Source organism: Pelagimonas sp. KU-00592-HH (assembly GCF_040369695.1).
GTDB lineage: Bacteria > Pseudomonadota > Alphaproteobacteria > Rhodobacterales > Rhodobacteraceae > Shimia.
This window is the reverse complement of record NZ_BAABWM010000001.1, coordinates 55,398-111,490: the sequence shown is the minus strand read 5'-3', so window position 1 is coordinate 111,490 and position 56,093 is coordinate 55,398. Positions and strand designations below refer to the sequence as shown.

The 56,093-nt window shown below is 60.7% G+C and carries 53 protein-coding genes and 1 tRNA gene (2 of these 54 cut by a window edge); 29 read left to right on the top strand and 25 right to left on the bottom strand.

From position 1 onward, the window contains the following. Nucleotides 1–111, top strand: the end of a protein-coding gene (locus tag ABWV42_RS00580) for a calcium-binding protein (protein WP_353338446.1). It extends 1,131 nt beyond the left edge of the window; the window shows 111 of its 1,242 coding nt (coding positions 1,132–1,242); its start codon lies beyond the left edge, outside the window; its stop codon occupies nt 109–111. 66 nt (nt 112–177) lie between these two features. Here the strand turns inward: ABWV42_RS00580 and ABWV42_RS00575 are convergent, their stop codons facing one another. The 3 genes from ABWV42_RS00575 to soxR all read right to left on the bottom strand — a co-directional run bounded on the left by ABWV42_RS00575 (nt 178) and on the right by soxR (nt 3,784). Beyond that, on the bottom strand, nt 178–1,713 hold the full coding sequence (locus ABWV42_RS00575) for a trimethylamine methyltransferase family protein (RefSeq protein WP_353338445.1): 1,536 nt from the start codon (nt 1,711–1,713) through the stop codon (nt 178–180). 219 nt (nt 1,714–1,932) lie between these two features. After that, nucleotides 1,933–3,123 (bottom strand): pyridoxal phosphate-dependent aminotransferase, encoded by a 1,191-nt coding sequence (locus tag ABWV42_RS00570; protein ID WP_353338444.1) that lies wholly within the window; start codon nt 3,121–3,123, stop codon nt 1,933–1,935. Nucleotides 3,124–3,313: 190 nt separating this feature from the next. Continuing rightward, nucleotides 3,314–3,784 (bottom strand): redox-sensitive transcriptional activator SoxR, encoded by a 471-nt coding sequence (gene soxR / locus ABWV42_RS00565; RefSeq protein ID WP_353338443.1) that lies wholly within the window; start codon nt 3,782–3,784, stop codon nt 3,314–3,316. Nucleotides 3,785–3,867: 83 nt separating this feature from the next. Between soxR and ABWV42_RS00560 the strand changes: the two genes are divergently transcribed. The 5 genes from ABWV42_RS00560 (at nt 3,868) to ABWV42_RS00540 (ending at nt 9,375) form a co-directional block, all read left to right on the top strand. Beyond that, nucleotides 3,868–4,242, top strand: coding sequence for a VOC family protein (locus tag ABWV42_RS00560; protein WP_353338442.1), 375 nt, complete (start codon nt 3,868–3,870; stop codon nt 4,240–4,242). Continuing rightward, nucleotides 4,235–5,239 (top strand): DMT family transporter, encoded by a 1,005-nt coding sequence (locus ABWV42_RS00555; RefSeq protein ID WP_353338441.1) that lies wholly within the window; start codon nt 4,235–4,237, stop codon nt 5,237–5,239. Before ABWV42_RS00560 ends, ABWV42_RS00555 begins: the two co-directional genes overlap by 8 nt. 233 nt (nt 5,240–5,472) lie before the next feature. Then, a complete protein-coding gene (cysS, locus tag ABWV42_RS00550; RefSeq protein WP_353338440.1) occupies nt 5,473–6,846 on the top strand; it encodes a cysteine--tRNA ligase in 1,374 nt (457 codons plus the stop codon). 127 nt (nt 6,847–6,973) lie between these two features. Then, nucleotides 6,974–8,605 carry a citramalate synthase gene (gene cimA / locus ABWV42_RS00545; RefSeq protein ID WP_353338439.1) on the top strand — a complete coding sequence of 544 codons (1,632 nt, stop codon included), beginning with the start codon at nt 6,974–6,976 and terminating at the stop codon, nt 8,603–8,605. Then, a complete protein-coding gene (locus tag ABWV42_RS00540) occupies nt 8,602–9,375 on the top strand; it encodes a squalene/phytoene synthase family protein (RefSeq protein ID WP_353338438.1) in 774 nt (257 codons plus the stop codon). The genes cimA and ABWV42_RS00540 overlap by 4 nt, the downstream gene beginning before the upstream one ends. 57 nt (nt 9,376–9,432) lie before the next feature. On the opposite strand, the gene ABWV42_RS00535 is transcribed toward ABWV42_RS00540, so the two are convergent. Then, the gene (locus ABWV42_RS00535; RefSeq protein WP_353338437.1) at nt 9,433–10,659 is read right to left on the bottom strand and encodes an MFS transporter; all 1,227 of its coding nucleotides are present in this window, start codon (nt 10,657–10,659) and stop codon (nt 9,433–9,435) included. A gap of 93 nt (nt 10,660–10,752) precedes the next feature. Between ABWV42_RS00535 and ABWV42_RS00530 the strand changes: the two genes are divergently transcribed. From ABWV42_RS00530 to ABWV42_RS00515, 4 genes are all read left to right on the top strand, one after another. Next, a complete protein-coding gene (locus tag ABWV42_RS00530) occupies nt 10,753–11,385 on the top strand; it encodes a DNA-3-methyladenine glycosylase family protein (RefSeq protein WP_353338435.1) in 633 nt (210 codons plus the stop codon). Next, nucleotides 11,382–12,047, top strand: coding sequence for an alpha/beta hydrolase (locus ABWV42_RS00525; protein ID WP_353338434.1), 666 nt, complete (start codon nt 11,382–11,384; stop codon nt 12,045–12,047). Before ABWV42_RS00530 ends, ABWV42_RS00525 begins: the two co-directional genes overlap by 4 nt. Nucleotides 12,048–12,245: 198 nt before the next feature. Beyond that, complete coding sequence (locus ABWV42_RS00520) at nt 12,246–13,829, top strand: hypothetical protein (RefSeq protein WP_353338433.1); 1,584 nt, start codon at nt 12,246–12,248, stop codon at nt 13,827–13,829. A gap of 245 nt (nt 13,830–14,074) precedes the next feature. Further along, entirely contained in the window at nt 14,075–14,659 is a 585-nt protein-coding gene (locus tag ABWV42_RS00515; protein ID WP_255108063.1) for an HNH endonuclease, read from the top strand. Nucleotides 14,660–14,698: 39 nt separating this feature from the next. Here the strand turns inward: ABWV42_RS00515 and ABWV42_RS00510 are convergent, their stop codons facing one another. Then, entirely contained in the window at nt 14,699–15,940 is a 1,242-nt protein-coding gene (locus tag ABWV42_RS00510) for an acyl-CoA dehydrogenase family protein (RefSeq protein WP_353338432.1), read from the bottom strand. 116 nt (nt 15,941–16,056) lie between these two features. On the opposite strand from ABWV42_RS00510, the gene ABWV42_RS00505 reads away from it, so the two are divergent. Beyond that, complete coding sequence (locus ABWV42_RS00505; protein WP_353338431.1) at nt 16,057–16,968, top strand: LysR family transcriptional regulator; 912 nt, start codon at nt 16,057–16,059, stop codon at nt 16,966–16,968. Here ABWV42_RS00505 and ABWV42_RS00500 read toward each other — a convergent pair. Beyond that, nucleotides 16,965–17,873 carry a LysR substrate-binding domain-containing protein gene (locus ABWV42_RS00500; protein WP_353338430.1) on the bottom strand — a complete coding sequence of 303 codons (909 nt, stop codon included), beginning with the start codon at nt 17,871–17,873 and terminating at the stop codon, nt 16,965–16,967. The genes ABWV42_RS00505 and ABWV42_RS00500 overlap by 4 nt on opposite strands. Nucleotides 17,874–17,978: 105 nt before the next feature. Here ABWV42_RS00500 and ABWV42_RS00495 point away from each other — a divergent pair, with 105 nt between their 5' ends. Next, the gene (locus ABWV42_RS00495; protein WP_353338429.1) at nt 17,979–18,950 is read left to right on the top strand and encodes a sodium-dependent bicarbonate transport family permease; all 972 of its coding nucleotides are present in this window, start codon (nt 17,979–17,981) and stop codon (nt 18,948–18,950) included. A 6-nt stretch (nt 18,951–18,956) separates the two neighbouring features. Here ABWV42_RS00495 and ocd read toward each other — a convergent pair whose 3' ends face one another. From ocd to rocF, 3 genes are read right to left on the bottom strand one after another with little or no spacing between them, the layout of a single operon-like run. Then, a complete protein-coding gene (ocd, locus tag ABWV42_RS00490; protein WP_353338428.1) occupies nt 18,957–20,000 on the bottom strand; it encodes an ornithine cyclodeaminase in 1,044 nt (347 codons plus the stop codon). Further along, nucleotides 20,000–20,929: a citrulline utilization hydrolase CtlX gene (ctlX, locus tag ABWV42_RS00485; protein WP_353338427.1), complete on the bottom strand. Its 930-nt coding sequence runs from the start codon at nt 20,927–20,929 to the stop codon at nt 20,000–20,002. The genes ocd and ctlX overlap by 1 nt, the downstream gene beginning before the upstream one ends. Then, nucleotides 20,929–21,852: an arginase gene (rocF, locus tag ABWV42_RS00480; protein ID WP_353338426.1), complete on the bottom strand. Its 924-nt coding sequence runs from the start codon at nt 21,850–21,852 to the stop codon at nt 20,929–20,931. The genes ctlX and rocF overlap by 1 nt, the downstream gene beginning before the upstream one ends. A 118-nt stretch (nt 21,853–21,970) precedes the next feature. Between rocF and ABWV42_RS00475 the strand changes: the two genes are divergently transcribed. Further along, nucleotides 21,971–22,396 (top strand): Lrp/AsnC family transcriptional regulator, encoded by a 426-nt coding sequence (locus ABWV42_RS00475; protein ID WP_255108327.1) that lies wholly within the window; start codon nt 21,971–21,973, stop codon nt 22,394–22,396. Nucleotides 22,397–22,432: 36 nt separating this feature from the next. Here the strand turns inward: ABWV42_RS00475 and ABWV42_RS00470 are convergent, their stop codons facing one another. Together ABWV42_RS00470 and ABWV42_RS00465 are read right to left on the bottom strand one after the other, a co-directional pair. Further along, nucleotides 22,433–22,912 (bottom strand): disulfide bond formation protein B, encoded by a 480-nt coding sequence (locus ABWV42_RS00470; protein ID WP_353338425.1) that lies wholly within the window; start codon nt 22,910–22,912, stop codon nt 22,433–22,435. Next, the gene (locus ABWV42_RS00465) at nt 22,909–23,487 is read right to left on the bottom strand and encodes a YqaA family protein (RefSeq protein ID WP_353338423.1); all 579 of its coding nucleotides are present in this window, start codon (nt 23,485–23,487) and stop codon (nt 22,909–22,911) included. The genes ABWV42_RS00470 and ABWV42_RS00465 overlap by 4 nt, the downstream gene beginning before the upstream one ends. Nucleotides 23,488–23,652: 165 nt before the next feature. On the opposite strand from ABWV42_RS00465, the gene ABWV42_RS00460 reads away from it, so the two are divergent. From ABWV42_RS00460 to ABWV42_RS00440, 5 genes are all read left to right on the top strand, one after another. Beyond that, a complete protein-coding gene (locus tag ABWV42_RS00460; protein WP_353338422.1) occupies nt 23,653–24,687 on the top strand; it encodes a TRAP transporter substrate-binding protein in 1,035 nt (344 codons plus the stop codon). Nucleotides 24,688–24,740: 53 nt separating this feature from the next. After that, a complete protein-coding gene (locus tag ABWV42_RS00455) occupies nt 24,741–25,994 on the top strand; it encodes a flavin-dependent oxidoreductase (protein WP_353338421.1) in 1,254 nt (417 codons plus the stop codon). A gap of 12 nt (nt 25,995–26,006) precedes the next feature. Further along, nucleotides 26,007–26,591 (top strand): TRAP transporter small permease, encoded by a 585-nt coding sequence (locus ABWV42_RS00450; RefSeq protein ID WP_353338420.1) that lies wholly within the window; start codon nt 26,007–26,009, stop codon nt 26,589–26,591. After that, complete coding sequence (locus ABWV42_RS00445) at nt 26,588–27,940, top strand: TRAP transporter large permease (RefSeq protein WP_353338419.1); 1,353 nt, start codon at nt 26,588–26,590, stop codon at nt 27,938–27,940. The genes ABWV42_RS00450 and ABWV42_RS00445 overlap by 4 nt, the downstream gene beginning before the upstream one ends. 61 nt (nt 27,941–28,001) lie before the next feature. Next, a tRNA-Leu gene (locus ABWV42_RS00440) sits at nt 28,002–28,087 on the top strand. A 138-nt stretch (nt 28,088–28,225) separates the two neighbouring features. Here the strand turns inward: ABWV42_RS00440 and ABWV42_RS00435 are convergent. Both ABWV42_RS00435 and ABWV42_RS00430 read right to left on the bottom strand, forming a co-directional pair. Then, nucleotides 28,226–31,282, bottom strand: coding sequence for an efflux RND transporter permease subunit (locus ABWV42_RS00435; RefSeq protein ID WP_353338418.1), 3,057 nt, complete (start codon nt 31,280–31,282; stop codon nt 28,226–28,228). Between the two features lie 11 nt (nt 31,283–31,293). Then, a complete protein-coding gene (locus tag ABWV42_RS00430) occupies nt 31,294–32,361 on the bottom strand; it encodes an efflux RND transporter periplasmic adaptor subunit (protein ID WP_353338417.1) in 1,068 nt (355 codons plus the stop codon). Between the two features lie 359 nt (nt 32,362–32,720). Here ABWV42_RS00430 and ABWV42_RS00425 point away from each other — a divergent pair, with 359 nt between their 5' ends. After that, complete coding sequence (locus tag ABWV42_RS00425; RefSeq protein ID WP_353338416.1) at nt 32,721–33,305, top strand: Hint domain-containing protein; 585 nt, start codon at nt 32,721–32,723, stop codon at nt 33,303–33,305. Here the strand turns inward: ABWV42_RS00425 and ABWV42_RS00420 are convergent. Then, complete coding sequence (locus ABWV42_RS00420; protein WP_353338415.1) at nt 33,290–33,940, bottom strand: nucleotidyltransferase family protein; 651 nt, start codon at nt 33,938–33,940, stop codon at nt 33,290–33,292. The genes ABWV42_RS00425 and ABWV42_RS00420 overlap by 16 nt on opposite strands. A gap of 29 nt (nt 33,941–33,969) precedes the next feature. Continuing rightward, the gene (locus ABWV42_RS00415; RefSeq protein ID WP_353338414.1) at nt 33,970–36,387 is read right to left on the bottom strand and encodes a GcvT family protein; all 2,418 of its coding nucleotides are present in this window, start codon (nt 36,385–36,387) and stop codon (nt 33,970–33,972) included. Nucleotides 36,388–36,547: 160 nt separating this feature from the next. Here ABWV42_RS00415 and ABWV42_RS00410 point away from each other — a divergent pair, with 160 nt between their 5' ends. Then, nucleotides 36,548–37,117 carry a YceI family protein gene (locus ABWV42_RS00410; RefSeq protein ID WP_353338413.1) on the top strand — a complete coding sequence of 190 codons (570 nt, stop codon included), beginning with the start codon at nt 36,548–36,550 and terminating at the stop codon, nt 37,115–37,117. Between the two features lie 432 nt (nt 37,118–37,549). Then, nucleotides 37,550–39,979 (top strand): GcvT family protein, encoded by a 2,430-nt coding sequence (locus tag ABWV42_RS00405; RefSeq protein WP_353338412.1) that lies wholly within the window; start codon nt 37,550–37,552, stop codon nt 39,977–39,979. An 87-nt stretch (nt 39,980–40,066) separates the two neighbouring features. Here ABWV42_RS00405 and ABWV42_RS00400 read toward each other — a convergent pair whose 3' ends face one another. Continuing rightward, the gene (locus ABWV42_RS00400) at nt 40,067–40,477 is read right to left on the bottom strand and encodes a Fur family transcriptional regulator (RefSeq protein ID WP_255108022.1); all 411 of its coding nucleotides are present in this window, start codon (nt 40,475–40,477) and stop codon (nt 40,067–40,069) included. 333 nt (nt 40,478–40,810) lie between these two features. On the opposite strand from ABWV42_RS00400, the gene ABWV42_RS00395 reads away from it, so the two are divergent. Continuing rightward, nucleotides 40,811–42,097: a DEAD/DEAH box helicase gene (locus ABWV42_RS00395; RefSeq protein WP_353338411.1), complete on the top strand. Its 1,287-nt coding sequence runs from the start codon at nt 40,811–40,813 to the stop codon at nt 42,095–42,097. Nucleotides 42,098–42,139: 42 nt separating this feature from the next. Here the strand turns inward: ABWV42_RS00395 and ABWV42_RS00390 are convergent, their stop codons facing one another. After that, the gene (locus tag ABWV42_RS00390) at nt 42,140–42,982 is read right to left on the bottom strand and encodes a PhzF family phenazine biosynthesis protein (protein ID WP_353338410.1); all 843 of its coding nucleotides are present in this window, start codon (nt 42,980–42,982) and stop codon (nt 42,140–42,142) included. Next, a complete protein-coding gene (locus ABWV42_RS00385; protein ID WP_353338409.1) occupies nt 42,982–44,235 on the bottom strand; it encodes a cation:proton antiporter in 1,254 nt (417 codons plus the stop codon). The genes ABWV42_RS00390 and ABWV42_RS00385 overlap by 1 nt, the downstream gene beginning before the upstream one ends. A 130-nt stretch (nt 44,236–44,365) precedes the next feature. Between ABWV42_RS00385 and ABWV42_RS00380 the strand changes: the two genes are divergently transcribed. Beyond that, on the top strand, nt 44,366–45,241 hold the full coding sequence (locus tag ABWV42_RS00380) for a DMT family transporter (protein ID WP_353338408.1): 876 nt from the start codon (nt 44,366–44,368) through the stop codon (nt 45,239–45,241). 1 nt (nt 45,242) lies between these two features. On the opposite strand, the gene ABWV42_RS00375 is transcribed toward ABWV42_RS00380, so the two are convergent. The 4 genes from ABWV42_RS00375 to ABWV42_RS00360 all read right to left on the bottom strand — a co-directional run bounded on the left by ABWV42_RS00375 (nt 45,243) and on the right by ABWV42_RS00360 (nt 48,746). Next, on the bottom strand, nt 45,243–46,649 hold the full coding sequence (locus ABWV42_RS00375) for a protein adenylyltransferase SelO (protein WP_353338407.1): 1,407 nt from the start codon (nt 46,647–46,649) through the stop codon (nt 45,243–45,245). A gap of 7 nt (nt 46,650–46,656) precedes the next feature. Continuing rightward, nucleotides 46,657–47,106 carry a GNAT family N-acetyltransferase gene (locus ABWV42_RS00370; protein WP_353338406.1) on the bottom strand — a complete coding sequence of 150 codons (450 nt, stop codon included), beginning with the start codon at nt 47,104–47,106 and terminating at the stop codon, nt 46,657–46,659. Continuing rightward, nucleotides 47,103–48,044 (bottom strand): nucleoside hydrolase, encoded by a 942-nt coding sequence (locus tag ABWV42_RS00365; RefSeq protein ID WP_353338405.1) that lies wholly within the window; start codon nt 48,042–48,044, stop codon nt 47,103–47,105. The genes ABWV42_RS00370 and ABWV42_RS00365 overlap by 4 nt, the downstream gene beginning before the upstream one ends. A 111-nt stretch (nt 48,045–48,155) precedes the next feature. Then, nucleotides 48,156–48,746, bottom strand: a complete 591-nt coding sequence (locus ABWV42_RS00360; protein ID WP_255108004.1) for an HD domain-containing protein — start codon at nt 48,744–48,746, stop codon at nt 48,156–48,158. Between the two features lie 98 nt (nt 48,747–48,844). Between ABWV42_RS00360 and ABWV42_RS00355 the strand changes: the two genes are divergently transcribed. Beyond that, entirely contained in the window at nt 48,845–49,687 is an 843-nt protein-coding gene (locus tag ABWV42_RS00355) for a LysR family transcriptional regulator (protein ID WP_353338404.1), read from the top strand. A 51-nt stretch (nt 49,688–49,738) separates the two neighbouring features. On the opposite strand, the gene ABWV42_RS00350 is transcribed toward ABWV42_RS00355, so the two are convergent. Together ABWV42_RS00350 and mazG are read right to left on the bottom strand one after the other, a co-directional pair. Beyond that, on the bottom strand, nt 49,739–50,752 hold the full coding sequence (locus tag ABWV42_RS00350) for a Fe(3+) ABC transporter substrate-binding protein (protein WP_353338403.1): 1,014 nt from the start codon (nt 50,750–50,752) through the stop codon (nt 49,739–49,741). Nucleotides 50,753–50,835: 83 nt separating this feature from the next. Then, nucleotides 50,836–51,663: a nucleoside triphosphate pyrophosphohydrolase gene (mazG, locus tag ABWV42_RS00345; protein WP_353338402.1), complete on the bottom strand. Its 828-nt coding sequence runs from the start codon at nt 51,661–51,663 to the stop codon at nt 50,836–50,838. A gap of 64 nt (nt 51,664–51,727) precedes the next feature. Here mazG and ABWV42_RS00340 point away from each other — a divergent pair, with 64 nt between their 5' ends. From ABWV42_RS00340 to ABWV42_RS00330, 3 genes are all read left to right on the top strand, one after another. Beyond that, a complete protein-coding gene (locus ABWV42_RS00340) occupies nt 51,728–52,888 on the top strand; it encodes a M20 aminoacylase family protein (protein WP_353338401.1) in 1,161 nt (386 codons plus the stop codon). A 153-nt stretch (nt 52,889–53,041) separates the two neighbouring features. Then, complete coding sequence (gene speB / locus ABWV42_RS00335; RefSeq protein ID WP_353338400.1) at nt 53,042–54,010, top strand: agmatinase; 969 nt, start codon at nt 53,042–53,044, stop codon at nt 54,008–54,010. A 96-nt stretch (nt 54,011–54,106) separates the two neighbouring features. Beyond that, nucleotides 54,107–54,511, top strand: a complete 405-nt coding sequence (locus ABWV42_RS00330; RefSeq protein WP_353338399.1) for a DUF1499 domain-containing protein — start codon at nt 54,107–54,109, stop codon at nt 54,509–54,511. Here ABWV42_RS00330 and ABWV42_RS00325 read toward each other — a convergent pair. Next, nucleotides 54,434–54,751 carry a hypothetical protein gene (locus ABWV42_RS00325; protein WP_353338398.1) on the bottom strand — a complete coding sequence of 106 codons (318 nt, stop codon included), beginning with the start codon at nt 54,749–54,751 and terminating at the stop codon, nt 54,434–54,436. The two genes, ABWV42_RS00330 and ABWV42_RS00325, sit on opposite strands and share 78 nt — an antisense overlap. A 61-nt stretch (nt 54,752–54,812) precedes the next feature. Here ABWV42_RS00325 and prfA point away from each other — a divergent pair, with 61 nt between their 5' ends. Both prfA and prmC read left to right on the top strand, forming a co-directional pair. After that, nucleotides 54,813–55,868, top strand: a complete 1,056-nt coding sequence (gene prfA / locus ABWV42_RS00320) for a peptide chain release factor 1 (protein ID WP_353338397.1) — start codon at nt 54,813–54,815, stop codon at nt 55,866–55,868. Beyond that, nucleotides 55,865–56,093, top strand: the beginning of a protein-coding gene (gene prmC / locus ABWV42_RS00315; protein ID WP_353338396.1) for a peptide chain release factor N(5)-glutamine methyltransferase. The gene runs 605 nt beyond the window's last position; only the first 229 of its 834 coding nucleotides appear in the window; its start codon is at nt 55,865–55,867; its stop codon lies off the right edge, out of view. The genes prfA and prmC overlap by 4 nt, the downstream gene beginning before the upstream one ends.

Genomic DNA, 56,093 nt, shown 5'->3' with positions numbered 1-56,093 from the left:
GTGAACATGGTGACCAGCGGAGGTAACACCACGATCACGATCTCTGCCGTGAACCAAACCATTACTCTCTATGGCGTAGAGGATCTGAGTGCGAGTGACTTTATCTTCTAAGGTCGGCCCCGTTTGAAAACGAAAGCCCCGGCCAATGAGCCGGGGGCTTTGCGTTTCCTGGAGTGGTTATCCCAGGTGGATATTGAACCGTTCGCGCAGGGCCATATCCAGCGCCGGATCAAGGCGGGCGGCCGAGGGTTCCGACAGGATTTCCTCTTTCCGCTCAATGGCTTTCTGGACGAGGTTGGGTTTGCCCACTTCCACCCATTCCTTGGGCGAGGTGCGGTCGCCAAGTGCCGGGTAGACGTAATCGGATTCCATCCGGGCCAGCGTTTCGCTGGTGCCTAGATAGTGGCCCGGCCCGCCAAGGCAGACTTCGCGCATCTGGTCGAGGGCGAGGGTGGTGTCGTCCACCTCGATCCCGCGCAGCACCCGTTGGGCATGGCCCAGCATGTCATCACCCAGGATCAGCGATTCATGGCAGAACCCGAGAAGCGAGGCGTGCATGCCCACGGATTCATAGACCATGTTGAGACCCGCGACACCGGCCAGAACGTTCGAGCACATCTGCTCCCATCCGGCCTGCATGTCGGGCAGTTTGGCATCGGTCATGCCGGCGGCAGCACCGCCGGGCAGGCCATAAAAGCTGTGCATCTGGGCGCAACCTGCGGTCAGCAGGGCCTGTTCGCCCGACCCGCCGGTCATCGCACCGGTCCGCAGATCAAGGCCAAAGGGCCAGGTGCCGAAGATGGCCGGATGGCCGGGGCGCACGGCATTCACGTAGACCAGACCGGCAAGGCATTCCGCGACCGCCTGAACGATGGCACCGGCCACGGTTGAGGGCGCGGTTGCCCCGGCCATGCCAGCCGACAGCAACAGCACGGGCATGCCGCCCTCGATGCAGCGTTCCATCACTTCGCAGGCTTCGGTGGCGAACTTCATTGGCGGCACGACGAAGCAGTTCGAGTTGGACACGAAGGGACGCGCGCGCCACTTGTCTTCGCCGCCAGCGATCATGTGCAGCATCTCGAGCGCGTCGGCCACGAAGTCCGGTTCGGTAAACGAGGTGCCGATGTGTTTCGTGGTGCCCGAGCAGGAGGCGTAGATGGTGTTGTAATCCATCTCGCGGTTGTCCGCGATGTCGCGGCAGACCATTGGCCGTTGCAGGAAGTGGACGTTGTCGAGACGATCCACGATGCGGGCGGCGTCATGCAGGTCCTGCACCGTCGAGTCGCGGTATTCCTTGCCGAGAACATCGACCATGCTCACGGCGGCCCCGGCGGTGCCAAAGTGAACCCGGTCGCCGTTCAGGTGCAGGTCGTATTTGGGATCGCGGCCATGAAGGGTGATGTCGCGGCAGGCCTTGCCCAGCGCGTCTTCCACCACGGCGCGGGGAAAGCGCACACGTCCGTCTTCGCCATAGATCGCGCCGGCCTTGACCATGTAATCGATGCCGGACTGAGGCGCATCGGCAAGACCGATTTCCTCAAGCGCGACCAGCGCCGCCTCGTGAATCTGCTTCACCTGACTGTCGGACAGGGGTTTGTAAAAGCCGCCGGACATGCCGGGGCGGATCGAACGTGCTTCTTCCGAGGCGGGTGCTGCGCGGGCTGCGCGACGCGCGGCGCGGCCGCCGGAACGGCGGGTAGATGTGTCAGCCATTTTGTGTAGTATCCTGTTTTAACGCTGATTTTCTTGAGTGAAGGGTCAGGCGTTAAAACATGGACGGCCACGGGCAGCGCGGCCGCGTTCGGCTCCGATGGTCACGATGACCAGCTGTATCTTGCTGCGAATGCCCTGCAATGCGCGTCCTCCTGTATACCACAGTATGTCTTTGGAAGATTCGCGCAAGTCTGGGCGGAAAGCGACCAGATGTCGTTTTCAGGCTGCGGATGCTCGATTATTGGCAAGATCAGCGGCAAATTCACAGAGCGTACGCAGGGCTTGGGCAAAACGATCGTCGTCGATGGTCATGGCAACGCGGATGTGACCCGCCGCCGCCTGACCAAAGCTTTCGCCCGGCATGACGGCAATCTTGTGGGTGTCTAGAAGCTGGTTGGCAAAATCTTCACCCGAGAGGCCGGTCGCGCGCATATCCAACATGATATACATCGCGCCTTGGGCTGGAATGGGTTTGACGATGTTCTGCGCATCAAGGATCTCCATCGCCAGAAGGCGGCGGCGCCGGAAGGGTTCCGCGATCTTTTTTTCCAGCGCGCTGCCCTGATTGAGGGCAAAGTCGGCGGCGTCCTGGATGAAGCCTGCCACGCCGTAAGTGGTGTGCGTGGCGAGGTTGATCAGGTGCTCGATCGCGTCCTTGGGGCCGCAGATCCAGCCAACGCGGCTGCCGGTCATGGCGTGGGATTTCGACATCGACCCAACCACCAGCGTGCGCTCGGCCATGCCGGGCAGGGCACGGGGGCTGATGTGTTCACCCTCCCAGATCTGGGTGTCATAGACTTCGTCGGAAATCAGCCAGAGATCATGCTGCTCGCAGACAAGGGCCACGCCATCGAGGGTTTCACGGCTGTAGACCGTGCCCGTCGGGTTGTTGGGCGTGTTGATAAGCAGCGATTTCGCGCCTTGGGCATTCTCTGCGATGTCCTCGGCACGGGGCTGGAAGGCATCCTCGGCGCGGGTCTGGATGGCGCGGGGAATGGCACCGACACCGCGCAGCACGCCGGGGTAGGTGGCATAGTAGGGATCAAGGTAAAGCGCCGTGTCGCCCTGATCGCAGGCCGCCATATGCGCGGCAAACAGCGCAGACTGGCCGCCGGGGGTGATCAGGATGTTCTCGAAGGTTGTCGGCACGCCGGTGCGGGCCTCGATGCGGGCGGCCACGTTCTCGCGCAGGGATTTGATGCCCGGCACCATGGCATAGCCCGTGTGGCCGCTGAGGGCGGCGCGGTCCATGGCTTCGAGGATCACCGGATCGGTGCGGATATCGTGTTCACCAATGGTCAGCTCCACCACCGGAACGCCCTCGGCCACCATGCGGCGGGCCTTGTAGAACACGTCCCAGCCGTCCGAGCCGCCACCGGTGAGATGGGTGATCCGTTGTGAAAGCTGCATGTGGTCCTCCTGCGCGTTAATCGGTGGCCATCGGGCCAAATCGGGCAGGGCAAGTCAAACCCTATTCCGGGTTTGTCGAAATTTCCGAATGCCATTCGGGTGAATGTGGGGGAACCCCGTTCCTGTTCGTATCAAGGCACCGAATGCCATCAAGGTCCGAGAGATTGCAGGAGCGTGCCCTCCGCTCAAATCACGGCGTATCGGGCGAGTCACCCAAGAGGTATCGCGGCCCCTTGCCCTTGCGGTTGGCGCGGTCTTCGGGGTTGTAGAGCTTGCAGTTCTGAAGCGAGAGACAGCCGCAGCCGATACAGCCATCCAGCTTGTCACGCAGGGCGTTCATCTGGGCGATGCGTTGGTCAAGATCGCGTCGGAACCGCGCCGAGATGCGCTCCCAGTCGCGTTTGGTCGGGGTGCGCCCTTCGGGGAGGGTGGCAAGCGCGGCCCGTATCTCTTCGATGGAAAAGCCAAGACCCTGCGAGATCATCACGAAAGACAGGCGCCGGATGTCCGCACGATCATAGCGGCGCTGACCGCCGGCGTTGCGGAACGGGAAGACAAGACCACGTTCCTCGTAGAATCGGATGGCAGAGGGGGCAAGGCCCGTCCGTTCGGCAATATCCCCGATTGTCAAACCTGCGCGTGCAAGTGCTTTGGTTTTCATTGAATAATTCCGTTTGACCTCAAGTTAACTTGAAGAATTAGGATGGTTTCAAGTCAATTCAACCCCCAAGGAAAGGGCACATCATGAAACTTGAGCACGTCAACATCACCGTCCCCAACCCCAAGGCCAGCGCAGCGATCCTGTGCGAGCTGTTCGGATGGCATGTGCGGTGGGAAGGAGAAGCCAAGGACAACGGGTTTACCGTGCACGTCGGCGACGACGAAAGCTATCTGGCGCTTTACGCCCCCAACAAGAGGCTTGAGCCGACCGGCAACACCTATGTGCGCATTGGTGGCATGAACCACATCGGCGTGGTGGTGGCCGATCTTGGTGCGGTTGAGGCCAAGGTCAAAGCCGCAGGATACACGCCACACAGCCACGGCGACTATGAACCCGGTATCCGGTTCTATTTCGACGGCCCGGATGACATCGAGTTCGAGGTGGTCAGCTATGCGTAATCTGAAGGATCACCCTGTAGGCCTGTTGTTGTGGACGGGCATGCTGCTTGGGGCGACGTTTCCCTTGGGCAAGATGGCGGCCGCCGCCGGGGTGCCGCCGCTGATCTGGGCGATGGTGGTGTCGGGAGGGGCGAGCCTCGTTTTGTTACCGCTTGGTCTGGCCAAGGGCGTTCTGGCCGTCCCGCGTGGACAGGCGTTGCGCTACGTGGTGATTTCGGGGGCTGTGAGTTTTGCCCTGATCAACGTGATGATCTTTGCGCTGGTGCCGCTGGTTGGCGCGGGGCAGGTGGGGATGATGTTTGCCCTGTCGCCGGTGACCACCCTTGCGCTGTCGGTTCTCGCGGGGCTGCGGGGGCCGGGCAGGCTTGGGGTGGCAGGCATCACGCTTGGCATGGTTGGCGCCTTGCTGGTGGCATGGGGCAGGGGCGGCCTTGGCGACGGGGCCATGACATGGTCGTTGGTTGCGCTGCTGATCCCCGTGGTTCTGGCCGTTGGTAACGTCTACCGCACCCTCGACTGGCCAGAGGGCGTGCATCCTCTGGCGCTCGCGTTCTGGAGCCATCTTGCGGCGATCCTTGGCCTTGTGACCGTCCAGCTTGCGATGGCGGGCGACGTGCCGTTGGGCAGGCTGGTCGATGTGCCGGGCCTTGCGATCATACAGGCGATTGCCGCGGGCCTGACCTTTCCGGCCTACTTCCGCCTTCAGAAGGTGGGCGGGCCGGTCCTCCTTAGCCAGATCGGATATGTCGCCGCGGCGGTTGGTCTGGTGTCGGCGGTTGTGTTCCTTGGCGAACGCTATGAGGCGCTGGTCTGGTGCGGTGCTGGCATCATCGGGGGCGGGATCGCCCTGACCATCCTTGCCCAAACCGGCCGTCGCCCAGCGTTTCCGGCGATTTTCCTCGGGCGCAAGACGCGTGCACGTCTGGTCGTGCGTGAAACCGCGCGCGACGACGGGCAGCGGATCTATTGTCTGACGTGTTCACGCAACACGGCCTGATCACTCCAAAGCAGCGCGGCGCAAGCCGCGCTGTTTAGCGTTTCATGCGGGTGCTTGACCGCCCGCAAACCGCTGGCTATGGTCGCCGCCATGAACACTGCACGCATCATCATTATTTGCTGCATTCCCTGCTGAGACAATCTGGCGGGCCGTTCTTCTATTCCAAACATCAGCTGAAGTTGTTAAGCCCGCCCCGAGCGTAACCGTGCCTTTTGGCCGCCCGAGGATGAGACATGACAACGATCAAGCTCCACAACTCCAAGACCCGCAAAAAAGAGGTCTTTTCGCCGATCGATCCCGACAATGTGCGGATGTATGTCTGTGGCCCCACGGTTTATGACCGCGCCCATATCGGCAATGCGCGTCCGGTGGTGGTGTTTGACGTGCTCTATCGCCTGCTGCGTCACGTCTATGGACCGGAGCACGTGACCTATGTGCGCAACTTCACCGACGTGGACGACAAGATTAACGCCCGCGCCGCCGAGTCCGGCCGCGAGATCGGCGAGATCACGGCAGAGACCACGCAGTGGTATCTTGATGACATGGGCGCTCTGGGCGCGATGGAGCCCAACGAGATGCCCCGCGCAACCCAGTACATACCGCAGATGATCGAGATGATCGAAGGGTTGATCGCGGACGGGTTTGCCTATGCCAAGGATGGCCACGCCCTGTTCCGCGTGCGTGCCTACAAGCATTACGGCGCACTTTCCGGCCGCTCTGTCGATGACATGATCGCGGGTGCGCGGGTCGAGGTGGCGCCCTACAAGGAAGACCCGATGGATTTCGTCCTGTGGAAGCCCTCTACCGACGATCTGCCGGGGTGGGACAGCCCGTGGGGACGCGGGCGTCCGGGCTGGCACATCGAATGCTCGGCCATGTCCAAGGACCTGCTAGGCGAGTCCTTTGATATTCACGGTGGCGGCAATGACCTGCAATTCCCGCACCATGAAAACGAGATCGCGCAAAGCTGCTGTGCCTCGGGTCATGCCGAGGACGGGGGCGGATTTGCCAACTACTGGCTGCACAACGAAATGCTGCAGGTCGAGGGCAAGAAAATGTCCAAGAGCCTTGGCAACTTCTTTACCGTGCATGACCTTCTGGAACAGGGCATTCCGGGCGAGGTGATCCGTTTCGTCTTCCTGTCGACGCATTACGGCAAGCCGATGGACTGGACCGCTAAGAAGGCGGCTGAGGCCGAGGCGACCTTGCGCAAGTGGCGCGGTATGGTGGCGGATTTCGAAGCCGCGGAGGTTCCGGCAGGTGTCGTGGCCGCGATTGCGGATGATCTGAACACGGCTGGTGCCATTGCCGAGTTGCACAAACTGGCGGGCGCAGGGGATGCCGCGGGCCTCAAGGCCGGTGCCTCGTTGCTTGGGTTGTTGAGTGATGATCTTGGAGATTGGGCGGAAGGTGTGGACCTGTCCGCCTATGAGGTGATGCTTGCAGATGTGCGGGCCAAGGCGATGGAAACCAAGGACTTCTCGGAAGTCGACCGCATCAAGGCCGCGTTGACAGAGGCGGGTGTTGAAGTGCGCATGAGCAAGGCCGGGGTCGAGCTCCTGCCGGCGGCGGGCTTTGATGTTTCGAAACTGGAGGGGCTGCTATGAAGATGCTCGCAACACAGGTTTGCCCCAGAGCCGAGGGTGGGGGCGAATTCGCCCCCGCCCTGGGGGGCGGGTCGGGGGCGAACCGGGCCGCTGGCGGCCCGGCTGGTAATACTCAGGGGGGCGACCAATGACCAAAGAACGTCTTTATCTCTACGACACCACCCTGCGGGATGGGCAACAGACGCAAGGGGTTCAGTTCTCGACCCCCGAAAAGGCGCAGATCGCGGCGGTTCTGGACGAGTTGGGCGTGGACTATGTCGAAGGCGGCTGGCCCGGTGCCAACCCGACCGACAGCGAGTTCTTCGAGGCCAAGCCAAAGATGAAGGCCACCTTCACCGCCTTTGGCATGACCAAGCGGGCGGGCATGTCGGCCGAGAATGACGATGTGCTGGCCGCCGTCATGAACGCGGGCACGCCTGCGGTGTGTCTTGTGGGCAAAACCCATGATTTCCACGTCGATACCGCGCTTGGCATCACGCTTGAGGAAAACACCGTAAACATCCGCCGCACAATGGAATACCTGGTGGCGCAGGGGCGCGAAGCCCTGTTTGACGCCGAGCATTTCTTCGATGGCTACAAGTCAAACCCCGACTACGCGATTGAGGCCGTCAAAGCGGCCTATGAGGCCGGCGCGCGCTGGATTGTGCTGTGTGACACCAACGGCGGTGCCCTGCCGCGCGAGGTCTATGAGATCACCAAGGCGGTGATCGCGGCCGGCATTCCCGGCGACCACCTGGGCATCCACACCCACAATGACACCGAACATGCGGTGGCCAACTCTCTCGCCGCCATCGACGCAGGGGCGCGGCAGGTGCAGGGCACGCTCAACGGGCTTGGGGAGCGCTGTGGCAATGCCAACCTGACGACCCTGATCCCGACTTTGCTGCTCAAGGAACCCTATGCAAGCAAATACGAAATCGGCGTCAGCATGTCGGCACTGGAAGGGTTGACCCGCGCCAGCCGTCTTCTGGACGACATCCTGAACCGGGTGCCGATGAAACAGGCGGCCTATGTGGGGGCCTCGGCCTTTGCCCACAAGGCGGGTCTGCACGCCAGCGCGATCCTGAAAGACCCAAGCACCTATGAACACATCGAGCCGTCGGTGGTGGGCAATGAGCGGGTCATCCCCATGTCGAACCAGGCCGGGCAGTCGAACCTGCGCAAGCGGCTTGCTGATGCCGGTCTGGTGGTCGAAAAGGGCAACGGCGCATTGGGGCGTATCCTCAACCGCATCAAGGAGCGCGAGGCCGAAGGCTACAGCTATGACAGCGCGCAGGCGAGTTTCGAACTCTTGGCGCGGGATGAGTTGGGGCTGCGGGAAACCTTTTTTGACGTGGAACGCTATCGCGTGATTTCCGAACGTCGCCGCAATGCGCGGGGCCATATTGTCGTGGAATCTGAAGCGGTTGTGACGGTTCAACTGACGGGCGGAAAGCAGACTACCAGCTATTTCAAGAACGAAAACGCCGACGAGTTGCACGATAAGGGGCCGGTCAATGCGCTCTGGCAGGCGCTCAAGATGGACCTTGGCGCTTATCAGGCCGAAATCGACGGCGTGAAGCTTGTCGACTTCAAGGTGCGCATCACCAATGGCGGCATAGAGGCGGTGACCCGCGTCATCATCGACTTCGAGGACGAGGCCGGGCGGCGGTGGTCGACGGTTGGCGTCTCGGCCAATATCATCGACGCCTCGTTCCAGGCGCTGGAAGACGCGATCAACTGGAAGCTTGTGCACAACCGGATGGTGGCCGCGCAATGAAGGAAGAAGACCTCAACGCCTGCGCGGAGATCGTCCACCGGGGCGATCCGGACCGGTTTCTGGCGGTGATGGCCGCCAAACCCAGTGCGCGTGAGGTCCTGTTTTCGATCTTTGCCTTCAATGTCGAGGTTTCACGCGCGCCCTGGGTGACGCAGGAGACCATGATTGCCGAGATGCGCCTGCAATGGTGGCGTGACGCGCTGGACGAGATTGCCGAGGGTGGCGCGGTGCGTCGCCACGAGGTGGTGACGCCCTTGTCTGAGATGATCAGTGCCGAAGAGGCCCGCCTGCTTGACGCGGTGGTGGTGGCGCGCCGGTGGGACATCTACCGCGACCCGTTCGAAGATGCCGCGCATTTCGAAGCCTTCATCGATCAGACCTCGGGCAATCTCCTGCTGGTGGCTGCGCGGGCGCTTGGTGAGGCCGACGAGGGCGTGGTGCGCGATTTCGCCTATGCCTCGGGCATTGCCAACTGGCTGCGGGCCATTCCCGAACTGGAAGCGCGCGGCCGTGTGCCGCTGGTGGACGGGCGGCCAGAGGCCGTTGCGGCGCTGGCCAAGGGGGCATTGGAACGTCTCAAGTCAGCGCGGGCGCAACGGGGCAGGGTGTCCCGCGTGGCAGGACAGGCGCTGTTGTCCGGCTGGCAGACGGCGGCGGTTCTCAAACAGGCTGCGGCCGCGCCCGAGCGTGTTGCGCGCGGAGAGCTTGCGATCAGCGAATTTGCCAGGAAATCCAGTTTGATGCGCCGTGCCCTGACTGGGCGGTGGTAGGACATCCTTCTAGAAGGATGTCCCGACAACAGAGCTTTCTAGAAAACTCTGGCTCGCTTACTCTTCGGACGGGCGCAATGTCAGCCAGATCAGCGCGCCACCGGCCAGCATCAGGAAGGGGGCCATCGCGAGGTTGACCGACATCCAGCCATCCACCGGATTGCCGCCGGAACAGTTCATCAGCCCGCCGGAGGCCAGCGAAGCCACCGTCACACCGCCAAAGACCAGGAGATCGTTCAGGCCCTGCATCCGTCCGCGCTCGTGTGGCTCGTGGGCGCCGGCAAGCATGGTGGTCGCGCCGATGAAGCCAAAGTTCCAGCCCACGCCGAGCAGGATAAGGGCGATAAAGAAGTTTTCGAGTTCGACGCCCTGAAGGGCAACCGCCCCTGCGCCGGCAAGGATCACGAGACCCGCAGCCACAATCTTTTCCACGCCGAAACGCGCGATCAGGTGGCCAGTGAAGAACGAGGGTGCAAACATCGCCAGAACGTGAGCGGTCACGACATCGGCGGCCGAGTTCTGTTCAAAGCCGCAACCGACAACCGCCAGCGGTGTTGAGGTCATCACGAGGTTCATCAGGGCATAGCTGACCATGGCGCAGATCACGGCCACCGCGATGCGCGGCGTGGTGATCAGTTGCCAGCGGGTGCGTCCCTTGGGGGCGTCGTCCTTGGGCGCTTCCGGTTTCGGAATGTTGATGAACAGGAACAGCGCCGAGCCGATCACGTTGATCGCAATCACGGCAAGGTAGGTGCCAAGGAAGGGAATCACCATCGACTGTGAGGTGACCTTGACCAGTTGCGGACCGATGATGGCCGAGGCCAGACCGCCAGCCATCACGTAGGAAATCGCCTTGGGGCGGAAATCATCAGAGGCCGTGTCGGCGGCTGCAAAGCGGTAAAACCCCTGCGCGCTCATGTAGATACCGGTCAGGAAGCTGCCGACCAGGAAGATGGTAAAGTTGTTGAGGTAGAGCCCGTAAGCCCCGATTGCCCCACCGATTGCGCCGCCGGCAGAGCCGACCATAAAGCCGACGCGACGGCCAAAGCGCTGCATGATGGCAGAAAGCGGTGTCGCCGAGAGCATCGAGCCCACCACGATCAGGGAGATCGGAAGCGTTGCAAAGCAGACGTTGGTGGCCAGCGACTGTCCGGCCAGCCCCCCGATGGTAAAGATCATCGGCATCTGGGCGCCCAGGAAGGCCTGTGCGAGGACGAGGATAATCACCGTGCGTTTGGCGCGGCTGTCATCTACGGTGGACGAAATGTCGGTGGCTTGTGTCATGCCGCAAGCGTTATCTTGTTAAGAATGAGACGTCCAGCACCTGTGGACATCATTTGATGCAATAAGATCATGAAGCCGTGAAGGGGAAACAGGGTGGCGGTTGGCAGGATAATCGAAACGTCCGATTGCGTGGCGGAAGGTGCGGCGTGGCTGGCAGCGCAGGATGCGCGCTTTGCCAGGGCACTTGAACAGACGGGGCCACTGCCTTTGCGTCTGCGTCCGGACGGGTTTGCCCAGCTTCTGAGCGCCATTGTCAGCCAGCAGGTCAGCGTCGCTTCTGCCAATGCGATCTGGACGCGCCTGAAAGACGCACGGATGACCGAGCCGCGCAAGATCATGTGGGCCAGCGACGAAGACCTGCGCGCACTTGGTCTCAGCCGCCAGAAGGTGCGCTATGCCCGTGCGCTGGCCGAGGCACGGATCAACTATGGCGCCCTGCGTGATGCCCCGACGGATGAGGTGATCGCGACCCTGACCGAAGTCAGTGGCATTGGCGTATGGACCGCCGAGATCTATGCGATGTTTTCGCTGGGGCGGGCGGATGTGTTTGCCCCCGGTGATCTTGCCCTGCAGGAAGCGGCGCGCATCCTGTTTGATCTTGAGGCCCGCCCGAAGGAACGCGACCTGCGGCAAATGGCCGAAGACTGGGCGCCATGGCGATCGGTTGCGGCGCGGCTGTTATGGGCCTACTACCGTGTTGCAAAGGACAGGGAAGGAATCCGATGACACGCGTTTTGACCACCGGCCGCAAAGAGCCGAAATCCGGCACCACCCGTTCGGTGGTGATTTTCCTGCACGGTTACGGTGCGAACGGGGCAGACCTTCTTGGCCTGGCCGATCCCTTGTCGGATCACATGCCCGATACGCTTTTCCTTGCGCCCGACGCACCCGAAAGCTGCGCAGGGGCGCCGTTTGGGTACCAGTGGTTCCCGATCCCGTGGATTGACGGCTCGTCCGAAGAAGAATCCATGCGCGGCATGCAGGCCGCGGTGGATGATCTCAACGCCTTTCTTGATGCGGTGATGGTGGACGAGGATGTCCTGCCGGAACAGGTTGTTCTGTTCGGCTTTAGCCAGGGCACGATGATGAGCCTGCATGTGGCCCCGCGCCGCGAAGACGAGGTGGCAGGGATCGTGGCCTTCTCGGGCCGTCTGCTTGCGCCCGAGTTGCTTGCCGACGAGGTGGTCAGCAAGCCGCCGGTTCTGCTGGTGCATGGTGATGCGGACGACGTGGTGCCCGTGCAATCGCTGCCGGAAGCCGCCGAAGCGCTGCAAGGGGCGGGCTGGAAGGATGTCTATGCCCACATCATGAAAGGCACCGGCCACGGTATCGCGCCGGACGGTCTTTCGGTGGCTCTGGCTTTCATGCGCGACAAGCTTGGCTTCTGAGCGTGACATTTCTGCATAAATAACACCCATGCCGCCCCCCAAGGGCGGCATTTCTGAAAAAGCCTTTCCGCAATTCGGGGCGACCGCCTATAGATGGGGGATAGCCCTAGGAATTCAAAACATTGGAGCCCGCCCGTGCATTGCCGTAGCGCCAAGACCCATAAATCTCCCCGACGCAACGCAACTTTCGCGGCAGCCGTGGCCGCGGCTTTCGTCTCCGGTGCTTCAGCGGCCGTCGCTGAAAGCAGCACGGTTCCCCTGCACAACCATCCCACCCGCCTGATCTCGCTCGAGACCGCGAATATGAACCCTGCGGGGACGGTCGAGCTTTCGGTTGGCACCATGCAGACCGATCCCAGCAAGGGATCTGGTACCGGCAACCAGCTTTATTTCGGTGGTGGTAGCTATTCGCCCACCGACCGCCTGACCTTTGGTTTCGACCTGCAAACCTATCAGGATCCGACGATCAGCCCGATCAACGGCGCTTTCCCGGATATCAAGATGCACACCGGCGCGCTTTGGGCCAAGTACCAGGTTTACAAGGGCAGCCGCGTTTCGATGGCGGCGCTGGCCTCGGTAGAAAACCTCTTTGCACTGGAAGGCCCGCTTTATGGCGGCCGCAACGAACATGTTCTGATCGGCGCGCTCAAGGCACCGATCACCATCAAGGCCTCGCAACAGCTTGAATTCCACATCACGCCCGGCGTTTCCTTCTTCCCCAATACGGTTGGCGGTCAGCCTTACTATGGCACCGTTGGCAGCGTTGGAGTGGGCGCAAGCTACAAGCCCTCCGAACGGCTGGCGTTCTTTGCCTCTGCCGAGACGGCCCTGAGTGGTGCAAATAATGTGGATAGCACTGCGGCCTATACCAAGGATACGGTTCTAACCATTGGTGGCCGCTACAACGTGACCCCGAAAGTCGCTCTTGAGGCCTTTGTAACGAACGGTGCAGGGCTTACGCCTGCAACAAGCGTCCTGACGCACTGGCCGGATGGGGATGATATCCTTGCCGGCCTGCGCCTTGTCTATACCCCCGGCGCAAACCTCCCGATCAGCTATCGCGGTCAGCCTGCGGTCGTGACACGTCGTCAAGCCAACCTGCAATACGACGGCTTTACAGTTGGCAGCGCCGATGTTCTTGATCCGGGCATGGTGCGTGCCACCGTCTGGGGCGGCAGCGACAGCAACAGTGGTGTCGGGATATCGTTCAGCCCCGATCAGGATGCTGAAGTCCAGCTGTTTGTCGAAAAATATTCGGACAGCCCGTCCGCGCCTGCGGCCCTCGTGCCAACCACCGAAGTGCGTTACATGATCGGTCCGAAGCTGCGCTTCATGGATCAGAACAACGGCGATGCGTTCTCGCTCAGCGGCCGTATGCTGTTTGGTCGTCACAAAGAGCCGCTGGTTGGTGGTGTCGGCGTGTTCTACGTTGACGCGATGGCGAGCTATAAATCGAGTGATCGTTTCGTGTTTACGGTTGCGCCCAAGCTGGGGGCGTTCGGCAACGTCGAAATGGCGGGGCTTGGTCTTGGTGTGAACTATCAGGTGAGCGACAAGCTCGAGCTGATCGCCGAGGCGACGCCGGTTGGGCTTGATGGCGATACGGCCACTTGGGCGGCGGGTCTGCGTTACAATATCGGCAAGTCCGGTTTCAGCATTGATGCCAGCGCGACCAATGCCGTTGGCCGTCAGGGCATCGGTTCGATGATTGCCCAGGACGATACGCGCTTTACCATCGCCCTTTCCAAAACCTTCGATGGGCGGGGCCTGAAGTTCTGGTAATGCCCTGAAGGCAGACGGTGATTTCCAAAAAGGCTGGTCCTGCGGGACCGGCCTTTTTGTCTGCGTGTGTCGGACTGCCTGTCATATGGGCGTCACGGAATCAAACTAGCCCTTTATGTGTGGCCACATATATCGTGAGGCTTGCCAGAAAGCGGCTACGATATATAGTGGGTATAAGGCTGGGGCGGGTGCGTCCGCCTCGATGCTTCAACAACAGGCAGACGAGGCGAAGGACGACTCGAACCATGGATGGCGATTTCAGGACAGAATTTGTAAGGGCACCCGCTGGGGCACGTAACCACCCGGCTTTGGTTTTGAACGCGGATTACAGGCCACTCTCCTACTATCCGCTGTCTCTCTGGCCCTGGCAGGATGCGGTCAAGGCGGCGTTCATGGACAGGGTGGATATCGTCGCCGAATACGACCAGGTGGTCCGAAGTCCTTCCACGGAAATTCGCATTCCCTCTGTCGTTGTCCTCAAAGATTATGTTCGACCTCAAAAGCGCGTGGCCTTCACGCGCTTTAATTTATTTCTGAGGGATGAATTCCGCTGCCAATACTGCGGCAGCAAGGGCGATCTGACCTTTGACCACGTGGTGCCCCGCGCGGCAGGTGGCGTGACAAGCTGGGAAAACGTGGTGGCGGCCTGTAGCCCGTGTAATCTCAGGAAGGGATCAAAATCGCTGCGACGGGCCGGAATGCGCCTGTACAAGGCGCCGCGCCAGCCAAGTTCAGAAGAACTGCGCAACATGGGGCGCCGGTTTCCGCCGAATTACCTGCACGAAAGCTGGCTCGACTTTCTCTACTGGGACGCCGAACTCGACGCCTGATGCCCGAAGACCCGCAGGTCTCCGAGCCAACTGTTCCGATTAGCGCTTGGGCGGTGTCAGATAGGTTTCCGATGCCCCGCGATTGCTTTCGCGCAGTTCCATCTTGGCAATGGATTGCAGGTGGACTTCATCCGGCCCATCGGCAAACCGCAGGGCGCGGCCCCAGGTATAGTGATCGGCAAGCGGGGTGTCGGGCGTGAGGCCCATTGCTCCGAACAGCTGCATGGCCCGATCCGTCACACGTGTGTGCAGGGCAGGGGCGACCACCTTGATCATCGAGATTTCCTTGCGCGCCGCCTTGGCCCCGACATTGTCTATCATCCAGGCGGCCTTGAGGGTCAGGAGGCGGGCCTGTTCGATCTCGATCCGCGATTTCGCAATCCATTCCCGGATCACACCCTGTTGAGACAGGTGCTTGCCAAAGGTTTTGCGCTCTTGCGAACGGTCGACCATCAGCTCAAGCGCCAGTTCTGCCGCCCCGATCGACCGCATGCAGTGGTGAATACGGCCCGGCCCAAGCCGCGCCTGTGCCAGCGCGAACCCGCTGCCTTCTTCACCAAGGAGGTTCGAGGCAGGGACACGCACATTGGTGAACAGGATCTCGGCATGGCCTTCCGGCGCGTGGTGGTTGAGAACCGTCGGGTTGCGCACGATCTCTACACCGGGGGTGTCGCGCGGCACGATAATCATGCTCTGCTGTTTGTGGGTGTCGGCGTCGGGGTCGGTCTTGCCCATGACGATGAACACCTTGCAGTTCGGATGTGTCGCATTGGTGATAAACCACTTGCGACCATTGATGACGTATTCATCACCTTCACGCCGCATGGATGTCGTGATGTTCGTGGCATCAGAGGAGGCCACATCGGGTTCCGTCATCGCAAAGGCCGAGCGGATTTCGCCATTGAGCAGCGGCTCCAGCCATTGTTCGCGCTGTTCGGGCGTTGCGAACATGTGCAGCAGTTCCATGTTGCCGGTGTCAGGCGCGTTGCAGTTGAATACCTCTGCCGACCACGGCACGCGCCCCATGATTTCCGCCAGTGGGGCATAATCAAGGTTGCTCAGCGGTGTGCCAGGCTCGTCTTCCTTCAGGCTCGGCAGGAACATGTTCCAAAGCCCTTCCTCGCGGGCCAGTTTCTTGAGGTCTTCCATGAAGGACACCGGAAATTGCCCGGCGTGGGTTTCCTCGTGGTGCTGGCGTATGCGGGGCAGGATGTGAGCGTCCATAAAGCCTTGCAACTTTTGACGCATTTCCTGACTGCGGGGGGAAAAGGCAAAATCCATCTGTGGTCTCCTGTCGGCCCTGCGTGCGGGCGGTTTGGGTTGATCTTCGCACAGGATTTGACATTTCAGAACTTTGGAATTTCAATGATCATCATTCATGGCGTGAATGGTATAGAATGAAACTCTCGCAAGTCGATATGAACCTCTTTCTCGTGTTCGACGTGATCTACGCCGAGCGCAATCTGACACGGGCTGCCGAGGTTCTTTCGGTGACTCAACCGACCGTCAGCAACGCGCTGGCCCGCATGCGGGCACAGTTCAACGATCCCCTGTTCGTGAAAACCAGCCGCGGGATGACGCCAACCCCCTTTGCCGAAAGCCTGTCCGGCAGGATCGGCGAGGCGATGGGCCTTCTGGCGTCCTCGGCCCATGCGCGGGACGAGTTTCGCCCCGACACCAGCCAGCGGGTGTTTCGGCTGAGCATGAACGACTGGCTGGAGGTTCGGATCATGCCCGATCTGGCGGCCGCGATCAGCCTGTCTGCACCAAACGTGGGGTTGAGGAGTCATCGTGTGTCACGCTCGGATATCCTGCGCGATCTGGCGTCGGGGGCGCTTGATCTGGCCATCGACGTGCCGCTTGAGAATGCCGCCGACCTTGTGCATGTGCCGCTTGTGTCGCAACGGTATGTCTGCGCGGTGCGTCGCGGGCATCCATTGGCGGGGCAGGCGCTTACGATCGAAGAGTACCTGGCCCTTGGGCATGTGCATGTCTCAGGTCGGCGCAGAGGGGGTGGCTTGGTCGATTTTGCCTTGCAGCGGATCGGCAAGCGGCGGGCTTTGAAGCTCAGGTTGCAACACTACCACTCGGCCGCGCCGGTGATCCGCACAAGTGATCTTGCCCTTACCATTACCGAAGACCTCGCCCGTGATCTTGATTTCGAAGTCCTTGAGTTGCCATTTGATGTGCCGGAACTGGCCTTCAATCTCTATTGGCACCGGCTGCTGGATGAAGATCCGGCGAACCTGTGGATTCGCAATCAAGTCATAGGCTTATTTTCTGATGTGAATGTGGATTATGAAGCCTAGATCGGCGCCATGAGCTGCAGGGCTTCTTCGCTCAGGGCGGATGCCAGAATGTCGCTTCCCAGACGGGCCTCAAAAGCGGCGGGCTGGATGAGGGAGATCGCCCGTTCCGCCTTTGGCGTGTCGAGGCGGCGCAGAACGATGTCATCGCGACGCCGCGCATCGGTCGCCGCATAGAGGCGCGGCAGGATCGCGATGCCGGCCCCGGCGGCGGCCATCAGGAGAATGGCCGCAAGGCTGGTGCCTTCGTATTCATCCGGCACCCGCGCGTTGGCGAGGGCGGCGATTTCCGAAACCATGCCCGACAGCCTGTGTCGTGATCCCAGGGCCAGCAGGTTGCGCCCCGCAAGCGACGCCAAGGGCAATGGCCCTGTATCGCCGGCCAGCGGGTCGTCCTTGGGGATGGCCGCCCAAAGAGTTTCGCGAAACAGCGGAATTTGCAGGGTGCCGGGGTGGTCTTCGGGGGTGGACAGGATCATGTCAAAGCGGCCACTGCGCAGCCCCAGTTCCAGATCGGCCGTGCTTTCCTCGCGGACGACCAGCCGGAAATTGGGGTGATCGACGTGCAGGCGCCGGACCACACCCGGCAGCAGGTAAGGGCCGATCGAGGGCAGGACACCAAGACGCAGGCGACCATCGAAAATGCCATCCCCCGTCACGCAGGCGCGCAGGTCTTCCATCTCGTGCAGAATGCGACGGGCGCGCCGCACGATTTCCGCACCCTGCTGGGTCATGACGGCCCCATGACGACCGCGATTGAATATCCGAACGCCCAGATCGGTCTCGGCCTCGACAATCTGCGAGGACAGACTGGGCTGGCTGATACCAAGCTTTTCCGCCGCCATTCCAAAGCGGGCGGTGTCGGCGACGGCAACGATGTATTCGAGTTGTCGGAAGGTTGGACGCATTAGATAGACAGAGACTATGGAAAGTTAAGTTACAATATATTGGACCTAAGTTGGTTGGCAAGCGATACCCCGCCTTCAGAATAATACAATCCCTGGAGACGTCTGATGGAAAACGCGATTGCCATGCTGGCCAACAACCTTCTCGTGCCAACGATCCTGTTCTTTGCCTTGGGGCTTGTGGCGGCGGTGATGCGAAGTGACCTGTCGATACCGGAAGGCGCGGCCAAGGTGATGTCGATCTACCTGCTGTTTGCCATCGGTTTCAAAGGCGGTGTGAGCATTTCGGAATCCGGAGGTTCCGGCAAACTTTTTGCAACGCTGGTGGCGGGGGCGGTCCTGTCGCTGTTGATGCCCTTCCTTGCCTACGCGCTGTTGCGGGTGATGACGCGCCTGTCGCAACTGGATGCCGCAGCCGTTGCCGGGCACTATGGATCAATCTCTATCGTAACATTCGTGACTGCCGCCAACCTTCTGGAAACGCAGGGGATTTCGTCGGAAGGCTACATCGTTGCCGTGGCCGCCGTCATGGAGGTTCCCGCGATCCTCTCGGCGCTCTGGCTGGCGGCGCGCAGCCGTCCCGGCACCAAGCTGGACGCGCATCTTCTGCGTGACATCCTCGCCAATGGCTCGATTGTGCTTCTGGTGGGGGCCTTTGTCATCGGTGCCATCACCGGCAAGGACGGGCTTGAGCAGATCGACCATTTCATCATCGTGCCCTTCACCGGCGTCCTGTGCCTGTTCCTTCTGGACATGGGGCTTTCGGCCGGGCGCAGCCTGATGGAAAACCGTCGCGACTTGAGCGTGGGTCTCTTTGCCTTTGGCTGTCTCATGCCGCTGATCGGCAGCCTGCTGGGTCTGGGCCTGGCGATGGTCATCGGCCTGTCGCAGGGCGGCACCTTCCTGTTCATGACGCTGGCGGCCTCGGCTTCCTACATCGCCGTGCCCGCCGCCATGCGCATCGCCTTGCCCGAGGCCAAATCGGGGGTCTACCTCTCGGCCTCCCTGGGCATCACCTTTCCCTTCAACCTCACACTCGGCCTGCCGCTCTACGCATGGCTGGCCGGGTGCGCGGTCTGAGGCCGGTTACTTGGCCCGCTGGAGCATCCCGAAAAGATCACGCGGATCATCGGGATCGGCCAGCAGGTCGAGATCATAGTGGAAATCGGTGTCCTTCACCTTGTCGCGGATATAGCGAAGGGCACTGAAATCCTCGATGGCAAAGCCGACGCTGTCAAACAGGGTGATCTGGCGGGCACTGGTGCGGCCCTGTTTGGCGCCGGTCACAACCTGCCAGAACTCAGTCACGGCGAATTCCTCGTCCATTTGCTGGATTTCGCCTTCGATCCGGGTTTGCGGCGGGTATTCGACGAAAACATCGGAACGTTCCAGAATACCCTTGGCCAGCTCGGTCTTGCCGGGGCAATCGCCGCCAATCGCGTTAATGTGCACGCCAGCGCCAACCATGTTGTCGCTCAGGATCGTGGCATATTGCTTGTCGGCGGTGCAGGTGGTCAGGATCTGCGCGCCTTCGATGGCCTCTTCGGGCGTGGCGCAGATCACGGTTTTCAGCCCGGTACCTTCAAGGTTCGCAGCACACTTGCGGCTTGCGGCCATGTCCTTGTCATAAAGGCGGATGGTGTCGACACCGCAGATCGCTTTCATCGCCAGCGACTGGAACTCGGATTGTGCGCCGTTGCCGATCATCGCCATGGTGGTTGACCCTTTGGGGGCGAGGTATTTCGCCACCATCGCCGAGGTTGCCGCCGTGCGCAGCGCGGTCAGCATGGTCATCTCTGTGAGCAACACCGGATATCCGGTATAGACATCTGCCAGCAGGCCAAAGGCGGTCACGGTTTGCAGACCTTCAGAGGTGTTCTTGGGGTGGCCGTTCACATATTTGAACCCATAGGCTTCGCCGTCCGAGGTCGGCATCAGCTCGATCACGCCGACGTCGGAATGCGAGGCAACGCGCGGTGTCTTGTCGAACAGTTCCCAACGCTTGAAGTCGGCCTCGATATAGTCCGCGAGGTCGCGCAGCATGTCTTCGACGCCGATATGGTGGATCAGGCGCATCATGTTGTCGACGCTGACGAAGGGCACAAGGGCTTTGTCGGAAGGGGTGCTCATCAGTGGGTCCTTTCGGTGCGGCGGGTCAGGTGGATACCGGCCAGCATGCAGCGGACAGAGCCGCCGGCAGTTTCGATTGTCGGGATGTCCAGCGGCAGGAGCTGGGCTGTTTTTTCAATGATCGCAATCTGTTCCGGGCGCAGCGACGCCAGCGCCCGTGAAGAGAGCGCAAGGATACGGCGATCACCGGTCAACTCGATGGCGTTGCCGGCGAATTCGCCGATCTGGGCGTGGCTCAGGTCGATGACCTGCCGGCCGGAGTCCTCAAGGCGCTGTGCGACCGTGCGGCGGCGCTCGGGGTCGACGATCATATCAAGGCAGATCAGCGCATAGCCTGTCCCGATGCCCATCAGCACGTTGGTGTGGTAGACATCGCGCCCTTGCGCGTCGCGGGCCTCGAAGGCGATGGGTTCAAAGTTGAAATGTGTGCAGAACCGTTCCAGCAGGATCGGATCGGCGCGGTTGGAGTGTACGGTGTAGGCAATGCGCCCGATGTGATCGAGAACCATCGCGCCGGTGCCTTCCAGGGCCAGACCGTCCTGTTCGAGGCCGGAATAGTCGATCACGTCCTGCACGCGGTAGTCGCGCTTGAGCATTTCGATCACGTCCTGACGCCGTTCCTTGCGCCGGTTCGGGGCGAACATCGGATAGATCGCAACGTGACCACCGGTGTGGGTCGAGAACCAGTTGTTCGGAAAGACGCTGTCAGGGGTTTCGGTGCTGGTGTCTTCGAAAACATGCACCCTAACGCCCGCCTTGCGCAGTTTGGCAACGGCGGCGTCAAATTCGCTTCGGGCCGCTTCCGATGTGGCGGCGGCACTGTGGTTCGACAAGGTCTGGAACGCGTTGTCGTCGCGGGTTTCCGGGTTGGAACAGAAATGATGTGGGCGGATCATCACCACCGCGTCCGGGGCTTGCAGCAGTGTCATCAGTAACTCCGGGTGGGACGGTCAAAGATCCGGCGACCAAGGGCCGAGGCGGCAAGGTCAACCATCAGCTTCGTGGTGCGGCCACGGGTGTCGAGGAAAGGGTTCAACTCGACCAGATCCATTGAGGTCATCAGGCCGCTGTCATGCAGCATTTCCATGACGAGGTGCGCTTCGCGGACCGTGGCACCACCCGGCACCGTGGTGCCGACAGCGGGGGCCACGTCGGGATCAAGGAAATCCACATCCAGGCTGACGTGCAACATGCCATTGGCGGCAGCGACTTTTTCAAGGAAGGCAGACAGGGGCCGCGCGATGCCATGCTCATCAATCTCGCGCATGTCGTGGCGGTGGATGTTGCTGTCCTGAAGCGCCGCGCGTTCGGCATCATCCACCGACCGCAGACCAATGATGCAGATGTTGTCCTGTGGAACGGGATGGGTGACGCGCGGAAAGCCGTCAAAGCCATCGAGGCCCGCGAAATAGGCAACGGGCGTGCCATGCAGGTTGCCGGAATCAGTGCTGCCGGGGGTATGGAAATCGCTGTGGGCATCCAGCCAGAGGACGAACTGCGGGCGATCGATCTTTGCGGCATGGTTGGCGACACCCCGGACAGTCCCGGCAGACAGCGCGTGATCACCGCCGAGGAACACCGGCAGGCCATCATCCATCGCCTGTTCCGCCGCATCCGAAAGCGCCTCGGTCCAGGCGATGGTTTCGTTCAGGGCGTGCAGGTGGGTGTCGGGCGCATCGGCTTTGTGGTCCGCAGGGGCGAGGTTGCCGCGGTCGATCACGGTATGTCCAAGCGCGCTCAGGCTTTCGGCCAGACCGGCGGTACGATAGGCATCCGGGCCCATCAGACAGCCGCGCCGCCGCTTGCCAGAATCCACCGGTGCCCCGATCAGGATGCAGGTTTTGGGAATCATTTTCTTGTCCGTCGCATTTCGATTGTTTTCAAAATGCGTTCGATTTGTGTTGATTTGGACCCGACAATTTGCTCAATACGGTCGCCAATAAAGCAAATCGGAAATGGAAACCGTCAAAATGGATGATCTGGACCGCAAGTTGATCTCGACCCTGCGCCATGATGCGCGCGCGTCCCTGTCGGATCTGGCGATTCTACTGGGGGTGTCGCGCACCACCGTTCGCGGCCGGATCGAACGGCTGCGCGACCAGGGGGTGATTGTCGGATTTACCGTTGTCCTGAAAGAGGATGCCCATCGCGACGCGGTGCGTGGCTTGATGATGATCGGTATCGAGGGGCGGGGCGCGGAGCGTGTCACCCGCCAACTTGGCGGGCTGCCTGCAGTGCGGGCGATTCACTCAACCAACGGGCGGTGGGACCTGATTGTCGAACTGGGCACCGCAACCCTTGAGGAACTCGACGAGGTGCTGGGCCGGATTCGCCGTTTCGAAGGAGTCAGCACTTCGGAAACGAACCTGCTGCTTGCCACGAAAAAATCGGGCTAGACAATCTTCGGGAAGATTGTCGGGCCACAGGATTTTCTAGAAAATTCTGTGCTTTCCGTCCGGCAGGCGGGCCGCCCAGAACCACAGAACCGCCACCACAAGCGATCCGATGCCGTTCAGGTTGGCCATTGTCAGCCCCATCATCTGCCAGGGGATTTCGTCACACAGCACCGGCGCCGCGCCTTCAAAGCTCAGCAGGTTATCCATGTCCGAGGACAGCCCGCGCCCCGTGCAAGAGGCTGGTCCGGGCCACCATTTCCGCTCAACGCCGGAATGATAGAAGCCGATGAAGGATGTGGTCAGCGCGGCAAGCCCCGCGAGATAGGGCAGGATACGGGTGCCGAAAAAGACCGCTGCGAGCCCGATCAGGGAGGCCGCCCAATGCGGCCAGCGCTGCCAGTAGCACATGGCGCAGGGCGCAAGCCCGCCGATGTATTGAAACGCCCAGGCCCCGAGGATCGAGGCAATCGAAAAGGCGGTCAGGCCCATCAGGATGGCACGGCGGGACAGGGTCATAGGTACCTCACGAGAAGGAAGCCTCCGAACAGGAGGATCAGGAACAGCGTTGTCATAAGTCCAAGACGACGCTCGATAAAGTCACGAATTGGTGCGCCGAATTTCCAGAGCAGCGCCGCCACGAGGAAAAAACGGATTCCGCGCGCGATGATCGCGGTGCCGACAAAGGTTGCAAGCGGCATGCCGGTCCAGCCCGACATGATGGTGATCACCTTGAAGGGGAAGGGGGTGATGCCCGCGCCAAGGACTGCCCAGAACCCGAAATCGTTGAACCGGCTGTTAAACTCGCTCATGGCGTCGGCCTTGCCGAGGCTGGCAAGGATCGGCTGGCCGATCTGGTCAAAGGCAAAGGCGCCGATGGCATAGCCCAGCACCCCGCCCAGCACCGACGCGACAAGGGCTACGGTGGCAATCAGCCAGGCCCGCGACGGTCGGGCGAGGATCATCGGGATCATCAGGACATCCGGCGGGATCGGAAAGACCGAACTTTCCGCAAAACTCACCAATGCGAGAACCCAAAGCGCGCGCGGATGATCGGCCATGCGCAGGGTCCAATTATAGAGATTGGTCAGCATACTGCCCGCTTCCCGTTTCTTTGTTGCCGGAATCAGAAACTATCCGGATGAAGATTTCACACATAAAGTGCGTGACTTATGGGGGGCTCCTATGGTTGCCTTGACGAACAGGGCATCCAAGGGAGGTTGGTGCCCAAGATGTATTGCGAACTGGGAGGATACGCAATGAAACTCACGCTCAAGGCGGCGCTTGCAGGTGCCGTGGCCCTCACGCTGACGGCGGGAACGTCCTTTGCACAGGAGGTGACACTGCGCTGTCAGCATTTCCTGTCGCCCAAGGCCTCGATTCCGAAGTACTTCATCGCGCCCTGGGCCGAGAAGGTCGAAAAGGACAGCGGCGGCCGGATCAAGGTGGAAATCTATCCGGCGATGCAGCTGGGCGGCAAACCGCCCGCGCTTTACGACCAGATCCGTGATGGCGTGATCGATTGTGGCTGGGCGCTGCCCGCCTATACGCCGGGTCGTTTCCCCGAAACCGAAGTGTTCGAACTGCCGTTCATGACCTCGATGAGTGCCGAGGCCTCGTCCAAGGCGTTCTGGGAGTTCTACGAGAAACACGCAACCGCCCGCCTTGGCGACATCAAGGTGATGGCGCTGCACGTACATGGCCCTGGTGTGATCCACAAGAAGGGGGATCCGATCACTTCGACCGCGGATTTCAAGGGGCTGAAACTGCGCGGCCCGTCGCGCCAGGCCAACGCGCTTTTGGAAACCCTTGGGGCAACGCCTGTCGGTATGCCGGTGCCGGCCTTCCCCGAAGCCCTGTCAAAAGGCGTGGTGGATGGCGGTGTGATCCCTTGGGAAATCGTTCCGCCGCTCAAGGTGCATGAACTTGCCGACAGCCACACCCAGATCGGTGGCGATCGTGCGCTTTACAACACCACCTTCATCTGGGGCATGAACAAGGCCAAGTACGACAGCCTGCCTGATGATCTGAAGGCGGTGATTGATGCCAACTCGGGCCTCGAGGTCTCTGGCCTTGCCGGTCGCGGCATGGATACCGGCGATACCGGTGGCGAGAAGGCGACGGCTGCCAATGGCAACACCATCGTAACGCTTGATCCTTCTGTGGTGGCCGAGCTGCGCGCCATCGGTGATGCCCAGACCGAGGCCTGGATTGCCGACATGTCCGGCCGTGGGCTTGAGGCTCAGGCCATGGTGGATGATGCCAAGGCGCTGGTCGCCAAATACTCGCAGTAAAGCATGGGGAAGGGCGCGTCCGGCACAGTTCGGGCGCGCCTTTGTGACGTTTCATGACCGTATTGATCGCCGGGGCCGGAATTGCCGGTCTGACACTGGGGCTGAGTCTGCATCAACTGGGCGTTCCGTTCCGCATTTTCGAAGCGGTGCGCGAGATCAAACCTCTGGGGGTCGGGATCAACCTGCAACCGCATGCAACCCGCGAACTCATGGAGCTGGGGCTTGAGGACGGGCTGGATCTCGTGGGGCTGCGCACGCAGGAAGTGGCCTATTTCTCGCGCCAGGGCGGGCTGATCTGGTCCGAGCCACGTGGCATGAGTGCCGGCTACAAGTGGCCGCAGTTCTCGATCCATCGCGGTGGCTTGCAGATGTTGCTTTTGCGGAGCCTGCAAGAGCATTGCGGCGTGGGCGTGGTGCAGATGGGAACCGCCGTGACCGGTTGGAAAGACACGGCGGATGGTGTTGAAATTACATTGGAAAACAGAAAAACCGGCGAGGCGCTGGGGATTGAAAAAGGGGCCGTCCTGATTGCCGCGGACGGGATCAATTCGGCGTTGCGGGCCAGCCTCTATCCCGATGAAGGCCCCGCGCAATGGGGCGGGACAATGATGTGGCGCGGTGTTACCAAGGGGCCGCGTTTCCTGACCGGGCGCTCGATGGCCATGGCCGGGGAAAAGCGCCGCAAGTTCGTGATCTATCCGATCGCCGATCTGCCGGATGGCGGCAGCCTGCTAAACTGGATCGCTGACCTGACCATGCCGCCCGACTATCAATGGCGACAGCAGGATTGGAACCGTGGCGGCAATATCGAAGACTTTCTGCCCGAGTTCGCCGACTGGGCGTTTGACTGGCTGAACGTGCCCGAGATCATCCGCAGCGCCGAGGCGATTTACGAGTTCCCGATGGTGGATCGCAATCCGCTGGATCAGTGGACCTTCGGGAACATGACACTGATGGGCGATGCGGCGCATGCGATGTATCCGATCGGCTCGAACGGGGCCAGTCAGGGTATCATCGATGCTCGCATCCTTGCCCGTGAACTCAAACGCCATGGCATGGGGCCAAAGGCCCTAGAGGCCTACGAGGCGGAGCGGCGGGAAAAGGTCAACAAGCTGGTACTGATGAACCGTGGTGACGGGCCGGACAAGATCCTCGACATCGTGGCAGATCGTGCGCCGGATGGGTTTGAAGACATCGAAACCGTCATGCCCCTTGCAGAGCGGCAGGCTTTCGCAGATGGCTACAAGAAAGTGGCGGGCATGGATATGGCGGCACTGAACGCACGTGGCCCCCTGATCGCGGTCTGACAGGAGACATCAATGACACTTGCACCCAATGCACAGCGGCGGATCGGCCGCGTGATCGAGGCAGCCTCGCGCTGGATGGCCTATGGCGGCGGTGTGCTGCTGACGGCCATGGCGGGCATGACGGTGGTGTCGATCATCGGGCGGATGTTCACGGAATATGGGATGGGGCCTGTGCCGGGCGACTATGAACTGGTGGCCAATGGCTGCGCGCTGGCGGTGTTTTCCTTCCTGCCGTTCTGCCAGCTGAAGCGCGGGCATGTGACCGTCGACATCCTGACGGTGAACTTTCCCAAGCGCATCCAGGCGTTGACCGGCCTGATGGGGGATCTGTTGATCGCGGCCGCCGCGCTGGTGATCCTGCGCCAGCTTTGGTTCGGGTTCGGCGAGAAATTCCCCTATGGCAGCGATGGCCTGCGCGACAGCCTTGGCATGGGCTATAAACCCTTCTTTCCGGAAACGACTTATGAATTGGAGATCCCCGTGTGGATACCCTATGGCTTTGCCTTGATCGGCGCGGTGATGTTCGCGCTGGTCGCCCTCTATACCGTCTGGCGCAGTCTCAACTGGGTGCTGGCGGGTGAGGAGGGCGCGCTATGACCGGCCTGACACTTGCCCTGACCGGCTTTGCGCTCATGCTGGGCGGGATTTTCCTGCGGGTTCCGATTGCCCTTGCCATGGCGCTGACGGGGTTCTTTGGCACGTGGTACGTGTTGGGCACGCCGAATGCACCGATGGCGCAGCTCAAGACCCTGACCTATGAAACCTTTTCGAACCAGGGGCTTTCGATCGTGCCGCTGTTCCTTCTGATGGGACAGTTCGCGACGCGCACAGGCATGTCCTCGGCGCTGTTTCGCGCGGCAAGCGATTGGCTTGGCCACCGCAAGGGCGGCGTGGCGATGGCCTCTGTCGGGGCCTGCGCCGGTTTCGGCGCGATCTGCGGCTCGTCACTGGCAACCGCCTCGACGATGGGGCAGGTGGCCCTTCCAGAAATGCGCCGTCGTGGCTATTCCGACAGCCTCTCGACCGGTGTGCTGGCCGCGGGTGGCACCCTCGGCATACTGATCCCGCCCTCTGTGATCCTCGTGATCTATGCCATCATGGCCGAGCAGAATATCGTCAAGATGTTCATGGCCGCCATGGTGCCGGGCTTGCTCGCGGCACTTGGCTATATCCTGACCGTGGCGATCTACGTGCGCCTCAAGCCCGACAGCGCCACCACGGCAGAGCGTGTTCCGATGCGAGAGCGGCTCAAGACCTTTGCGGCGACCTGGCCGGTGATTGCGATCTTTGGTCTTACGATGGGCGGCATCGTGGGCGACTGGAACTGGGCCAAGCCCGGGCCGCAGGCGCTCTTCACACCCAACGAGGCGGCGGCCTTCGGGGCAACGGCGACAGCCCTTTACGGTATCGTTGTTGGCAAGCTGACGTTTCAGGGCTTTCTGAACGCAATCCTCGAGACGGCCAAGGCCACGGCGATGATCTTTTTCATCCTCCTCGGGGCCGAGATCTTCAAGGGCTTCCTTGCCCTGACGCGTGCGCCTGACATGCTGGCCGACTGGGTGCTCAGCGCCGGGTTTGCGCCGCTGATGGTGCTGACCGTCATGCTTTTGGCGTACCTCGTCTTTGGCTGCGTGATGGATTCGCTTTCGATGATCCTGCTGACCATCCCGATCTTCCTGCCGGTGATCGAGGTTCTGGATTTCGGCATGAGCGCCGAAGACACGGCGATCTGGTTTGGCATCATTGCCCTGATCGTGGTCGAAGTTGGGTTGATCACGCCGCCCGTGGGGATGAACCTTTTCATCATCAACGGCGTGGCCCGCGACATCCCGATTTCGCGCACCTATGCCGGCGTTGCGCCCTTTGTTCTGTCTGACCTGATCCGCGTCGTGATCCTCGTGTCCTTCCCGGCGATAACGCTGTGGTTGGTCGGCGTGATGTTTTGACAAAAACCGCGCGTTTGGGGCTGGACCTCGGGCGCGCGCTTGGCTAGACGTTTCGGACGGAGCCCAAGTGGCGGAATGGTAGACGCAGGGGATTCAAAATCCCCCGCCCTTGCGGGCGTGCCGGTTCGAGTCCGGCCTTGGGTACCAAGCTCCTCAAATGATTGACTTTGCCTTCGGGTCCACGTTTCGCGCGGGCTTGATGTCCGCGTTTTGAAGGACTGCATGGTCCCAAAAGAAAAGCCCCGAAGTCGTGGTGACTTCGGGGCTTTCTGTTTGTTTATCGGATCAGGCCTTGGCGGTTTCGCTGGTCTTGATGCGGAAGAAGACCATGTAGAGCGCAGGCACCACCAAGAGCGTGAGAATGGTGGCAAAGCTGAGGCCGAAGACGAGCACCACCGCCATCGAGCGGAAGAAGGCATCGGCGAACAGCGGGATCACCCCGAGAACGGTGGTCAGGGACCCCATCATCACCGGCCGAACACGGCTGGCCGCGGAATCCACCACCGCATCGAACCGCGGCATGCCTTCGGCGATTTCAATGTCCATCTGGTCAACCAGAACGATGGCGTTCTTGATCAGAAGACCCGAAAGCGAAAGCACCCCAAGGATCGCCATGAACTCCATCGGCAACCCTGTTGTGACAAGGCCGAAGGTCACGCCGATCATCGCAAGCGGCACCGTCAGGAAGATGATGAGCGGCTGTCTGATCGCGTTGAACAAGAGGACAACCGTCAGCACCATCGCGGCAAAGCCCATCGGAACTGTCGAGAACACGTCGGCATTGGCTTCGGTGCTGTCGCCATATTCACCCTTCCACTTGAGCTTGTAGCCCGCTGGCAACTCGATCGCCTCGATTTCGGGGCGCAACTCGGTGAACAGGTCGCCGGAAAGGACGCCTGCAACCGGATCGGATTGCGCCTTGATGGTCCAGACACGATCAACGCGGCGATACTTGGCCGAGCGCCACTCGGTCTTGAAGCCGTCCACCAACTGCAACAGGGGCACCGTTCCGCCGGTCACCGCCGAGGGCACCTGAACGGTTTCGATGTTGTCGACGCCAAGCCGTTCGCTTGCCGGGGCGCGTTGCATGATCGGGATCAGATAGTCTTCCTCGCGGTAGATCCCGACCTGCCTTCCGGTGAAGTTGATGTTGATTGCATTGGCCACATCCTCGCGCGTGATGCCAAGACGTCGTGCGCGGGTTTCGTTCATGATCGGTTCGATCACCGGCACGGGCTGACGCCAGTCATCCTTGATCGAGGTTGCGCTCGGATTCGAGGCCATGATGGCCTTGGCCTGGTTGGCCAGATCCCGCAGCACCACCGGATCGGGGCCAGAGAACTGGGCTTCGATCTTGGAGCCGCCGCCGGGGCCAAGCTGGAAGCGCCAGACCTTGGCCTGCACGTCGGGATAGGTGTTGTCGACATGGGCCTTGATCTCGGGGATCATCGTATCGATCTGGTTGTAATCCTCGACTTTGAGAAGCAACTGACCATAGGACGATGCCCGGTCCTCGGGGCCATAGACCAGCATGTAACGGATGGTGCCTCCGCCGGTCAGGGACAGGACGTCGACCACGTTTTCGCGTCCTTTCATCTCTTCAGCCAGTTCCCGGATTATCGAGTCGGTTTCCTCGATATCAGTGCCTTCGGGCAGGAAGACATCCACCACGATCTGGGGCGTCGTGGAGGCGGGGAAGAAGCCCGGCGCAATCAGCGACATTCCCATCACGGCCAGGGCAAAGGCGCCAAAGGCACCGGCGATCACCAGAACTCGCACCTTCAGCAGCACCACCATAAAGCGCTTGTAAAGACGCATCATGGTGCCTTCCTTCTGCTCTTCGACCACGCCCTTGTGCTCCTTGAACAGGAGGTCGGCGAAAAGCGGAACGGCGGTCAGGGCGAAGATCCAGGAGAAGGAAAGTGAAATCATCACAACCCAGAACAGGTGGCCGGTGAATTCGGCTACGTCACCGGGCGCAAAGCCAATAGGGGCGAATGCAATGATGCCCACAACGGTGCCCCCCAGAAGAGGCCACTTGGTGCGGGTCACGATGTCCTTGGCCATCGCCAGCTTGCTCTTGCCCTGACGTACGCCGACAAGGATGCCCTCGGTCACCACGATGGCATTGTCCACCAGCATACCAAGCGCGATGATCAGCGCGCCAAGCGAGATGCGGTGCATCGGAATACCCATCAGGTTCATCGTTGTAAGCGTCGCCGCAATGGTCAGCAGAAGAACCCCGCCGATGACCACGGCCGAGCTGATCCCCATGAAGACCCCAAGCGTGACCAGAACGATCACCAGCGCCATGAGAACGTTCAGGGCAAAGTCCTTTACCGACACGTCCACGATGTCACCCTGATGATAGTAGGTCTCGATCTCGAGGCCGATCGGGCGTTCGCTTTCCAGTTCGGCAATCTTGGCGGTGATGTTGTTGCCGACTTCGACGATGTTCTCGCCCGGCAGAGCCGCCACGCCGATGGCCAGAGCAGGCAAGCCGTTGTAGCGCATGATCTTGGTGGCGGGATCCTTGTAGCCCCGCTTGACCGATGCGATGTCGCGCAGGCGCACAACGCGCGAGTCGTTGCCCGTGGTCACAACCGTGTTTTCCAGTGCCGTGACCGAGTCTGTGGTTTCCGGCAGTTGGATGGTGATCCGCTGTCCGTCGACCTTGACGTTTCCGGACGACACCACGGAGGTGTGTTTTTCCAGTTGGCCAAAGACCTGATCGAGCGTCACGCCGGCAACGGCGAGTTGCTGCTGGTTGAACTCGAGATAGATCGCTTCATCCTGAACGCCGTCAATAACCACCTTGGCTACGCCATCAACCGTCAGAAGCTCGGTGCGCAGTGACTTGGCATAATCCTGCATTTCCCGGGGCGAGAAACCGTCACCGGTCAGGGCATAGAACAGGCCGTAAACGTCGGCATAGTCGTCGTTGACCAGAGGCTCTGCCGCGCCGGGGGGCAGGTTGCGCGCGGCATCCCGCGCCTTGTTACGCAGCTTGGTATAGACGATGTTCAGGTCTTCCTTGGTCTGCGAAAACTCGAACAGGATATCGACGGCGATGGTCGAAAGGCCCGCTTCGGACGTGGACCTCACTTCGTCGACCTCGATCATCTCCTGAAACGCGGTTTCCAGTGTTTCCGTGACCTCGTTGGCCACTTCAAGCGGCGTGGCACCCGGATAGAAGGTGATGACCTGCGCGGTTCTGATGGTGAACTCGGGGTCTTCGAAGCGTGGCATGGTCTGATAGGCCGACCAGCCTCCGAACAGCGAGATCAGGATGACGATCGCGCCGATCAGGCGGTTCTTGATTGAAAACTCGGCAATGCTCATGGTGTTGACCCTTAGTTGCCGAAGCGGCGGATTTTCGTACCTTCAAACAGGTAGGAAGCACCAGCACCCACAATTTGATCGCCTTCACGCAGACCGTCTGTGACCGCCAGCTTGTCGCCGACTTCATCCGCCACGGTGATGTTGCGGCGGCTCACGGTCATGTCGCTTTCGTTGACCAGCCAGACATATGCGGTTGCACCGTCGTGTTGGATCGCTGCCGTGGGGATCTCGATGACGGGAGTATAGGGTTTGGACGCGTCAAGAATGACCTCGGCAATCAGTTCGCCGGTCATGCCCGGGAGAACCGAAAGTTCCTCCGGACGGGTAAAGCTGAACTGTGCTTCATAGGTCTGGGTCGCCGGGTCGGCCTGAAGCGCGATGGCGCGGAATGCGGCGGGGATGGCTTCCAGCGGGGCGACGTCGAGGACAATGTTACTGCTGATGACCTGGAAGTCAGAGGAATCCACCATGCGGCTTGCCGGAACGTTGGCGAGGGCCTTGAAGGCGATTTCGCTTTGCAGGGTGACGATTGCCTGCTGGTCGGAGACCGTCTGGAACTGGTCTACTTCGACAAGGGCCACAACACCGTCGAACGGGGCAAGAAGCGTGGCGTCGCTCAGACGCTTTTCCGCCGCTTCCAAGCTAAGGGCCGCCAGGTCCCGCGAGGTTTTGCGGCTGTCATAGGAGCTCTGGGAGATATTGTCCTGCTGCAAGAGGCGTTCGGCGCGTTCGAACTCTTGTTCCGCCTGTTCCAATTGCGAACGTGCCTGCATGACGTTGTTTTCAAGGATACGGGTGTCGACGCGCGCGATCAGATCGCCTTCCTTGACAACACTTCCCTCGATGACGGGAAGCTCCTGAAGCACGCCGCCTTCCTGCATGGTCAGGACTGCGGATTGTTCGGGCTCGACGACAATTGGGATTTCAACCCGCTGAACTCTGTCCCTTTCAGTTACCGTTAAAATTTTGGCGGGCCGCGCGGGTTTCGCGGCGTCCTGAGCGATCAGAGAGGTTGGCAAGGGGGTGACCAAGCTGGCCACAGCGGCCAATACAAAGGGGGTAAGCAAGCGGGTCCGCATTGGGTGTCCTCTCGAATCCGTACATATTATTATTGGGTATCGTAGCAGACGCCATTTAGTGTTGGCGTGAGAAATTAAAAGAGTGACGTCAGGGGCTTGGAGAAAAAATCTTTCTGGCTGGCCGCGCTTTTGTCTCCTGCGGGTCAAAATCCTGCCCTGATTGCGGAAGAGAACGGGACGACCGGAAATTTCGCCGGTTTTGTGTTTCTCTAGTCTCCAGGTTTTCGATGTCGACTGCCAAACTTCTCGATACGCAAATCGCGCCAGTAAGCGAAGCGCGGAATGTAGCGCCCGATTTGGGTGATCTCACCGAGATCTCTCCACCAGAAACGGTTGCCAAGACGCAGGTCGAGTCTTGCATGGCCCATGACGCAATTGTCGTAACGCTGCGCGGTCGTTGCATGGCGCGTGACCTGGTTGTCGGTGATCTGGTTCTGACGCGCGACAACGGTTACCAGCCGATCCTGTGGATCGGGCGCCCGGAAGGTGCGTGCTCCGCGAACGCCCGTCTGCGCCTCTCCAAGGATTGCATTGATGAAGGGTGCCCCGACCGAGATCTCGAACTTTCGGCGCGTCAGCGCATCCTCATGACCCTTCGGGGCAGTATGGCCGAGGCCTTTTCAAACGATGCACCGGTCGAGGCCTTTGTCCGTGCTCGTGATCTCGCCAGCCTGAACGGGGTGGTCGAGGTGGAGGCTACAGAGGAAAAGGACGTTCAGATCCTCACTCAACGTCACGAGGTGATCCTTGTGAATGGCGTTTGGACCGAGACCTTCCAGCCGGACCGCGCACAGCTGAAAACCCTTCCCAAAGATCAGCGCGATGCGCTTGAGCAGGTGCTGCCGCAGGTCCGTGAGCAAGGTGAGGGCAAGGCCTTCGCGGCTGCCCGTGCGGCCATGCCAGTGCCAATCCTTCAGGAAATCCTGCGTCAGCGCAGTTCCTGAGCCGCGCGCCAGGCGTGCCAGTCTTCCGGGGTATCGAGATCGGTGAGCGCATGCCGGTCGGGCAGGGCGACAAGATGCGGCTTTTCCCCGGACAAGACGGAACGCGCGCCCTGATCCTCTGACAGCGCTTTCAAATCCTCGAAACACCGCCTTGGGAAAATCACCGGATGGCCGGGTTTGCCATCTTGCGACGTGGCCCGGAGCAAGTCTTCCTGCGGCGCGTCCTCCCATGCCGTGCAAAGCGTGGCGATATCCGTGCGTGTGATCTCGGGCATGTCCGCAGGCAGGATCATGACCGCACCAATACCGTCGGGCAGGGCGGCTACGCCGCCTGCAATCGAATGTCCCATGCCTTTTGCGGCGTCGGGAACGTTTACCAAAACCGCACCGGAATTTGACAGCGCCTGCCAGCGTGCGGGGCGATCCGGAGGCAGGGCGGCATAGACCGGACAGCCGGATGCTTTGGCCCGCGCCACCATCGTCGCAACAAGCGGTGCGCCCTCAACCTCCTGCAACAGCTTGTCGTCGTCTCCCATCCGCGAGGATCGACCGGCAGCAAGGATCAGGATGGCAAGCATGAACGCCCCGTGGAAATGAAAACCGCCAGCGAACAGAAGGCCCGCTGGCGGTTGCATTAAATCTCAGATCGCATCCGAGAGGAAGATCAGCCGCGCATCCGCGCGCCGTCTGCATCGAAAAGCGGTTCGGAAATCAGGCGGGCCTTGCGCATGCTGCCAAGGATTTCGATCTCCACCTCAAGCCCGTCCTCCACGCGATCCACCGGCACGAACCCCTGTGCGATGGATTTCTGCGCAAAGTGGCTGTAGCCGCCCGAGGTGCAGAACCCGACGACCTTGCCATCCAGCCAGATCGGTTCATAGGCGTTCACATCCGCATCATCGGCATCAACCTCGAAGGCACAGAGTTTGCGTGCCGGACCCGCTTCCCGTTCCGCCTCGGCAGCGGCGCGGCCGATAAAGTCCACGTTTTTCTTGAAGCTGATGAACCGATCAAGACCGGTCTCGGCTGCGGTGTAATCCGGCGAGAATTCCGCCAGCCACGATCCGAAGAACTTGTCGAGGCGCAGGCTCATCATGGCGCGCATCCCGAAGGGCTTCATGCCGTGCGGCTGACCTGCATCCCAAAGGACATTCCACAGGGCCCGTTGCGAGGGCAGATCACAGTAGATCTCATACCCAAGGTCGCCGGTATAGGACACGCGCTGAACGATGCAGTCCGCCATGCCAACCGTTATCCGGCGCACATCCATGAATTTCATGTCGCTGATGTCCGTCCGGGTGCAGGCCTGCAGCACCTCGCGCGCCTTGGGGCCGGCGATCTGGAAACCGTTGCGCGTGTCCGAGACGTTGATGACCTCGACACCATCGTCCAGATTCTGCTGGAACCAGCGCATGTGATAGGCCTGCGAACCATAAGACGCCGTCAGCTGGTACTCGGTCTCGCTAAGGCACGAGATCGTGAAATCACCGATCAGACGCCCCTTGGGCGACAACATCGGGGTGAGGGACAGGCGGCCCGGTTTCGGCACGCGCCCTGCCATGATGCGATCCAGCCACGCGCGGGCGCCGTCGCCCTTGATGACATATTTTCCGAAGTTGTGGGTCTCGTTGATGCCCACCGCAGAGCGCACCGCGTTGACTTCACGCGCGGTGGCCTCAAAGGCGTTTGAGCGGCGGAAGGATGGCGTCTCGAAGCGTGGCTCATCGCCTTCGGCAAAATAGTTTGGCACTTCAAGGCCGTATTGCTGGCCCCAGACCGCGCCCATGCTGTCGAAGATGTCGTACATCGGGGTGGTGCGGAACGGACGTGCAGCGGGAAGCTCTTCGTTCGGGTAGGAGACCGAGAAACGCTTCTGGTAGTTCTCAATCACCTTCGGCAGCGTATAGCCGGGGGTGATCCAGTCACCGAACCGCGCGATGTCCATCGCCATCGTGTCGCGTTCGCATTCGCCTTCGATCATCCATTGCGCCAGCATCAGGCCAACCCCGCCGCCCTGGCTGAAGCCCGCCATCACGCCACAGGCCGACCAATAGTTGCGCATTCCCGGAACGGGCCCCACGAGCGGGTTGCCGTCAGGCGCGAAGGTGAAGGGTCCGTGGATCGACGATTTGATGCCAGCCGCCTCCAGCGCGGGAAAGCGTTTGTAGGCGAAATCGATCGAGTCCTCGATCTTGTCGAAATCGTCAGGCAGGAGTTCGTGGCCAAAGTCCCAGGAGGTGCCATCCACCGCCCAGGGTTTGCAAGGCTGTTCATAGAACCCGATGCAGAGGCCGCGGCCTTCCTGCCGCAAATAGCTTTCGCCGGCGGGGTCCATCACATGCGGGTGTTCGCCACCGCCGTCGATGATCTCGGCAATCATCGGCACTTCATCCGTCACCAGATAGATGTGTTCCATCGGGTGCAGCGGCATGTACACGCCTGCCATCGCGCCCACTTCGCGCGCCCAGAGGCCGCCTGCGTTGACGATGTGCTCGGCGTGGATCGTGCCCTTGTTGGTCACCACATCCCAGCTGCCATCGGGGCGCTGGTTGGTTTCCTTGACCATGCAATGCGTCTCGATGGTCGCGCCGCCCATGCGCGCGGCCTTGGCATAGGCGTGGGTGGTGCCCGAAGGGTCAAGGTGCCCGTCCAGAGGATCGTAGAGACCGCCGATGATCCCGTCGACATTGGTGACAGGCGCGATCTTCTTGATCTCTTCCGGGGTTACAATTTCCGTTTCGAGCCCCATGAAACGGTGCTTGGCCCGTTCCGCAACCAGCATGTCAAAGCGTTCCTGATTGTCCGCCAGCGTCACGCCGCCAACGTGGTGCAGGCCACAGGACATGCCGGTGATCTCTTCCAGTTCCTTGTAGAGCTTGATGGTATAGCCCTGAAGGGCCGCCATGTTGGTGTCCCCGTTCAGCGTGTGAAAGCCGCCCGCCGCGTGCCATGTCGAACCGGATGTCAGCTCCGAACGCTCCAGCAGCATCACGTCTGACCACCCGAGTTTGGTCAGGTGATAAAGGACGGAGCAGCCGACAACGCCGCCGCCAATGACAACAACACGGGTGGTGGTTTTCATGGGGAACCTCTGATGTGATTTTTGTCGACCTTGACAGATGTGTCCAATGCGGCTTGTCCGTTTTCGACAAAGGGTGACGTTTTTGTGTTTTCGTCTTTCTTGCCCCCAGGTCACGCGAACGTTGTGTGCATGTGATGTGTGCACTGGTAATCTGGACGGTATGAAGAGACTCGCTTTTTTCCTGACCAGCATTTTGCTGGCTGTTTTTGTGTCGGTCGCCCATGCAGCACCGCAGGCCTATGTTCTCGCGCAAGGGTCAAAGGTCGAGTTTTTCTATTCCTCCGGCCCCGAGCCGACACGCGGCACCTTTCCCATTACCGGTGCCGACATCGTGGTGGATCTGGAAAACGTGCGTCGTTCGCGCGTCGACGTGGATGTCTCAACGGCGCGTGTGCGGGTTGCCGATCCCTTTGGCATGGTGGCCCTGAAGGGCGAGGATATGCTCCATACCGGGCGCTATCCGACCGCCCGTTTCCAAAGCCGCAGGATCACGCGCACGCGGGACGGGGCCCAGATCGAGGGTGATCTGACCCTCAAGGGGATCAGGGTGCCTGTGGTGCTACAGGCGGTTTTCATGCGCAAAAGCTCCGCACCGGTCGACAATTCCGAACTGATCCTGCGCGTGTCGGGCGAGGTCTCTCGCAAGGCCTTTGGCATCACCGGCTTCCCCAACCTCGTCAAGGACATGATCCGCCTCGACTTTGTCGTGAACATCGCCAGACCCATCTGAGACCGGTCAACAGTGGGATCTACCCGCCCTATAGCGTCGTGAATACGATCGGCGGGTTGCTGGTGATCGTCGGGGGGCGGGCGCGTGTCGTCGTAGGAGGCAACAGTCTCTCCGGTGTTTCGGGCGCATCGGGGTCGTCTTCTGTTGACGTATCACTCGCCGTCTCCGACGCTAGGATCGGAATGGCTGCCACGCCAAGCATGGCCAAAACGCTCCAAAACAACATCGCCTATAAGTTCCACTTTTGGTCTAACTGATTTTGTCTCTGCAATTCCCACGCAGTCTGCCCTTTGAAAGTGAAATTGCTAGTTTGCCTCGGCCTGAAAGAGGCTGGCTTACGACCGAAAGTGTCGCAAAGGGGCATTTTTGGCTCGGCTCTGCGGGTCAGTCTTGGGATCAGACATATGAAACCTGACACGGGAACAAGAACCTATGCGGACCCAGGCACGGGCCGTCGTGATCGGCGGCGGCGTCATCGGATGCTCGATTCTCTACCACCTCACCAAGCTCGGCTGGAGCGACGTTATCCTTCTTGAGCGCGATGAACTGACATCGGGCTCGACTTGGCACGCGGCGGCCAACATTCACGGCCTGCACGACAGCGCCAACATCAGCCGCCTGCAGCACTACACCATGCGCCTCTATGACGAGCTGGAATCCGAGACCGGCCAGTCCTGCGGCGTTTTCCGCCCCGGTTCGCTTTACCTCGCACAGACCGAGAACCGCGAACACCAGCTCAAGCTGCAAGCCGCCAAGGCCAAGCTCTACGGCATGAACTTCCACGAGATCAGCCGCGACGAGGCCGAGCGCCTGCACCCGCTGGTCAATTTCGATGGCATCCGCACCATCATGTGGGAACCCGATGGCGGCAACGTCGACCCGTCTGGCGTGACCAATGCCTATGCCGTGGGCGCACGCCAGCGCGGGGCCGAGATCAACCGCTTCACGCCGGTCATCGGCACCGAACAGCAGCCCGACGGAAGCTGGATCGTAAAGACCACCAAGGGCGATATCCACACTGAGTGGGTCATCAACGCCGCCGGTCTCTGGGGGCGTGAAGTCGCCAAGCTGGCAGGCATCGAGGTGCCGCTCCAGCCCACCGAACACCAGTATTTCGTGACCGAAACCATCGCCGAGATCGACGCGATGGATCGCCGTCTGCCATCCGTGGCGGATCGTGACGGCGAATACTACCTACGCCAGGAGGGCAAGGGCCTGCTGATTGGTGCCTACGAAAAAGACATGCGGTTCTGGGCCGAAGACGGCACGCCGCTTGATTTTGCCCATGATCTCTTCCCCGATGATCTCGAGCGGATCGAGGAAAACATGATGCGCGCCATCGACCGGGTTCCGGCGGTTGGCACCGCGGGCATCAAGCGCGTGATCAACGGCCCGATGATCTGGTCGCCCGACTCGAACGTGATCCTTGGCCCGGTGCCGGAACTGAAGAACTATTTCATGTGCGGTGGCATCATTCCGGGCTTCTCGCAGTCGGCGGGTATGGGCCTCATGGTGGCGCAGTGGATCATCGAAGGCGAGATGCAGTACGACATGTTCCCCTGGGACGTGGCGCGCTTTGGCCACTGGGCGAACAACCCCGATTTCGTCAAGGCCAAGGTCCAGGACGTCTATGCCCACCGCTTTGCCATCCACTTCCCCAACGAGGAACGCGCCGCGGGCCGTCCGCTGCGCACCCGTCCGATCTACGAGATGCAAAAGGACATGGGCGCAGTCTTTGGGTTGAACTACGGCTGGGAGCATCCGCTCTGGTTCGCGAAAGAACCGGGCACCGTCGATACCAACGGGTTCACCCGCCAGAACTGGTGGGAGCCGGTTGGCGAGGAATGCCACATGCTGCGCGATCGTGCGGGCATCATCGACATTTCGAACTTTGCCAAGTACTGCGTGAAGGGGGCAGGGGCCGAAGACTGGCTGAACGCCGTCTTTGCCAACACCATGCCGAAATCCGTGGGCCGCTCGTGCCTGACGCCGCTGATTGGCGTGCGGGGCGGGATCGCGGGCGACGCCACCGTGACGCGCGTGGCCGAGGACGAGTTCTACGTGATCTCGTCGGGCATGGCAGAACGCTATCACAAGCGGTTCTTCGACATGGTCCCGCTGCCCGAAGGCACCACTTTCGAAAGCCTGACCGACACCATGTGCGGCTTCAACGTGGCAGGACCGCAGTCGCGCGAGTTGCTGCAACGCCTGACCAACACCTCGCTTGGCACCGAGGATTTCCCCTTCATGCGGTCGCAGTGGATCGACATTGCAGGCGTGCGTGCCCTTGCGCTGCGGGTGTCGTTCACCGGCGATCTCGGCTGGGAACTGCACTGCGCGGTGGAGGATCAGAAACGCCTCTATGAAGCTCTGCTGGACGCCGGCAAAGAGTTCGGCGCCGGCCCCGTTGGCGGCCGTGCGCTGATGTCGCTGCGGGTCGAGAAGGGCTATGGCTCGTGGAGCCGCGAATACAGCCCGGAATACTGGCCGCAGGAAGTGGGGCTCGAGCGGCTGTGCAAGCTGAACAAGGACTTCCTCAACAAGGCGGCTGTCGAAGAGGTGCTGGCACAGGAGCCGCGCGAGCAGCTGGTGTTGATCCATATCGACGAAGAGGCGGTCAAGGCGTCAAACGCCGACGCAACGGGGGGCGAGCCGATCTTCAAGGATGGCGAAGGCATCGGCCGCGTGACCTCGGGCACCTATGGCTACACCGTGGGCATGTCGCTGGCGCTTGGCTATGTCAAACACGGCAAGGCCAGCCCCGGAGACAGCGTTGAGGTGATGGTGCTGGGCCAACCCCACAAGGGTGTGATCCTGTCCGAGCCGCCGTTTGATCCCAAGGGTGAAAAGCTGCGCGCCTGATTGCCAAAGCAAAAGGGACATTCTTCTCGAAGAATGTCCCGCCGCAAAATTTTTCGAAAAATTTTGGTCGCCCGGCCGTGAGGGGGCCTATTTCTTGATCGGAACGCCGTAAAGTTCGAGCTTGTGGCCCTTTAGCGTGTAGCCCAGCTTGGCCGCGATCTTTTCCTGCAGGGCTTCGATCTCCGGATCGACGAATTCAATCACTTCGCCCGAGTTGATATCGATCAGGTGATCGTGGTGTTCGCGCTCTGCATCCTCATAGCGGGCACGGCCGTCGCCGAATTCCAGCTTGTCGAGGATGCCGGCCTCTTCGAACAGCTTGACGGTTCGGTAGACCGTCGCCAGCGAGATCCCGGCGTCCCTTGCAGAAGCACGTGCATAGAGCTCTTCCACATCGGGGTGGTCCGCGCTTTCCTGCAAAACCGCGGCAATCACACGACGTTGTTCTGTCATGCGCAGGCCCTTGGCCTCGCAGCGGGAAATGATGGTGTCCGGCATTTATGCTGTCCCTGCTTGTGTTGGAGAAGGTTTTTAACCGCTGCAAAGGCCGCATTCCACCTCTTTTCACTGGGGATAAGCCACCTTTCGCGCTTGACAGCAAAGGCGCAACACCCCATGTGCAACCCCAACCGCCTTCTGCCGCGTGAGCATCAAATCAAGACCGAAAGTGAATTTCGGCCAAGGCGTTCATCCCGATCCCAAGATCACGCGTGGGCTCAGGGGCGTGTTGACCGCGACGTGAAAGGCGCGGGGCAAGCGGCCCATCCACCTGAGGCTCCGCGATGCGGGGCGATGCAAGGCGTCGTTCATATGCGGCGTCGGAAAGCTGTTATGACGACATTCAACGATCTTGGCCTGCCCAAGAAGCTGGTCGAGAAACTGGTGAAAACCGGTATCGACAAACCCACCCCGATCCAGGAGCGCGCCATTCCGCTGGCGCTGGAAGGCCGCGATGTCATGGGCCTTGCCCAGACCGGCACCGGCAAGACGCTGGCCTTTGGCCTGCCGCTGATCGCGCGTCTGCAATCCTATGGCCGCAAACCAGAGCCCAAGACCGCGCGCGCCCTGATCCTTGCGCCAACCCGCGAGTTGGTGAACCAGATCAAGGAAAACCTTGCGGTGCTGGTTGATGGCACGCCGTTCAAGGTTGGTCTTGTTGTTGGCGGTGTTTCGATCAACCCGCAGATCAACCGCGTTGCCAAAGGCACCGACATCATTGTCGCTACGCCGGGCCGCCTGATCGACCTGTTGGAACGCGAAGCCATTGACCTCTCGGCCACCGATTTCCTCGTGCTGGATGAGGCCGACCAAATGCTTGATCTCGGCTTTATCCATGCCCTGCGCAAGATTGCGGAATTCCTGCCCGAGAAGCGCCACACGATGCTGTTTTCGGCCACCATGCCAAAGCAGATGTCCGAGATCGCGGGCGCCTATCTCGACAATCCCGAACGGGTTCAGGTCTCGCCTCCGGGCAAGGCTGCCGACAAGATCACCCAGGGCATCCACTTTATCGCCAAGGCCGAGAAGACCAGCCTGCTGATCGAGCTTCTGGATGCCCACCGCGACGAGGCGGCAATTGTCTTTGCCCGCACCAAACACGGGTCCGACCGGCTGATGAAGGCGCTGGACCGGGCGGGTTATGCCACGGCGGCGGTGCATGGGAACAAGAGCCAGGGCCAGCGGGAGCGTGCAATCAAGGCGTTCCGTGAAGGCGAAACCATGGTTCTCGTAGCCACCGATGTGGCGGCGCGCGGCCTTGATATCCCGCAGGTGCGCCACGTCTACAACTACGATCTGCCGAATGTGCCCGAAAACTATGTGCACCGCATCGGCCGCACCGCGCGGGCCGGGATGGATGGCGCCGCTGTCGCCTTCTGTTCGCCCGATGAGGTGGACGAGTTGAAGGCGATCCAGAAGGTCATGAAGATGACCATTCCGGTTCTGTCCGGTCGTCCCTGGATGGGGCTGGAAGACCCCAAGCAGAAATCCAAGGGCGGGCAGGGGCGTCGTGTCTGGCAGGGCGGCGAAAAGCCAAAAGGGGGCGGCAAGCCTTCGGGTGGGCCGCGCCGTCGCCGCAAGGGGCCGCCGCGCGGCAAGTCGCGTCGGGCCAACGGATAAGACACACGCAAAAGCGCCGCATCCGTTGCGGCGCTTTTTGCATCAGTAGGTCAGGCTGCCTTCCATCACCTTGCAGGCGCTGCCGCTGATCGTGACCGCCCCATCAAGCGTGGTAACGCCAATCACGCTGGGCCGTCCCATGTCGTCGCCCTGATGTACGCGCAATGTCATGTCCTGACCTTCCACCGAAGCCAACAGGGCGCCCAGTGCGGCACATGCGCTGCCCGTAGCCGGGTCTTCGGGAATGTTGTCGAGAGGGGCAAACATGCGGGCGTGGATCACATCGCCCTCGCGGACATAGGCGAACTGGGCAAAGTCCAGGCCAGACGGATATTTTGCATTGCCTTCGCGAAAGGCTGCCACGTCGGTCTGCAACGCCGCCAGCGTATCGCGGCAGTCGAGTTCGGTGATGGTAAACGGCAAGCCAAGAGAGGCCATTGTCGGCGCATGTGATGTTGTGAGGATGGCATCCTCGCTGATGCCCAGCGCCCGCGCCACCAAGGCGGGATCAGGGGTCGCCAGAACCTCAAGCGGCACCTCGGTGGTGAACTGCGCGCCGCCATCCGTGACCTTGCAGACAAGCGGCCCGACCCCGAGTTCGAGCACCATCTCGCCGCCATGTCCCAGATCGGCCAGCGCAATCGCCGTGCCAATCGTGGGGTGGCCTGCAAAGGGAACCTCTGTCGTAGGTGTGAAAATCCGGACCCTGGCCGTGTGACTGGCATCCTCGGGCGGATAGACAAAGGTCACTTCGGAAAAGTTGAACTCGGCCGCGATCTTCTGGAGGTCGGCTTCGGGCAATTCGCCAGCGTCCGGGAAGACGGCCAGCTGGTTGCCTCCGAACGGCGTTTCGGTAAAGACGTCATAGACGACATAGTTGCGCATCACATCAACTCCGGTTCACGGCCAACCTTCTTGGCCAGCGGTGCAATAGTCAGACCCTGCACGATGATCGAGAAGATCACCACCACGTAAGTGGCCGTCAGGATCAGCGGTTTCCAGTCTCCGTCGGGCAGCGACAGCGCAAGCGCGACGGAAATCCCGCCCTTGAGGCCGCCCCATGTCATGATCGGGATCACGCCGCGGCTGAATTCGCGAAACGGATTGAGGATCAGAACCGGCACCGCCACCGCCGCAAGGCGCGCCACCAGCGCCAGCGCAATCGCCATGACACCGGCCATTAGGAACTGCATGTCAAAGGCGACTGCAAAGACCTCGAAGCCAATCAGAAGGAACAGCACCGCGTTGAGGATTTCGTCGATCAGTTTCCAGAAGGCATCCACGTATTCGCGGGTCTCGACACTCATGCCATGCTTGGCCCCGATATCGCCGATCAAAAGCCCCGCGCAGACCGCCATGATCGGCGCGGAGACATGCAGCGCCACCGCCAGTTCATAGCCGCCAAAAGCCAGGCCCAGCGTCAGCAGCACCTCAAGGGAATAGTCGTCGATCAGACGCATCACCCGGAAGGTGAGCCAGCCCAGCACGAGGCCCAGAACCGCGCCCCCGAAGGCTTCCTGCACAAAGAGGATCGCGGCCCCTTCCAATTCGTTGTCATGGCTGCCGTGTCCGCCGCCCGCAAAGGCAATGCCGGTCAGCACGAGGAACACCACATAGGCCACCCCGTCGTTGAACAGGCTTTCGCCCGCAATCTTGGTCTCAAGGCTCTTGCGCAGATTGGCTTCGCGCAACACCCCAAGCACCGCCACCGGATCGGTGGGCGAGATCAGCGCCCCGAAGACCAGGGCCACCATCAGCGGCATTCCCGTGATCCAGCTGAAGCCGACACCGATGATGGCCGTCGACAGGCCAACCCCCACCGTCGCCATCAGGGCAATCGGCAACCACTGTGCCCGCAGGTCCGCCAGCTTGACGTGCAGCGCGCCTGCAAACAGCAGGAGGCCCAGCATCCCTTCGAGAAGCGCATCCGAAAAATCGATGCCGATGATCATATGGCGTGCGGCCTCTGCAATGCCGAACTGCGGCGCAACCATATCCACCGCCAAGAGCCCGAAAGAGGCAAACAGCGCCACCACGAGGATGCCGATGGCCGAAGGGAGCTTGAGGAAAAGGTAATTGATCGCCCCGAAAGCGCCGGCAAGCACGATGAGCAGGGAAGTGATTTGTAGGAAATTCATGACGCGCCTCAATAAGATACGCGCTTGGGGTAACACGCAGCGGGGCCTTGCCTCAAGCGCCCGGTTCCCGACGTCGGGTGAGATGCGCTCATTGCTTGACTTGTGAACGAAAATGACGGCCTCTGCTCCTATGGAACGGAAAACTCACATAGACACCTTTGGCACCATCGCGCTGACGGTCTTCGCGATCGCGCTGTCGTTCAATCAGGTCGTGATCAAGGTCACCAACGGTGGGTTTTCGCCGGTCTTCTCTGCTGGCATCCGGTCGTTGATCGGCCTTACCGCAGTCGCCCTCTGGATGGCCTATCGCAGGAAAGCCTTTGGCCGCTCTGCACCAGTTGTCCGCGCGGGTATCCTGGCCGGCATCCTGTTCTCGCTCGAGTTCATCTGCCTCTACATCGCGCTCGACCTGACCACCGTGTCGCGCGCCTCGATCATCTTTTACTCCATGCCGGTCTGGCTGGCGCTGGTGGCCCATGTGTTCCTGCCCGGAGAACGGTTGAATGCCGTGCGGCTGCTGGGTCTTGTCCTCGCCATGGCGGGGGTGATCGTGGCGGTCATGGACAGGCAGGGGGGCGAGGCCTCGCTCTGGGGGGATCTGTTTGCCCTTGGGGCCGCGATCTTCTGGGGCGGCATTGCGCTTGTCGTGCGCCTGACACCGCTGTCGCAAGAAAAGCCCGAGACCCAGCTGATCTGGCAACTTATCGTGTCGTCCATTGTCCTGATCGCGGTGGCGCCGCTGTTCGGGCCACTGCTGCGCGATCCGCAGGCGATCCACGTGGCCGGCCTGATGTTCCAAGCCATCGGAATCGTTGCCATTGCCTACCTGATCTGGTTCTGGCTCCTGACCATCTATCCGGCCTCGGGCGTGGCCTCGTTCAGCTTTCTGTCGCCGGTGTTCAGCGTCCTTCTGGGCTGGTGGCTCCTGGACGAACAGGTCGGCCTTTCGATCTGGCTGGCGCTGGTTCTGGTCGCGCTTGGCATCATCCTGATCAACCGGCGCTGATCTAGGTGCCGCAGAATGTCTGCTGAACCCGCTCGCCCGCGCTCGGGGGACGGGTGAGATCAGCGAACTCCGGATTGTGCTCAAACGGCTTGGCCAGAGCTTGCGACAGGCGCAGGAACGGGGCCATGTCCCCCTGAACCGCAGCCTGAATCATCTCTTCAACCCGATGGTTGCGCGGGATCAATACAGGGTTGGCACGGCGCATCACCTCTTCTGGGGCATCTTCACCGGCAATCCGCACTTTCCAGTCACGCGCCCAATCGTCAAAACTGGCGGGATCGACAAACTGATCGCGGGCCTTGTCACCCGACAGGGCCGCGAAGGTGTTGGTGAAATCAGCCCCCTGATCGCTCATCAGCTTCAACAGACGCGCGGCCAGTTGCAAGTCATCCGCCTGCGTCTCGCCAAGGCCGATCTTGCGCCCAAGCGCCTCGCGCCAGAGCGTATGCACCCGTTCCGGCATGGCGTTGATCGCCTCGGTATATCCTGCAACCGCCTTGTCGGTGTCCTCTTCCAGCGGCACCAGTGCCGTCGCCAGCTGGGCCATGTTCCAGACGATGATGTCGGCCTGTGCCGCATAGGCATAGCGCCCGCGTCGGTCGATCGAGGAGAACACCATCATCGGGTGGTATTCGTCCATAAAGGCGCAGGGGCCATAGTCGATTGTTTCGCCGGAAATGGCACAGTTGTCGGTGTTCATCACGCCGTGGATAAAGCCAACCGACATCCACTGTGTCACCAACTGCGCCTGACGCTCGATCACGGCCTTGAGGAACTCAAGCGGCGTGCTGACATGTGGATAGTGGCGCGCAACCGCGTGTTCGAACAGCGCCTTCAATCCGGCGGTATCGCCCCGCGCGGCCAGAACCTGAAACGTGCCAACGCGGATGTGGCTCGAGGCCACACGGGTCAGAACCGCGCCGGGCAGGGCGGTTTCACGGTAGATCGTTTCGCCCGTGGCTACGGCGGCCAAGGCGCGGGTTGTGGGAATGCCAAGGGCGTGCATTGCCTCGCTGACCACGAACTCGCGCAGCACCGGCCCAACCCAGGCCCGCCCGTCGCCATTGCGCGAATAGGGCGTAGGGCCAGAGCCCTTGAGCTGAATATCAAACCCACCTGCTTCGCCCAGAAGAATGGCCCGCCCGTCGCCCAGTTGCGGGTTCCAGTGGCCGAACTGGTGGCCGGAATACAATTGCGCCAGGGGTTCCGAGCCTTCGGGGACATCGTTGCCGCCAAAGACCCTTGCCAGTTCGGCCAGATCGTCGGTGCCCGTGATCCCGAGGTCATTGGCCAGTGCATGATTGAACGCCAGAACCTCCGGCGCCTTCACCGGCGTCGGTTCAATGCGTGAGTAAAGATGCTCCGGCAGGCGGGCATAGCTGTTCTGAAAGGGGATATGCAGGGTCATGACAGGCCTAAAGTTCGCGCGTCATCAACATATAGCGATCCCGTGCCTTGAAACCAGTGCGGGTATAAAGCCGCTTGGCAGTTTCATTCTCGCGATCCACCTCTAGGTGCAATGCACGCACACCGGCCTGACCCAACATCTTGGACAGGGTCAGGAGTGTTTCGCTTCCCATCCCCCGACCGCGCACCGCAGAGCGAATGAACAACTCGTCCACGAAAGCGTCCATTCCGCCGAACTCCACGCTCCACCCGAACGTAAGGACAATATAGCCCACCGGCGCGCGCGTCGGCCCGATGATATAGATCGCCCCCAGCGGCGATCCCTCCAGAAGCGGTAAAAGGGCATTGCGGCGCGTGGTCTCGTCCTGCGTGATCCCTTCTTCGGCGTGAAAGGCCGCCACAAGCGGGACGAGCCGGTCAAGATCTTCAGGTTTCGCGAGGTGCAGCGCCGCGCTCATAGGCGCGCCAGACGTTCGGTCAGCAGGTCAAAGAACCCGTCGGCATCCACATCACCGATGAAAAGCGCATTCGCCTCGCGGCCCGACACGCCCCACCAATCCGCGACGGTCATTCCCATCGTCAGTTCCGAGTGGGTTTCGATCTCGACATTGATGTAGCGCCCCGAGAACAGCTCTGGCTTGATCAGATAGGCCGTGACGCAGGGATCATGCAGCGGCGCACCGTTCGAGCCGTATTTTTCCTTGTCGAAACGTTCAAAGAAATCCGTCATCTCGGCCACCGCGATCCCGACCTTGGTGCCAAGGGCGCGGAAGGCATCGTTACGCGGCTTCGTCACCAGCGCCTTGTGCGTCACGTCAAGCGGCATCACGACTTTAGGTGCGGGAGATTTGAAAACGATATGAGCGGCTTGCGGGTCGACGTAAATGTTGAACTCCGCCGCCGGTGTGATGTTGCCAACCTCGAAATAGGCGCCGCCCATCAGCACGATCTCCTGAACCCGGTCCATGATGTCGGGGGCCTTCTCAAAGGCCATCGCAATGTTGGTCAGCGGGCCCAGCGGGCAAAGCGTGACCGTTCCCGGCTTATGCGCGCGCAGGGTGTCGATGATGAAATCCACCGCGTGCTGCTCCTGAAGCGGCATTTGCGGGTCAGGCAGCACCGGCCCATCCAGGCCCGTCTTGCCATGCACGTGTTCCGCCGTCACCAGATCGCGGCCCAGCGGACGGTCACAACCCGCATAAACCTTCACATCATGCTTGCCTGCCAACTCGCAGACAATACGCGCATTTTTGCTGGTCAGTGGAAGCGGTACATTGCCCGCCACGGCCGTAATCCCCAGAACCTCGATCTCCTCGGGGCTGGCCAGCGCCAGCAGTATGGCAACCGCATCGTCCTGTCCGGGGTCTGTATCAATGATGATCTTTCGCGCGCTCATGGGGGCCTCCTGTGGTCGCGGCGACCTTGGGCAAACCGCGTGACCTTGTCCAGCCAAAAGCAAAAGGGCGGCAGACCATCGCCTGCCGCCCCAACTCTTTTTCCCGAACGATCAGTCGTTCGCGGTTTCGTTCAACTCCATGTGCCCGCCCGATTTCGAGAACACCCGGCGCAGCATCGGTTCAAAGAATTCAAGCGGTTTGGACGGGTAGTTCGGATCAAAGGCGTTCTGGTCGTAGTTATGGCAGAAATAGACCGCGTCGTCGTAATACGGGCTGTCCTTGTACTTGTCGCGCGCGTTGCGATCCCCGCCCAGCATGTGGTTGTAGTAATACCCCTGGAACACGCAGTGATGTTCGATGATCCAGCGGGCCTTTTCACTCATGTAGGGGCGCACCATCGCCGCTGCGAGTTCGCCGTGATTGTAGGGCGACAGGATATCACCGATGTCATGGATCAGCGCAGCCACCACGATTTCCTCATCCGCGCCATCCGCATGGGCGCGAGTCGCGGCCTGCAGGCAGTGCTGGTAGCGGTTGATCGGGTAGGGCGTCCACTCTTCGTCCAGCGATTTCAGCATGGCGATGATGCGGTCGACCAGTTCGGCGTTGAACTGTTCTTCATAGTCCATCACCGCGTCCCAATCGGCCTGTGTCGCCTCTTCAAAGCTGGTCCATGTGGGTTTGTGCGATTTGTCGAGCATGGCATGTCTCCTGATCTGCGTTGTCAGGAAGCCTAGCGAAGTTTGTCTGATCGGAAAAACGTATTGTTTTTATCAATCTGGTCGTCTTTTGTTTTCACATGGACGAAAAACACCTACGAACCTTTCTGGCAATTGCCGACACCCACAGCTTTCACCGCGCCGCCGCGCGTCTGAATATTACGCAGGCCGCGGTAAGCAGCCGGGTTCGCGCTCTTGAAATGCAGCTGGATGTCGACCTCTTCACCCGTGGCCCCGGCGGCACCGCGTTAACCGAGGCGGGCCACCATCTTCGCCCCTATGCCGAACAGATGCTGAGCCAGTGGCACCAGATCCGTCAGGGCCTCGGCCAGCAATTCGCCAATCGCATTGCCCTTCGGATCGGCTGTCAGCTGTCGATCTGGGATACATTGCTGGTGGACCTGACGATCTGGGCCGAAGAAGAATTGGGGAAGCTACCGCTGACCTTAAATTTTGATCACGAAAGCAATGCGTTGGAGTTGCTTCGTAATCGAATGCTTGATCTGACGGTCACCCACGAGACGCCCGCCGGAAGCGATCTGACAGTGTACGAATTGCCGTCGGAACGTATGATCCTGATGGCGGCTGAACCCTGTGATCTGAATGATCCCGACCTGCCGCTGTTTCTCAATCTTCAGCTTGGTCCGGCCTATGATGCCGCCGTGCGGGAACAGCTTGCGGGCCGCTCCGGTCACCTGTTTCTTGGTAACGCTGCCATGGCGCTGCACTACATGCAGAACAGGGGTGGCATGGCCTTTCTGCCAGAGCGGATGGCAGCCCCCCTGAGGGCAAGCGGCCACCTGTCCCCCGTGTCTGGCGGGCAGGATTTCACCGTGCCCTGTCTGGCCGTCTATGAACCCGGCGGTCCTGCGGCAAGCACGGTCGCGCAGGTTCTTCCTGGCCTCGATCACGTTCTGAAATAAAGAAAGGCGCCCCATGCGGGACGCCTTCCGGACGCAATATCAACTAGCGGATCAGCCGTCGAAATCAACCGTTTCGGTGATCTTCAGAGCAGCGGGGCGGTTGCCAGCCAGGGTCATCAGGTTCACGTCGTCCGCGGTGAACTCGCCCCAGCCCTTGACCAGCGGGTCGGGCGAGGTGCCCGGTGCGATCGGGTATTCATAGTTGGCCTTGGCATAGATTTCCTGTGCTTGCGGCGAGGTCAGGAATTCCATCATCTTCAGCGCCGCTTCCGGGTTCGGCGCGTGTTTCGCCATCGCAACGCCCGAGATGTTCACGTGGGTGCCCGCGTTTTCAAAGGTCGGGAACAGCACGTTCACGCTGTCGGCCCAGGCCTTTTGTTCTTCATCGGCCAGCATCTTGCCCATGTAATAGGTGTTGCCGATCGCGATGTCGCATTCACCGGCCCAGATCGCCTTGACCTGCGCGCGGTCGTTGCCCTGCGGTTTGCGGGCGAGGTTGGCCTTGATGCCTTCCAGCCACTTCGCGGCACCTTCTTCGCCGTGGTGATGCACAACCGCTGAGGTCAGCGCGACGTTGTAGGCGTGGGTGCCCGAGCGGGTGCAGATGCGGCCTTTCCATTTCGGGTCAGCCAGATCTTCGTAGGTGGTGACTTCACCCTCGGCAACGCGATCTTTCGAGGCATAAACGATGCGGGCGCGGGTGGTCAGGCCGTACCACTGGTTGTCGGGGTCGCGGTATTGCGCAGGCACGTTGGCGTTCAGCGTGTCGCTTTCAACAGCTTGGGTCAGGCCCGCGTTCACAACGGCGGCCAGACGCGAGATGTCAACGGTCAGAACAAGGTCCGCTGGCGAACGTTTGCCCTCGGCCTGCATACGCTCAACCATACCCTTCTTGAGGTAGGCGACATTCACCTTGATGCCGGTCTCGGCGGTGAAGGCATCGGTCAGCGGCTTGATCAGCTCGGGCTGACGATAGGAATAAACGTTGACCTCTTCGGCAACGACAGGCGCGGCAACGGTGATTGCGGTCGCGGCAAGGAAGGCAGATTTGAGACGTGCAAACATGGGACTCACTCAGGTGATTGCTGTTTCGATTGGTGAAGCAATTACCTGAGTGTTTTTATAGGGTCAATACCTGAATAAAATATTCAGGTATCCGAAGTCTTGGCCTTTTCCTCGATTTTGACCGCGTCCCAAAGGCCGTCCATTTCTTCAAGGGTCGACTCTTCCGGACGCTTGCCGCGCTCGGCCAGTTTGGCCTCGACCGCCTCAAAGCGGCGAATGAACTTCTGGTTGGTTGCCCTCAGCGCGGCCTCGGGGTCGAGATCAAGATGGCGGGCAAGGTTGGCCATGACGAACAGCATGTCACCGAATTCTTCTTCGATCTCGGTCTGGCTCATGGTGTCGCGCGCCTCGGCCAGTTCGCCGGCTTCCTCGACGATCTTGTCGACCACGTGGCGAATGTCGGGCCAGTCGAATCCCACCCGAGCGGCCCGTTTCTGAAGCTTCACCGCGCGCAGCAGGGCAGGCAGGCCAACCGCAACACCATCCAGCGTGCCCTTTTGCTTCTTGCTGGCGCGTTCGGCCGCCTTGATGGTTTCCCAGTCGCGGGTCTGCTGGTCGGCGGATTTCTGATTACTTTCATCGCCAAACACATGCGGATGCCGCGCGACCATCTTGTCCGACATGGTGTCGGCCACTTCATCAAAGGTGAACAGGCCCCGTTCGGTCGCCATCTGCGCGTGGAACACCGATTGAAACAGCAGATCCCCCAACTCGCCTTTCAACTCGTCCCAGGCCTCGCGTTCGATCGCATCGGCCACTTCATAGGCTTCCTCGATGGTATAGGGCGCGATGGTCGAGAAATCCTGTTCGATGTCCCACGGGCATCCGGTTTCGGGATCGCGCAGGCGGCGCATGATTTCCAGCAGGCGCGGCATGCCCCCTTTGGGATCGTGGATCAGGTCGTCGGCCATTGCACATCTCTCCTTGGCGGTGTTCACATGCATATCAGATAAACGCGAACCCGGAGTCCACCCCATGCCCGTCCTCAACAGCATTGCCGCCAACGCCGAAGAGATGAAAACCTGGCGTCGCCACCTGCATATGCACCCCGAACTGGAATTCGACTGTCACGAGACCGCCGCCTTTGTTGCCGCGCGTCTGCGTGAGTTCGGCGTCGATGAGTTGCACGAGGGAATCGCGACCACCGGCCTTGTCGCCATCATCAACGGCAAGGGCGAGGGCGGCACCATCGGGCTGCGCGCTGACATGGACGCGCTGCCGATGCCCGAGACCACGGGCCTTGACTATGCTTCGACGGTTGAGTGCAAAATGCACGCCTGCGGCCACGACGGCCACACCACCATGCTGCTTGGCGCGGCGAAATACCTTGCCGAGACGCGCAACTTTTCCGGCCGCGTCGCGCTGATCTTCCAACCCGCCGAGGAAGGCGGTGGCGGGGCCGGCGTGATGGTGGAAGAGGGGATCATGGATCGTTTCGAGATCGATCAGGTCTATGCCCTGCACAACGTCCCCGAGATCGCCGTGGGCAATTTCTACACCACGCCCGGGCCGATCATGGCAGCGGTGGATGAGTTCCACATCGACATCAAGGGGCGCGGCGGCCACGGCGCCTATCCGCATGAAACGGCTGATCCGGTCATGGCCTCGGTCGCCATCGCCCAGGCGATCCAGACCATCATCAGCCGCAACCACGACGCCCGGCAAGAAGCGGTGGTCTCGGTCACCCAGATCCACACCGGCAGCACCGACAACGTGATTCCCGATACGGCTTATCTGAATGGAACCGTGCGCACGTTCGAACCCGAAGTTCAGGATATGATCATATCCCGCATGGAGGCCATCGTCGCAGGGCAGGCCGCCGCCTATGATGTCGAGGCCACCCTGCGTTATGAACGCGGCTATCCCGCCACCGTGAACGACGCCGACAAGGTTGCCTTCGCCGCCGAGGTCGCGCGCGAGATTTCCGGTGCCGATGCGGTGCAGGATGACACCGGAAAAGAGATGGGCGCCGAGGATTTCTCCTACATGCTCCAGGAACGCCCGGGGGCCTATCTTTTCATTGGCCAGGGGCCGGGTGCCGCGCTGCATAATCCGAACTACGACTTCAACGACGACATCTCTCCGATCGGCGCGTCGTTCTTTGCGCGTGTCGTGGAAAAGGCCCAGCCACTGTAGGAATTTTACGCTGCACGGCAGCACCGTCGCGATACCGACGTGATGCAGACAGCGGTTTTTGACCGTCATTCTGCGTCGCGGCGGATTTCCTGCTTGACTTGCAAGGCCGGATTATCAATTTTTTGATCAAATTTCTTGATCACGGAAATCCGCATGGCACTGGAAGATGCAAAAAAGGTCGTGGACGAAGCCTTCACCCGCGACAACAACCTCGGACCGAGCTTTGAAAACACCTTTGGCGGTGCGACGTCCTTCCTGCGCCGCCGCTATAGCAAGGATCTGACGGGTGTTGATGTCGCCGTAACAGGGGTTCCCTTTGATCAGGCGGTGACCAACCGTCCCGGCACGCGCCTTGGGCCTCGCTCTATCCGCGAGGCCTCTGCCCTGCAAAGCCCCGACGCGCCTTATGGCTGGGGGTTCAACGTGCTGGAAGAGTTTTCCGTGGTGGACTATGGCGACCTGGCGTTCGACTATGCCAATGTCCCCGCGTTTCCTGCCGCACTGACCGAACATATCCGCACGATCCTTGATGCGGGTGCAGCCAGCATCGTTTTGGGCGGGGACCACTATATCACCTTCCCGATCCTGCGCGCCTATGCAGAAAAATTCGGCCCGCTTTCGCTTTTGCAGTTCGACGCCCACACCGATACGTGGCCCGATGACGATATGGATCGGATCGACCACGGCACCATGTTCTACAAGGCGGTGAAACTTGGCCTAGTTGATCCCAAGCGGTCTGTGCAGGTGGGCATCCGCACCACCAACGAAGATACGCTGGGTGTGAACATTATCGACGCGCGCGAAGTGCATGAGGCGGGGCCGGGTGCTACGGCCAAGAAAATCAAGGAAATACTTGAGGATAACCCGACATACCTCACCTTTGACATTGACGCGCTTGACCCGGCATTCGCACCGGGCACGGGCACGCCTGTCTGGGGTGGCCTGACCTCGGCGCAGGCGTCGATCATGCTGCGTGATCTGGAAGGCATCAACATGGTGGGCGGCGATGTGGTCGAAGTTTCTCCGCCGTTTGATACGACGGGGGCCACGGCAATCGCGGGCGCACATGTCGCCACTGAACTTCTGTGCATCTGGGCCTCCAGCCGCCGTACGAAAACCTGACGTGACGCCACGCAAGCGTTTACACGGCAAACCTTCAATGCAATCTTTCGGGGCGGGCCGGCAAAGCCCGGTTCCTGTCGAATTGCGGAGTGTGTGATGAAGTTCCTTGCGGTGTTGATTGTCCTGTTTGTCGCGTTGATTGCCTATATTCGCTTGTCACCCAACTCCCCCGAAAAATGGCATGTCGCGCCCGAGGTGGATCGCGATAAAGCCTATTCGAACGGGGTGTTACGGCGGATTGAAAACGCTCCCAACGGTCTTGAGAAACTGCATGAAGTGATTGGAAAAGATGTTTCAACACAAGTTCTTACGGGCGATGTTGCAAGCGGCATGGTGACCTATGTTTCGCGCACGAAACTGATGGGATACCCGGATTTCACGACGATCAGGCAGGACGGCGAAACCCTGTTGATCCACGGCCGCTCACGTTTTGGGCGGCGTGATTTTGGTGTCAATGCGCAGCGCGTCGATGGCTGGATTGCGGCTTTGTCCACCAATTGACGGACCCGCGTCAGACGACAGGCAAGCAGGTGAAATCTCGCGCCACATCGGGACGTTCAGCGACATCTGGCATTGCGCCATGAACATGCGACCGTCGACATGCAGGCAGATCATCTCGCCAAGTTCCACGCGATTTCCAGAGGTATCAGTGCAATAACAGTCAATCGTCTTGCCATTGAGGTTGTAATCGGCAAGCGCGGGGCCCGGAACGAGCATGGCCAGAAGAACAAGATATCGCATAGAAATAGTATATCCCAACCACGGCTCTTGACCAAGTCTCCGGATTGTCCCACTTAGCCTCATGGTTCCTATAGAGCGTCTAGAACAGATCACCCAGCGTTTCGAGTTTCTCGAAGCCAAGATGGCAGAAGGGGCAGCGGGCGAGGATATTGCCGCGCTGGCCAAGGAATATTCCGACCTGCGCCCGGTTGTTGAGCAAATTCAGGCCTATCGCCAGTTACTTGGCGACCTCGAAGAGGCCGAACTGATGCTGGATGATCCGGACATGAAAGAGCTGGCGGAAGAAGAACTGCCAGGTTTGAAGGCGCAACTCCCCGAGGCTGAACACGCGCTGCAACTTGCGCTTTTGCCCAGGGACGAGGCGGATTCCCGCCCAGCAATGATCGAGATACGCCCCGGCACCGGCGGGGATGAGGCTGCGCTTTTTGCTGGTGACCTGCTGCGCATGTACCAACGGTTCGCCGACTCCAAGGGGTGGCGGATCGAGATCATCGAGGAACAGCAGACGGAACTCGGCGGCATCAAGGAAGTTGTCGCCCATGTGAAGGGCGAGGATGTTTTTGCCCGTTTGAAATACGAATCCGGCGTACACAGGGTACAACGTGTGCCCGAAACCGAATCCGGTGGCCGCGTTCACACATCGGCCGCGACAGTGGCGGTTCTGCCCGAGGCCGAGGATGTCGACATCCAGATCGACGCTAACGATCTGCGCATCGATACCATGCGGTCGTCCGGGGCCGGGGGGCAGCACGTCAACACCACCGACTCGGCTGTACGCATCACCCATATTCCGTCGGGGATCGTGGTCACGAGTTCCGAGAAATCCCAGCACCGCAACCGGGAGATCGCGATGCAGGTGCTGAAGACGCGGCTTTATGACATGGAGCGCCAGCGTATCGATTCCGAACGTTCGGCAGACCGGAAATCCCAGGTCGGCTCTGGGGACCGCTCTGAACGTATCCGCACCTACAACTTCCCGCAGGGGCGCATGACGGACCACCGGATCAACCTGACGCTCTATAAACTTGATCAAATCATGAACGGTGATCTGGACGAGATCGTGGACGCCCTCACCGCCGACGATCAGGCCCGTCTCCTCGCCGAAATGAACGCATGATCCTCCAATCCCTCCTAACCCAAGCCACCCGCCAACTGCGCGAGGCGGGGATCGAGGGGGCGCAAAGGGATGCGCGGGTCTTGGTTGCGCATGCAGTCGGGATACCGGCAGATCGGGTCACTCTCGAAGCGCAAATGGATGTGAGCGCGGAACAGGTAACTGTTTTCAATGGATTTTGTGCGCGTCGCATAGAGCGTGAACCGGTTTCCAAGATCGTTGGAAAGC

Bases quoted from the DNA above. Each gene is read 5' to 3' on its own strand.
- ABWV42_RS00575 (WP_353338445.1), bottom strand. From the start codon at position 1,713: ATGGCTGACACATCTACCCGCCGTTCCGGCGGCCGCGCCGCGCGTCGC.
- ABWV42_RS00570 (WP_353338444.1), bottom strand. From the start codon at position 3,123: ATGCAGCTTTCACAACGGATCACCCATCTCACCGGTGGCGGCTCGGAC.
- soxR (WP_353338443.1), bottom strand. From the start codon at position 3,784: ATGAAAACCAAAGCACTTGCACGCGCAGGTTTGACAATCGGGGATATT.
- ABWV42_RS00560 (WP_353338442.1), top strand. From the start codon at position 3,868: ATGAAACTTGAGCACGTCAACATCACCGTCCCCAACCCCAAGGCCAGC.
- ABWV42_RS00555 (WP_353338441.1), top strand. From the start codon at position 4,235: ATGCGTAATCTGAAGGATCACCCTGTAGGCCTGTTGTTGTGGACGGGC.
- cysS (WP_353338440.1), top strand. From the start codon at position 5,473: ATGACAACGATCAAGCTCCACAACTCCAAGACCCGCAAAAAAGAGGTC.
- cimA (WP_353338439.1), top strand. From the start codon at position 6,974: ATGACCAAAGAACGTCTTTATCTCTACGACACCACCCTGCGGGATGGG.
- ABWV42_RS00540 (WP_353338438.1), top strand. From the start codon at position 8,602: ATGAAGGAAGAAGACCTCAACGCCTGCGCGGAGATCGTCCACCGGGGC.
- ABWV42_RS00535 (WP_353338437.1), bottom strand. From the start codon at position 10,659: ATGACACAAGCCACCGACATTTCGTCCACCGTAGATGACAGCCGCGCC.
- ABWV42_RS00525 (WP_353338434.1), top strand. From the start codon at position 11,382: ATGACACGCGTTTTGACCACCGGCCGCAAAGAGCCGAAATCCGGCACC.
- ABWV42_RS00515 (WP_255108063.1), top strand. From the start codon at position 14,075: ATGGATGGCGATTTCAGGACAGAATTTGTAAGGGCACCCGCTGGGGCA.
- ABWV42_RS00510 (WP_353338432.1), bottom strand. From the start codon at position 15,940: ATGGATTTTGCCTTTTCCCCCCGCAGTCAGGAAATGCGTCAAAAGTTG.
- ABWV42_RS00505 (WP_353338431.1), top strand. From the start codon at position 16,057: ATGAAACTCTCGCAAGTCGATATGAACCTCTTTCTCGTGTTCGACGTG.
- ABWV42_RS00500 (WP_353338430.1), bottom strand. From the start codon at position 17,873: ATGCGTCCAACCTTCCGACAACTCGAATACATCGTTGCCGTCGCCGAC.
- ABWV42_RS00495 (WP_353338429.1), top strand. From the start codon at position 17,979: ATGGAAAACGCGATTGCCATGCTGGCCAACAACCTTCTCGTGCCAACG.
- ocd (WP_353338428.1), bottom strand. From the start codon at position 20,000: ATGAGCACCCCTTCCGACAAAGCCCTTGTGCCCTTCGTCAGCGTCGAC.
- ctlX (WP_353338427.1), bottom strand. From the start codon at position 20,929: ATGACACTGCTGCAAGCCCCGGACGCGGTGGTGATGATCCGCCCACAT.
- rocF (WP_353338426.1), bottom strand. From the start codon at position 21,852: ATGATTCCCAAAACCTGCATCCTGATCGGGGCACCGGTGGATTCTGGC.
- ABWV42_RS00475 (WP_255108327.1), top strand. From the start codon at position 21,971: ATGGATGATCTGGACCGCAAGTTGATCTCGACCCTGCGCCATGATGCG.
- ABWV42_RS00470 (WP_353338425.1), bottom strand. From the start codon at position 22,912: ATGACCCTGTCCCGCCGTGCCATCCTGATGGGCCTGACCGCCTTTTCG.
- ABWV42_RS00465 (WP_353338423.1), bottom strand. From the start codon at position 23,487: ATGCTGACCAATCTCTATAATTGGACCCTGCGCATGGCCGATCATCCG.
- ABWV42_RS00460 (WP_353338422.1), top strand. From the start codon at position 23,653: ATGAAACTCACGCTCAAGGCGGCGCTTGCAGGTGCCGTGGCCCTCACG.
- ABWV42_RS00455 (WP_353338421.1), top strand. From the start codon at position 24,741: ATGACCGTATTGATCGCCGGGGCCGGAATTGCCGGTCTGACACTGGGG.
- ABWV42_RS00450 (WP_353338420.1), top strand. From the start codon at position 26,007: ATGACACTTGCACCCAATGCACAGCGGCGGATCGGCCGCGTGATCGAG.
- ABWV42_RS00445 (WP_353338419.1), top strand. From the start codon at position 26,588: ATGACCGGCCTGACACTTGCCCTGACCGGCTTTGCGCTCATGCTGGGC.
- ABWV42_RS00435 (WP_353338418.1), bottom strand. From the start codon at position 31,282: ATGAGCATTGCCGAGTTTTCAATCAAGAACCGCCTGATCGGCGCGATC.
- ABWV42_RS00430 (WP_353338417.1), bottom strand. From the start codon at position 32,361: ATGCGGACCCGCTTGCTTACCCCCTTTGTATTGGCCGCTGTGGCCAGC.
- ABWV42_RS00425 (WP_353338416.1), top strand. From the start codon at position 32,721: ATGGCCCATGACGCAATTGTCGTAACGCTGCGCGGTCGTTGCATGGCG.
- ABWV42_RS00420 (WP_353338415.1), bottom strand. From the start codon at position 33,940: ATGCAACCGCCAGCGGGCCTTCTGTTCGCTGGCGGTTTTCATTTCCAC.
- ABWV42_RS00415 (WP_353338414.1), bottom strand. From the start codon at position 36,387: ATGAAAACCACCACCCGTGTTGTTGTCATTGGCGGCGGCGTTGTCGGC.
- ABWV42_RS00410 (WP_353338413.1), top strand. From the start codon at position 36,548: ATGAAGAGACTCGCTTTTTTCCTGACCAGCATTTTGCTGGCTGTTTTT.
- ABWV42_RS00405 (WP_353338412.1), top strand. From the start codon at position 37,550: ATGCGGACCCAGGCACGGGCCGTCGTGATCGGCGGCGGCGTCATCGGA.
- ABWV42_RS00400 (WP_255108022.1), bottom strand. From the start codon at position 40,477: ATGCCGGACACCATCATTTCCCGCTGCGAGGCCAAGGGCCTGCGCATG.
- ABWV42_RS00395 (WP_353338411.1), top strand. From the start codon at position 40,811: ATGACGACATTCAACGATCTTGGCCTGCCCAAGAAGCTGGTCGAGAAA.
- ABWV42_RS00390 (WP_353338410.1), bottom strand. From the start codon at position 42,982: ATGCGCAACTATGTCGTCTATGACGTCTTTACCGAAACGCCGTTCGGA.
- ABWV42_RS00385 (WP_353338409.1), bottom strand. From the start codon at position 44,235: ATGAATTTCCTACAAATCACTTCCCTGCTCATCGTGCTTGCCGGCGCT.
- ABWV42_RS00380 (WP_353338408.1), top strand. From the start codon at position 44,366: ATGGAACGGAAAACTCACATAGACACCTTTGGCACCATCGCGCTGACG.
- ABWV42_RS00375 (WP_353338407.1), bottom strand. From the start codon at position 46,649: ATGACCCTGCATATCCCCTTTCAGAACAGCTATGCCCGCCTGCCGGAG.
- ABWV42_RS00370 (WP_353338406.1), bottom strand. From the start codon at position 47,106: ATGAGCGCGGCGCTGCACCTCGCGAAACCTGAAGATCTTGACCGGCTC.
- ABWV42_RS00365 (WP_353338405.1), bottom strand. From the start codon at position 48,044: ATGAGCGCGCGAAAGATCATCATTGATACAGACCCCGGACAGGACGAT.
- ABWV42_RS00360 (WP_255108004.1), bottom strand. From the start codon at position 48,746: ATGCTCGACAAATCGCACAAACCCACATGGACCAGCTTTGAAGAGGCG.
- ABWV42_RS00355 (WP_353338404.1), top strand. From the start codon at position 48,845: ATGGACGAAAAACACCTACGAACCTTTCTGGCAATTGCCGACACCCAC.
- ABWV42_RS00350 (WP_353338403.1), bottom strand. From the start codon at position 50,752: ATGTTTGCACGTCTCAAATCTGCCTTCCTTGCCGCGACCGCAATCACC.
- mazG (WP_353338402.1), bottom strand. From the start codon at position 51,663: ATGGCCGACGACCTGATCCACGATCCCAAAGGGGGCATGCCGCGCCTG.
- ABWV42_RS00340 (WP_353338401.1), top strand. From the start codon at position 51,728: ATGCCCGTCCTCAACAGCATTGCCGCCAACGCCGAAGAGATGAAAACC.
- speB (WP_353338400.1), top strand. From the start codon at position 53,042: ATGGCACTGGAAGATGCAAAAAAGGTCGTGGACGAAGCCTTCACCCGC.
- ABWV42_RS00330 (WP_353338399.1), top strand. From the start codon at position 54,107: ATGAAGTTCCTTGCGGTGTTGATTGTCCTGTTTGTCGCGTTGATTGCC.
- ABWV42_RS00325 (WP_353338398.1), bottom strand. From the start codon at position 54,751: ATGCGATATCTTGTTCTTCTGGCCATGCTCGTTCCGGGCCCCGCGCTT.
- prfA (WP_353338397.1), top strand. From the start codon at position 54,813: ATGGTTCCTATAGAGCGTCTAGAACAGATCACCCAGCGTTTCGAGTTT.